Annotated in this window: 59 protein-coding genes, 4 tRNA genes and 1 riboswitch (1 of these 64 cut by a window edge); of the genes, 29 read left to right on the top strand and 34 right to left on the bottom strand. The window is 59.6% G+C overall.

The genetic code is table 11. The features are described from left to right. From I2C21_RS13885 to I2C21_RS13860, 6 genes are all read right to left on the bottom strand, one after another. On the bottom strand, nucleotides 1-202 hold the beginning of the coding sequence (locus tag I2C21_RS13885; protein ID WP_286167307.1) for a PPC domain-containing DNA-binding protein. 215 nt of this gene lie to the left of the window's left edge; only the first 202 of its 417 coding nucleotides appear in the window; its start codon is at nucleotides 200-202; its stop codon lies off the left edge, out of view. Between the two features lie 107 nt (nucleotides 203-309). Then, the gene (prmA, locus tag I2C21_RS13880; protein ID WP_195279524.1) at nucleotides 310-1,254 is read right to left on the bottom strand and encodes a 50S ribosomal protein L11 methyltransferase; all 945 of its coding nucleotides are present in this window, start codon (nucleotides 1,252-1,254) and stop codon (nucleotides 310-312) included. Between the two features lies 1 nt (nucleotide 1,255). Beyond that, on the bottom strand, nucleotides 1,256-2,128 hold the full coding sequence (locus I2C21_RS13875) for a DegV family protein (RefSeq protein ID WP_193535970.1): 873 nt from the start codon (nucleotides 2,126-2,128) through the stop codon (nucleotides 1,256-1,258). Nucleotides 2,129-2,180: 52 nt separating this feature from the next. Next, on the bottom strand, nucleotides 2,181-2,732 hold the full coding sequence (locus I2C21_RS13870) for a DUF1836 domain-containing protein (protein WP_186963075.1): 552 nt from the start codon (nucleotides 2,730-2,732) through the stop codon (nucleotides 2,181-2,183). Nucleotides 2,733-2,911: 179 nt separating this feature from the next. Then, nucleotides 2,912-4,510, bottom strand: a complete 1,599-nt coding sequence (locus I2C21_RS13865) for an ABC-F family ATP-binding cassette domain-containing protein (protein ID WP_195279523.1) — start codon at nucleotides 4,508-4,510, stop codon at nucleotides 2,912-2,914. A gap of 173 nt (nucleotides 4,511-4,683) precedes the next feature. Further along, nucleotides 4,684-5,913, bottom strand: coding sequence for a hypothetical protein (locus I2C21_RS13860; RefSeq protein ID WP_195279522.1), 1,230 nt, complete (start codon nucleotides 5,911-5,913; stop codon nucleotides 4,684-4,686). A gap of 327 nt (nucleotides 5,914-6,240) precedes the next feature. Between I2C21_RS13860 and I2C21_RS13855 the strand changes: the two genes are divergently transcribed. Continuing rightward, the gene (locus tag I2C21_RS13855) at nucleotides 6,241-7,068 is read left to right on the top strand and encodes a putative RNA methyltransferase (protein ID WP_195279521.1); all 828 of its coding nucleotides are present in this window, start codon (nucleotides 6,241-6,243) and stop codon (nucleotides 7,066-7,068) included. Nucleotides 7,069-7,518: 450 nt separating this feature from the next. On the opposite strand, the gene asnA is transcribed toward I2C21_RS13855, so the two are convergent. Then, nucleotides 7,519-8,532, bottom strand: coding sequence for an aspartate--ammonia ligase (gene asnA, locus I2C21_RS13850; RefSeq protein ID WP_101692286.1), 1,014 nt, complete (start codon nucleotides 8,530-8,532; stop codon nucleotides 7,519-7,521). Between the two features lie 245 nt (nucleotides 8,533-8,777). Between asnA and I2C21_RS13845 the strand changes: the two genes are divergently transcribed. The 10 genes from I2C21_RS13845 to I2C21_RS13800 all read left to right on the top strand — a co-directional run bounded on the left by I2C21_RS13845 (nucleotide 8,778) and on the right by I2C21_RS13800 (nucleotide 15,654). Then, nucleotides 8,778-9,626 (top strand): GDSL-type esterase/lipase family protein, encoded by an 849-nt coding sequence (locus I2C21_RS13845; protein ID WP_195279520.1) that lies wholly within the window; start codon nucleotides 8,778-8,780, stop codon nucleotides 9,624-9,626. Next, nucleotides 9,623-10,123, top strand: coding sequence for an RNA polymerase sigma factor SigV (sigV, locus tag I2C21_RS13840; protein ID WP_195279519.1), 501 nt, complete (start codon nucleotides 9,623-9,625; stop codon nucleotides 10,121-10,123). Before I2C21_RS13845 ends, sigV begins: the two co-directional genes overlap by 4 nt. Beyond that, the gene (locus I2C21_RS13835) at nucleotides 10,116-10,967 is read left to right on the top strand and encodes a DUF3298 and DUF4163 domain-containing protein (protein WP_195279518.1); all 852 of its coding nucleotides are present in this window, start codon (nucleotides 10,116-10,118) and stop codon (nucleotides 10,965-10,967) included. The genes sigV and I2C21_RS13835 overlap by 8 nt, the downstream gene beginning before the upstream one ends. Before the next feature lie 136 nt (nucleotides 10,968-11,103). Further along, nucleotides 11,104-11,180, top strand: a tRNA-Met gene (locus tag I2C21_RS13830). 24 nt (nucleotides 11,181-11,204) lie between these two features. Beyond that, a tRNA-Glu gene (locus tag I2C21_RS13825) sits at nucleotides 11,205-11,279 on the top strand. 29 nt (nucleotides 11,280-11,308) lie between these two features. After that, nucleotides 11,309-11,385 (top strand) — tRNA-Val (locus I2C21_RS13820). Between the two features lie 69 nt (nucleotides 11,386-11,454). After that, nucleotides 11,455-12,885: a serine hydrolase domain-containing protein gene (locus tag I2C21_RS13815; protein ID WP_195279517.1), complete on the top strand. Its 1,431-nt coding sequence runs from the start codon at nucleotides 11,455-11,457 to the stop codon at nucleotides 12,883-12,885. After that, nucleotides 12,882-13,793 (top strand): RluA family pseudouridine synthase, encoded by a 912-nt coding sequence (locus I2C21_RS13810; RefSeq protein WP_353654818.1) that lies wholly within the window; start codon nucleotides 12,882-12,884, stop codon nucleotides 13,791-13,793. The genes I2C21_RS13815 and I2C21_RS13810 overlap by 4 nt, the downstream gene beginning before the upstream one ends. Beyond that, complete coding sequence (locus I2C21_RS13805; protein ID WP_180956804.1) at nucleotides 13,790-14,272, top strand: GNAT family N-acetyltransferase; 483 nt, start codon at nucleotides 13,790-13,792, stop codon at nucleotides 14,270-14,272. The genes I2C21_RS13810 and I2C21_RS13805 overlap by 4 nt, the downstream gene beginning before the upstream one ends. A gap of 26 nt (nucleotides 14,273-14,298) precedes the next feature. Continuing rightward, nucleotides 14,299-14,377: riboswitch (Fluoride riboswitch) on the top strand. 53 nt (nucleotides 14,378-14,430) lie between these two features. Beyond that, nucleotides 14,431-15,654 (top strand): cation:proton antiporter domain-containing protein, encoded by a 1,224-nt coding sequence (locus tag I2C21_RS13800; protein WP_195279516.1) that lies wholly within the window; start codon nucleotides 14,431-14,433, stop codon nucleotides 15,652-15,654. A gap of 64 nt (nucleotides 15,655-15,718) precedes the next feature. Here I2C21_RS13800 and I2C21_RS13795 read toward each other — a convergent pair whose 3' ends face one another. Together I2C21_RS13795 and I2C21_RS13790 are read right to left on the bottom strand one after the other, a co-directional pair. Then, the gene (locus tag I2C21_RS13795; protein WP_193535950.1) at nucleotides 15,719-16,489 is read right to left on the bottom strand and encodes a type III pantothenate kinase; all 771 of its coding nucleotides are present in this window, start codon (nucleotides 16,487-16,489) and stop codon (nucleotides 15,719-15,721) included. Between the two features lie 21 nt (nucleotides 16,490-16,510). Further along, nucleotides 16,511-17,185 carry an ECF transporter S component gene (locus tag I2C21_RS13790; protein ID WP_235964123.1) on the bottom strand — a complete coding sequence of 225 codons (675 nt, stop codon included), beginning with the start codon at nucleotides 17,183-17,185 and terminating at the stop codon, nucleotides 16,511-16,513. A 261-nt stretch (nucleotides 17,186-17,446) separates the two neighbouring features. Between I2C21_RS13790 and coaBC the strand changes: the two genes are divergently transcribed. Then, a complete protein-coding gene (coaBC, locus tag I2C21_RS13785) occupies nucleotides 17,447-18,649 on the top strand; it encodes a bifunctional phosphopantothenoylcysteine decarboxylase/phosphopantothenate--cysteine ligase CoaBC (protein ID WP_195279515.1) in 1,203 nt (400 codons plus the stop codon). An 83-nt stretch (nucleotides 18,650-18,732) separates the two neighbouring features. Here the strand turns inward: coaBC and metG are convergent, their stop codons facing one another. Beyond that, nucleotides 18,733-20,703: a methionine--tRNA ligase gene (metG, locus tag I2C21_RS13780; protein ID WP_101692295.1), complete on the bottom strand. Its 1,971-nt coding sequence runs from the start codon at nucleotides 20,701-20,703 to the stop codon at nucleotides 18,733-18,735. Beyond that, nucleotides 20,693-21,565: a hypothetical protein gene (locus I2C21_RS13775; RefSeq protein WP_186963085.1), complete on the bottom strand. Its 873-nt coding sequence runs from the start codon at nucleotides 21,563-21,565 to the stop codon at nucleotides 20,693-20,695. Before I2C21_RS13775 ends, metG begins: the two co-directional genes overlap by 11 nt. A gap of 204 nt (nucleotides 21,566-21,769) precedes the next feature. Here I2C21_RS13775 and I2C21_RS13770 point away from each other — a divergent pair, with 204 nt between their 5' ends. Beyond that, complete coding sequence (locus tag I2C21_RS13770; protein WP_286167306.1) at nucleotides 21,770-22,918, top strand: sensor histidine kinase; 1,149 nt, start codon at nucleotides 21,770-21,772, stop codon at nucleotides 22,916-22,918. Between the two features lie 63 nt (nucleotides 22,919-22,981). Here I2C21_RS13770 and I2C21_RS13765 read toward each other — a convergent pair whose 3' ends face one another. Next, entirely contained in the window at nucleotides 22,982-24,346 is a 1,365-nt protein-coding gene (locus I2C21_RS13765) for a citrate/2-methylcitrate synthase (RefSeq protein WP_186963086.1), read from the bottom strand. Between the two features lie 102 nt (nucleotides 24,347-24,448). Here I2C21_RS13765 and spoIID point away from each other — a divergent pair, with 102 nt between their 5' ends. Together spoIID and I2C21_RS13755 are read left to right on the top strand one after the other, a co-directional pair. Further along, a complete protein-coding gene (spoIID, locus tag I2C21_RS13760) occupies nucleotides 24,449-25,456 on the top strand; it encodes a stage II sporulation protein D (protein WP_193535944.1) in 1,008 nt (335 codons plus the stop codon). A gap of 112 nt (nucleotides 25,457-25,568) precedes the next feature. Continuing rightward, nucleotides 25,569-26,966 carry an NAD(P)/FAD-dependent oxidoreductase gene (locus I2C21_RS13755; protein WP_101692299.1) on the top strand — a complete coding sequence of 466 codons (1,398 nt, stop codon included), beginning with the start codon at nucleotides 25,569-25,571 and terminating at the stop codon, nucleotides 26,964-26,966. 56 nt (nucleotides 26,967-27,022) lie between these two features. On the opposite strand, the gene I2C21_RS13750 is transcribed toward I2C21_RS13755, so the two are convergent. From I2C21_RS13750 to I2C21_RS13720, 7 genes are all read right to left on the bottom strand, one after another. After that, a complete protein-coding gene (locus I2C21_RS13750) occupies nucleotides 27,023-27,487 on the bottom strand; it encodes a hypothetical protein (RefSeq protein ID WP_193535942.1) in 465 nt (154 codons plus the stop codon). Between the two features lie 31 nt (nucleotides 27,488-27,518). Beyond that, nucleotides 27,519-27,719, bottom strand: coding sequence for a hypothetical protein (locus I2C21_RS13745; RefSeq protein WP_193535940.1), 201 nt, complete (start codon nucleotides 27,717-27,719; stop codon nucleotides 27,519-27,521). 159 nt (nucleotides 27,720-27,878) lie between these two features. Next, nucleotides 27,879-28,094: a hypothetical protein gene (locus I2C21_RS13740; protein WP_193535937.1), complete on the bottom strand. Its 216-nt coding sequence runs from the start codon at nucleotides 28,092-28,094 to the stop codon at nucleotides 27,879-27,881. Between the two features lie 95 nt (nucleotides 28,095-28,189). Then, a complete protein-coding gene (locus I2C21_RS13735) occupies nucleotides 28,190-28,591 on the bottom strand; it encodes a hypothetical protein (protein WP_186963092.1) in 402 nt (133 codons plus the stop codon). A 33-nt stretch (nucleotides 28,592-28,624) separates the two neighbouring features. Then, nucleotides 28,625-29,023: a hypothetical protein gene (locus I2C21_RS13730; RefSeq protein ID WP_193535935.1), complete on the bottom strand. Its 399-nt coding sequence runs from the start codon at nucleotides 29,021-29,023 to the stop codon at nucleotides 28,625-28,627. Between the two features lie 305 nt (nucleotides 29,024-29,328). Beyond that, complete coding sequence (locus tag I2C21_RS13725; RefSeq protein ID WP_195279514.1) at nucleotides 29,329-30,042, bottom strand: DUF4367 domain-containing protein; 714 nt, start codon at nucleotides 30,040-30,042, stop codon at nucleotides 29,329-29,331. Further along, complete coding sequence (locus tag I2C21_RS13720; protein ID WP_195279513.1) at nucleotides 30,023-30,571, bottom strand: RNA polymerase sigma factor; 549 nt, start codon at nucleotides 30,569-30,571, stop codon at nucleotides 30,023-30,025. The genes I2C21_RS13725 and I2C21_RS13720 overlap by 20 nt, the downstream gene beginning before the upstream one ends. A 207-nt stretch (nucleotides 30,572-30,778) precedes the next feature. Between I2C21_RS13720 and I2C21_RS13715 the strand changes: the two genes are divergently transcribed. After that, nucleotides 30,779-31,879 (top strand): metallophosphoesterase, encoded by a 1,101-nt coding sequence (locus I2C21_RS13715; RefSeq protein WP_195279512.1) that lies wholly within the window; start codon nucleotides 30,779-30,781, stop codon nucleotides 31,877-31,879. 46 nt (nucleotides 31,880-31,925) lie between these two features. On the opposite strand, the gene I2C21_RS13710 is transcribed toward I2C21_RS13715, so the two are convergent. The 14 genes from I2C21_RS13710 to I2C21_RS13645 form a co-directional block, all read right to left on the bottom strand. Continuing rightward, nucleotides 31,926-33,011, bottom strand: a complete 1,086-nt coding sequence (locus I2C21_RS13710) for a hypothetical protein (protein WP_286167305.1) — start codon at nucleotides 33,009-33,011, stop codon at nucleotides 31,926-31,928. A 119-nt stretch (nucleotides 33,012-33,130) separates the two neighbouring features. Next, the gene (locus I2C21_RS13705; protein ID WP_101692307.1) at nucleotides 33,131-33,589 is read right to left on the bottom strand and encodes a MarR family winged helix-turn-helix transcriptional regulator; all 459 of its coding nucleotides are present in this window, start codon (nucleotides 33,587-33,589) and stop codon (nucleotides 33,131-33,133) included. 73 nt (nucleotides 33,590-33,662) lie between these two features. Then, nucleotides 33,663-34,088: a 3-hydroxyacyl-ACP dehydratase FabZ gene (gene fabZ / locus I2C21_RS13700; protein ID WP_101692308.1), complete on the bottom strand. Its 426-nt coding sequence runs from the start codon at nucleotides 34,086-34,088 to the stop codon at nucleotides 33,663-33,665. Nucleotides 34,089-34,091: 3 nt separating this feature from the next. After that, nucleotides 34,092-35,333: a beta-ketoacyl-ACP synthase II gene (gene fabF / locus I2C21_RS13695; protein WP_195279511.1), complete on the bottom strand. Its 1,242-nt coding sequence runs from the start codon at nucleotides 35,331-35,333 to the stop codon at nucleotides 34,092-34,094. Between the two features lie 23 nt (nucleotides 35,334-35,356). Next, a complete protein-coding gene (gene fabG, locus I2C21_RS13690) occupies nucleotides 35,357-36,100 on the bottom strand; it encodes a 3-oxoacyl-[acyl-carrier-protein] reductase (RefSeq protein ID WP_195279510.1) in 744 nt (247 codons plus the stop codon). Between the two features lie 2 nt (nucleotides 36,101-36,102). Continuing rightward, nucleotides 36,103-37,032 carry an ACP S-malonyltransferase gene (gene fabD, locus I2C21_RS13685; RefSeq protein ID WP_101692311.1) on the bottom strand — a complete coding sequence of 310 codons (930 nt, stop codon included), beginning with the start codon at nucleotides 37,030-37,032 and terminating at the stop codon, nucleotides 36,103-36,105. Nucleotides 37,033-37,075: 43 nt separating this feature from the next. After that, a complete protein-coding gene (locus I2C21_RS13680) occupies nucleotides 37,076-38,008 on the bottom strand; it encodes a nitronate monooxygenase (RefSeq protein ID WP_195279509.1) in 933 nt (310 codons plus the stop codon). Nucleotides 38,009-38,042: 34 nt separating this feature from the next. Further along, nucleotides 38,043-38,981 carry a beta-ketoacyl-ACP synthase III gene (locus tag I2C21_RS13675; protein ID WP_195279508.1) on the bottom strand — a complete coding sequence of 313 codons (939 nt, stop codon included), beginning with the start codon at nucleotides 38,979-38,981 and terminating at the stop codon, nucleotides 38,043-38,045. Further along, nucleotides 38,978-39,919, bottom strand: coding sequence for an acetyl-CoA carboxylase carboxyltransferase subunit alpha (locus tag I2C21_RS13670; RefSeq protein ID WP_101692314.1), 942 nt, complete (start codon nucleotides 39,917-39,919; stop codon nucleotides 38,978-38,980). Before I2C21_RS13670 ends, I2C21_RS13675 begins: the two co-directional genes overlap by 4 nt. Next, nucleotides 39,912-40,793, bottom strand: coding sequence for an acetyl-CoA carboxylase, carboxyltransferase subunit beta (gene accD, locus I2C21_RS13665; protein ID WP_235964118.1), 882 nt, complete (start codon nucleotides 40,791-40,793; stop codon nucleotides 39,912-39,914). Before accD ends, I2C21_RS13670 begins: the two co-directional genes overlap by 8 nt. A 22-nt stretch (nucleotides 40,794-40,815) precedes the next feature. After that, complete coding sequence (gene accC, locus I2C21_RS13660; RefSeq protein WP_195279507.1) at nucleotides 40,816-42,192, bottom strand: acetyl-CoA carboxylase biotin carboxylase subunit; 1,377 nt, start codon at nucleotides 42,190-42,192, stop codon at nucleotides 40,816-40,818. Nucleotides 42,193-42,202: 10 nt separating this feature from the next. Continuing rightward, nucleotides 42,203-42,655 carry an acetyl-CoA carboxylase biotin carboxyl carrier protein gene (accB, locus tag I2C21_RS13655; RefSeq protein WP_195279506.1) on the bottom strand — a complete coding sequence of 151 codons (453 nt, stop codon included), beginning with the start codon at nucleotides 42,653-42,655 and terminating at the stop codon, nucleotides 42,203-42,205. 3 nt (nucleotides 42,656-42,658) lie between these two features. Continuing rightward, a complete protein-coding gene (acpP, locus tag I2C21_RS13650; protein ID WP_101692317.1) occupies nucleotides 42,659-42,883 on the bottom strand; it encodes an acyl carrier protein in 225 nt (74 codons plus the stop codon). Between the two features lie 195 nt (nucleotides 42,884-43,078). Then, entirely contained in the window at nucleotides 43,079-43,567 is a 489-nt protein-coding gene (locus tag I2C21_RS13645) for a GNAT family N-acetyltransferase (RefSeq protein ID WP_195279505.1), read from the bottom strand. 195 nt (nucleotides 43,568-43,762) lie between these two features. Here I2C21_RS13645 and I2C21_RS13640 point away from each other — a divergent pair, with 195 nt between their 5' ends. From I2C21_RS13640 to I2C21_RS13630, 3 genes are read left to right on the top strand one after another with little or no spacing between them, the layout of a single operon-like run. Then, the gene (locus I2C21_RS13640; RefSeq protein WP_195279504.1) at nucleotides 43,763-44,200 is read left to right on the top strand and encodes a hypothetical protein; all 438 of its coding nucleotides are present in this window, start codon (nucleotides 43,763-43,765) and stop codon (nucleotides 44,198-44,200) included. Between the two features lie 25 nt (nucleotides 44,201-44,225). Then, the gene (locus tag I2C21_RS13635; RefSeq protein ID WP_195279503.1) at nucleotides 44,226-44,723 is read left to right on the top strand and encodes a hypothetical protein; all 498 of its coding nucleotides are present in this window, start codon (nucleotides 44,226-44,228) and stop codon (nucleotides 44,721-44,723) included. After that, complete coding sequence (locus I2C21_RS13630) at nucleotides 44,710-45,792, top strand: Shedu anti-phage system protein SduA domain-containing protein (RefSeq protein WP_193535915.1); 1,083 nt, start codon at nucleotides 44,710-44,712, stop codon at nucleotides 45,790-45,792. Before I2C21_RS13635 ends, I2C21_RS13630 begins: the two co-directional genes overlap by 14 nt. A 48-nt stretch (nucleotides 45,793-45,840) precedes the next feature. On the opposite strand, the gene typA is transcribed toward I2C21_RS13630, so the two are convergent. Then, a complete protein-coding gene (gene typA / locus I2C21_RS13625) occupies nucleotides 45,841-47,664 on the bottom strand; it encodes a translational GTPase TypA (protein WP_195279502.1) in 1,824 nt (607 codons plus the stop codon). A gap of 548 nt (nucleotides 47,665-48,212) precedes the next feature. Here typA and I2C21_RS13620 point away from each other — a divergent pair. From I2C21_RS13620 to I2C21_RS13575, 10 genes are all read left to right on the top strand, one after another. Continuing rightward, a tRNA-Arg gene (locus I2C21_RS13620) sits at nucleotides 48,213-48,289 on the top strand. Between the two features lie 569 nt (nucleotides 48,290-48,858). Further along, the gene (locus tag I2C21_RS13615) at nucleotides 48,859-49,062 is read left to right on the top strand and encodes a hypothetical protein (protein ID WP_223385014.1); all 204 of its coding nucleotides are present in this window, start codon (nucleotides 48,859-48,861) and stop codon (nucleotides 49,060-49,062) included. Next, nucleotides 49,059-49,988, top strand: coding sequence for a DUF6017 domain-containing protein (locus tag I2C21_RS13610; RefSeq protein ID WP_002304312.1), 930 nt, complete (start codon nucleotides 49,059-49,061; stop codon nucleotides 49,986-49,988). Before I2C21_RS13615 ends, I2C21_RS13610 begins: the two co-directional genes overlap by 4 nt. A 6-nt stretch (nucleotides 49,989-49,994) precedes the next feature. Beyond that, complete coding sequence (locus I2C21_RS13605; RefSeq protein WP_002304313.1) at nucleotides 49,995-50,822, top strand: ParA family protein; 828 nt, start codon at nucleotides 49,995-49,997, stop codon at nucleotides 50,820-50,822. After that, nucleotides 50,779-51,705: a ParB/RepB/Spo0J family partition protein gene (locus I2C21_RS13600; RefSeq protein WP_002304314.1), complete on the top strand. Its 927-nt coding sequence runs from the start codon at nucleotides 50,779-50,781 to the stop codon at nucleotides 51,703-51,705. Before I2C21_RS13605 ends, I2C21_RS13600 begins: the two co-directional genes overlap by 44 nt. An 8-nt stretch (nucleotides 51,706-51,713) precedes the next feature. Further along, nucleotides 51,714-52,241 carry a hypothetical protein gene (locus I2C21_RS13595; protein ID WP_002304315.1) on the top strand — a complete coding sequence of 176 codons (528 nt, stop codon included), beginning with the start codon at nucleotides 51,714-51,716 and terminating at the stop codon, nucleotides 52,239-52,241. 54 nt (nucleotides 52,242-52,295) lie between these two features. Next, nucleotides 52,296-52,937: a DUF3846 domain-containing protein gene (locus tag I2C21_RS13590; RefSeq protein WP_002588969.1), complete on the top strand. Its 642-nt coding sequence runs from the start codon at nucleotides 52,296-52,298 to the stop codon at nucleotides 52,935-52,937. Between the two features lie 10 nt (nucleotides 52,938-52,947). Next, nucleotides 52,948-53,259 (top strand): DUF5720 family protein, encoded by a 312-nt coding sequence (locus I2C21_RS13585; RefSeq protein WP_002304317.1) that lies wholly within the window; start codon nucleotides 52,948-52,950, stop codon nucleotides 53,257-53,259. 36 nt (nucleotides 53,260-53,295) lie between these two features. Further along, complete coding sequence (locus I2C21_RS13580; RefSeq protein ID WP_002304320.1) at nucleotides 53,296-53,778, top strand: PcfB family protein; 483 nt, start codon at nucleotides 53,296-53,298, stop codon at nucleotides 53,776-53,778. Then, nucleotides 53,778-54,841, top strand: a 1,064-nt coding sequence (locus I2C21_RS13575; protein WP_286167304.1) for a type IV secretory system conjugative DNA transfer family protein, incomplete at its 3' end; no start/stop codon positions are given. The genes I2C21_RS13580 and I2C21_RS13575, both read left to right, overlap by 1 nt.

The following is a 54,841-nucleotide window of genomic DNA, read 5'->3' as shown; positions in this document are numbered from 1 at the left end:
TCAGGGAGACGATCTCCAGATGCTCCTCCAGGGTGTGCACGGTTACGCCGGAGGCATCTCGGATCACCGCCCGGCTCACACATCCCACGGCGGAGAGCACCACCGCCGCCCGGATATGCTGTTCTCTGACATAGCGCTCCAACGACTGCCGCAGGTCATCCCCCCGGCGCATCCGAAAGCAGTGGGTCCGCATATGACTCATCCCTTTCCCCCGTTATTTTCCCCATTATACGGGATTTTTGCCCAAGATGCAAAGGCTTTTCCCGGACGCAAAGAGGCGGACGCAGCTGCGTCCGCCTCGGTCTTTTGTTACTGGAACCGGGCCGCCAGGGCAACCCAGCCCTTTTTCTCCCACCGGTCCACGATGGTCAGGCCATTGCGCTCCAGCGCCTCCACTACCTCGTGGGCACGGACGTCGATGATGCCGGAGCACAGGAAGGTCCCGCCCTCCGTCAGAAAACGGTCCACCTTGGCAGAGAGGGGAATGATGACGTCGGCCACGATGTTGGCCAGCACCACCTGATACTTCTTCTCCGCCAGCTCGTTCACCAGTCCCTCGTCGGTGAGCACATCTCCCGCCAGCACATGGTAGCGGTCCTTTCCAATGTCGTTCATGGCCGCATTCTCATAGGCCACGTCCACCGCCTTGGGGTCGATGTCCACCGCCACCGCGTGCTCCGCACCCAGGCGAAGGGCCGCGATGGACAGGATGCCGCTTCCGCAGCCCAGGTCCAGCACCTTGCACCCGTCGGTCACATACCGCTCCACACCCCCCAGGCAGAGCTGGGTGGAGGCGTGAGAGCCGGTGCCGAAGGTGAGGCCGGGGTTCAGATAGAGGGCAGTCTTCCCCGCCGGGACGGGCTCCTCCCGCTCCCACTCGGGGACGATGTAGAGCCGCTCCCCCACCTCCATGGGCTTATAGTACTTCTGCCAGCTGTGGGCCCAGTCATTCTCTCCCAGTGCCGTGGTGGTATAGGGCTTATCAATGCCCTCCATCCACTTCTGGAGCTGCTTGCGCCCATCGGCATCATCCGAGACATAGAACTTGATGCGGCACACGCCCCGCATCTTCTCCTGGAGCTCCTCGTCCACATAATCCCAGTACTGGCGATTATTCTCCAAAAACTGCTGGAAATCGGCCTCGTCCTCGATGACCAGCCCGGTCACGCCGTTCATGGTCAGCCGGGCGGAGAGATCCTCCAGCTCCTGTGTGGTTGTGTCAATGGCCACTTCCAGCCACTTGATGTCTTCCATATTACCGCTCCGTTCCCATAAAGAAGAGTGCCACCGTACCCGGTCCGGTGTGGGCGCCAATGACGGGGCCGATGTGATTGTAGACCACGTCCTTCACGCCAAAGCGGCGCTTGGCCTCCTCGCCCACCACTTTGGCGTCCTCCAGACAGTCGCTGTGGCTGATAAAGATGACCTGCTCCTGGGGATCAGTGATCCGCTTTCCCATCTCATCCACCAGGTACTTGAGGGAGGCGCCGCGGCCGCGCACCTTCCCCACGTTGATGAGGTGGCCCTCGTTGTCCACATGGATGATGGGCTTGATGTTCAGCATTCCGCCCACAAAGGCTGTGGTGGCGGAAATCCGGCCACCCCGCTTCAGGTGGGCCAGATCGTCCACCGCCACCCAGTGGCAGAGCTTGAGCTTGTTGGCCTCGGCCCAGTCCCGGACCTCCTCCAGGCTCTTGCCCGCCTTCTGAAGGGCAACGGCCTGCCACACCAGAAGTCCCTGTCCCAGGGAGGCACACAGGGTGTCCACGGTGAAGATCTTCCGCTCGGGGTACTTCTCCCGCAGCTCGGCCACCGCAATGGCGGAGGAGTTATAGGTGGTGGAAAGCCCCGAGGAAAAGGCCAGCACCAGCACATCCTCCCCTGCCTGCAGCATGGGCTCCAGCACATCGATGTACTGGGAGACGTTCACGGCAGAGGTGGTGGCCATCTTTCCCTCCCGCAGGCGGCGGTAGAACTCCTCAATAGGCATGGCCCGGCGGTCCGGATGATCCTCATAGGTTTTTTCTTCCATGGTAAAACACAGGGGCAGAACGGTAACACCCAGTTCCTCCACCATGGCCGCGCTCATATCGGCGGCAGAGTCGGTGACAATGCGATAGTTGCTCATGGGAAAACCCTCCTTATCATGGGCCATATATGGCCCTCTTCGCCGGGCAGGCTCACTTCCCGGCGCGTTCCTTCTTCCGGCTGCTCCGCTCCGGCTCCGGCGTATGCTGGGCCAGGATGTCCAGCACCCGCTGACAGGCCAGACGATCCGCATAGCTGCGCAGGGCCAGATCCAGGGCCAGACGGGGCAGGTCTTCCTCCTCCCCCTCTTCGGGCAGGCTCTGGGCGGTCTCACTCAGCGCAGCGTCCAGCTGCCGGCAGAAGTAGGCATAGAGCTCCTCTGTGGTGCGCTTGCGCTCGGTACCCGCGGCGATGAGACGGTTGGTCTCCTTCACGGAGAGCACCTGCTTGAGCACACAGATAGCAGTCAGATACCCCAGATGGGTGCGGGAATAGCGCTTTCCCTCCGCCCTTGGAAGCAGGCCGTCCTTGATGTAGTTGTTTACCATGGCGGAGGTCAGCAGTTCCCCATCCCCGTAGTGGATGAGCTGCCGGGGCAGATAGGAGACCACCTGATCCATATACAGTCCGATGTCGGGAAAGCTCTCCCAGTCCACCGGCCGCTGCTCCTGCATCCGCGCTTTGAGTTCCTTGAGTTCCTCCATCGAGTATCCTCCTTGCCCGCTTTCTTCCGGAGTATTGTCTTTTATTCTATCACATTTTCCACAGGAAAGCAAAGGGCGCTTTCCCCGCATATTATGCCGCTTTCCGTCACATAACACGACTCACTTTACCTGGAGAAAAAGCCCGGCCCATCTCTCCGGAAGGGCCGGGCGCTGTGTCCTTATCCGTTGGAGCTTACGCTCTCCAGATACTCGTCATAGGTCATCTTCCGGTCGATGAGCTTGCCCTCGGCCGTGAAGTCAAAGATCCGGTTGGCCACGGTCTGCACCAGCTGGTGGTCGTGGGAGGAGAAGAGCACATTGCACTTCACCGCCTCCAGACCGTTGTTGACCGCGGTGATGGACTCCAGGTCCAGATGGTTGGTGGGCTGGTCCAGCAGCAGCACATTGGCCCCAGAGAGCATCATCTTGGAGAGCATGCACCGCACCTTCTCGCCGCCCGAGAGGACCTTCACGCTCTTATACACGTCGTCGCCCGAGAAGAGCATCCGGCCCAGGAAGCCGCGCAGATAGCTCTCGTGGGGGTCGGGGGAGAACTCCCGCAGCCACTCCACCAGGTTCTCGTCGTGCCCCTCGAAGAAGGCGGTGTTGTCCTTGGGGAAGTAGGAGAAGGTGGCGGTCTGGCCCCACTTCACGGTGCCCTCGTCGGGCTCCATCTCGCCGGTGAGGATCTTGAAGAGGGCGGTGTGGGCGTTCTCATTGTCGCCCACGAATGCGATCTTGTCATCGTGCCCCACGATGAAGGAGACCTTGTCCAGCACCTTCACTCCGTCGATGGTCTTGCTCACATCGGTGACAAAGAGGATGTCCTTGCCCACCTCCCGCTCGGGGGAGAAGGCCACCCAGGGATAGCGGCGGGAAGAGGCGGGCATCTCCTCCACGGTGAGCTTGTCCAGGAGCTTGCGTCGGGCCGTGGCCTGCTTGGACTTGGACTTGTTGGCGGAGAAGCGGGCGATAAAGTCCTGCAGTTCCTTGATCTTCTCCTCATTGCGCTTGTTCTGGTTCTTGATGAGGGCCTGCACCAGCTGGGAGGACTCATACCAGAAGTCGTAGTTGCCCACGTAGAGCCTGATCTTGTTGTAATCGATGTCCACGATGTGGGTGCAGATGGTGTTGAGGAAGTGGCGGTCATGGGAGACCACGATGACGGTCCCCTCGAAGTCCAGCAGGAAGTCCTCCAGCCAGTTGACCGCGTTGATGTCCAGGTTGTTGGTGGGCTCGTCCAGCAGCAGGATGTCGGGGTTGCCGAAGAGCGCCTGGGCCAGCAGGACCTTCACCTTGAGGCGGGCGTCCAGGGTGGCCATGTCGTTGTAGTGGAGCTCGGTGCCGATGCCCAGTCCCTGGAGGATGCGGGAGGCGTCGCTCTCGGCCTCCCAGCCGCCCAGCTCGGCATACTCCTCCTCCAGCTCACAGGCGCGGATGCCGTCTTCCTCGGTCATCTCCTCCTTGGCATAGAGGGCTTCCTTCTCCTTGCCGATGTCATAGAGGCGCTGGTTGCCCATGATGACGGTGTCCATGACATTGTAGGCGTCATAGGCGTTCTGGTTCTGCTTGAGGACCGACATGCGGGTCTTGGGCAGGATGGAGACCTCACCCTTGGTGGGCTCCAGCTCGCCGGAGAGGATCTTCAGGAAGGTGGACTTGCCCGCGCCGTTGGCGCCGATGATGCCATAGCAGTTCCCCTTGGTGAACTGAAGATCCACATGGCTGAACAGGGGCTGACCGCTGTACTGAAGGGTCAAATCAGAAACGGTGATCATTGTTTCGCTCCTTATCTGTCACAAAAAGTAATCATAATCTTGTCTATGATACCATATCCCATGCCAAAATGGTAGAGAAAAAAGGACGAAAGAGACGGTTCTTTCCCTGCCCTTTTCCACATCCGCGCAAAAACAGGCCCGGAGGCAAAACCTCCGGGCCAATGCAGCAGTTTTTACTTTTCCACGGTGGACAGAGCAAAGGTAATGTGATCGGTGGGCTTGTTAATCATCGTACCACCGCGGGTAAACGCAAAGGTATAAGTGCCGTCTCCGTTATCCGTGAATTCGTTGGAACCGTCAGAGCAGTTCAGAACCAGGGTCTTGCCGTCCGCCACCTGAACCGTAAAGGTGATCGTCTTTTCCCCCCAGAGATAATCACTATAGGACATCCGGATGGTCTCGTTCACGTCGACATTTACGCCCTCGCGCTTGTCCTCGATTCCATAAGTGACAGAGAGCACCCCGTCGTCCTTGCTCTCATAGGTAAAATAGGCATGGTCTTCTTCAAAAACCGCTTCCTTTTTGACCAGGTCAATCGCAGCGCCATCCACGCCGACGGTTACGTCATGGTCGCCGCCGATCATCTTGTAGCCGCTCAGACGGTTATTCTCCGCCAGCCACGCCTCGTTGATGGTCGTGCCATAGGGGACCATTACATTGTCAGTTTTGCTCTCCAGCGTGCCGCCATTGACTCCATTGTTGTTGTTCACATAGTAGTTAATGGTAACAGGATATTCATTCACCGTAAACTCAGGGGTCACCGTGATATTCTTGTTCTCATCGGCATACTTCAGCATATCAGCAGTGAATGTATCGGGCATCGCAGTTGTTTCATTCAGCATCCAGCGGCTGAAGGTATACCCCTCTTTTTCGGGAACAATGCTGGTGAACAGCGGCTCGTCCAGCGCGGCGGTGATGAAGCCCAGCTCGTTTCCATCCTCATTCGCGAAGGTGATCGTATACATGGTCTTGTCAGTCACCAGATCGAAGGAGACATCCTTCCCATAGCACCAGGCCTCAGCACCCTTATCGGTGAAGGAGAAGGTATAGGTGTTGCCACCGTCATACCGGAAATCGTCCTCCACCACATTGGTGCCGCTCAGGCCCACCAACTCATAGCCGGGCTCGGTGGTGACGGTGAAGGTGGTCACATTGGTGTAGCTGTCCCGCCACACGATGGTACCGGTCTGGGTGGTGATGGTCTGACCAGCCTCTACCGTACCGCTGAAGGTACCGTTGGTGTCGGACGCCTCCACTTTAGCGATACCGCCGTTGTCCCCTCCATAGGTGAAATTATAGTTGGCGGGGGCTCCATCCTTCCAGCTCAGGGCAGATGCGGCAGGCGCCATGACCGCCACAGCCAGAGTCAGGGCCGCAGCCCGCTTGAGTGTCTGTTTCTTCATTGCGTTTCTCTCCTTTTGTCAATTGATCCCCGGCCGCCTCCCAGGTATGGCTGGCCGGACGTTTGAAGTATGGCACACAGCGGTTACAAGTCGGTTACATTATTGAAGTTTTATGTGAATTTATATTATTTCCCGTTTCTGACATTTTTTCTCCCCTCAGACTCTTCTATATTTGTCTAATTTCCCATCTATCATCCCGCATCGCGCTTCCGGATAGGATCTGCTTATCCGAAAAACGTCTTTCTTTTTACACTGCAGCTCATATTCTGCTATAATAAATAAAAACTCCCTGTTATCCATTCTGTTCTCTGATAAGGAGGCCCCTCTATGAGCCTGTTCCGCTGCCCCATCTGCTCCGCTCCCCTCACCCGTGGGGAGCGTACCTATACCTGTCCCAACGGCCACAGCTACGACATTTCCAAGGAGGGCTATGTCCATCTCCTGCCCCCCAACCAAATGCACTCCAAGACCCCCGGAGATGACAAAGCCATGGTGACCGCCCGCAACCGCTTCCTCTCGGCGGGATACTACCAGCCGCTGCGCACCGCCCTGGAGGAACTGGCCCTCCGCTACGCCCCAGCCCCCTGCGCCGTGGTGGACTCGGGCTGTGGGGAGGGGTACTACACTGCCGGGATCGCCCAGGCCCTGCGGGAGGCGGGCCGTTCCCCCGCAGTGGCCGGGATCGACATCTCCAAATTTGCCCTCCGGTGGGCCGCCAAACGGGACCGGGAGACCGAATTCGCCGTAGGCTCCGCCTACCGCCTGCCGGTGGCGGACGGCTGTGCCCATTTGCTGGTCAACTGCTTTTCCCCTCTGGCCGCGGAGGAGTTCCACCGGGTCCTGAAGCCCGGCGGCGTGTTCCTCTATGTGGTGCCCGCGCCGGAGCACCTGTGGGAGCTCAAGGAGGTCCTCTACGACACGCCCTACCCCAACCCGGATGAGACCATCCCCTACGAGGGCTTTCAGCTCCTGGAGGTGGTCCCGGTGGAGACCATGCTCCATATCGAAAACCCGGAGGATCTCCAGGCCCTCTTCCAAATGACTCCCTACTGCTGGAAGACCCCAAAGGCCGGGGTGGAGCGGCTCCGCGCGCTGTCCCAGCTGGAGGTCCGCGCCGGCTTCCGCATCCACGTGTTCCGCCGGGATATGGCATAAAAAAGATTGGCGCGGCCCATGGGCCGCGCCGCAGTCTGTCAATAAAGTGTATTTCTGTGATTTATGCTGCAAGAGCCTCGCAGAGTTCCGCCGTCCGCAGACGGCGGAAGAGGGTCCAATCGTGTTTTCCGGCGGCGTGTACGTCGGGAAACACTCCTCTCAGGCCGCAAGTGTGCGAGCGCAAGCGAGTGCGCGCCGCGGCCTGCATCCCCCTCTCAAAAATGCTTGCATTTTTGAGAAATTTATAGCAGGATAACCCCCGCGTCCTGACACGCCGCGATGGTCTCTCCGTCCCACACGCTCGCCTGCACCTCGCCGATATGGGCCTTGTTCCCACCCGGCATTCATGCCGGGCGGGTCCCATTTTCCTTCCTCGGGGCGAGTGAATCGCCCCTGCGGCAAGGTTTTGCCAAGGCAAAACACTTGGTCTGGGCAAGGCCCATCCCGGCTTTACAGCAGGATGACCCCTGCGTCCTGGCACGCCGCGATGGTCTCTCCGTCCCACACGCTCGCCTGCACCTCGCCGATATGGGCCTTGCCCAGGAGCAGCATGCACAGACGGGACTGGCCAATGCCGCCGCCGATGGTCAGAGGAAGCTTGCCCTCCAGCAGGAGCTTGTGGAAAGTGAGGGAGCGCCGCTCATCGCAGCCGGCGGTGGTGAGCTGCTGGTCCAGCACCTCGGGGCTCACCCGGATGCCCATGGAGGAGACCTCAAAGGCCTTCTGCAGCACCGGGTTCCACAGCAGAATGTCGCCGTTGAGGTTCCAGTCGTCATAGTCGGGAGCACGGCCGTCGTGGGGCTTACCCGACTTGAGCGCGCCGCCGATCTGCATGAGGAAGGTGGTGGGATGATCCTTCACCCAGGCGTTCTCCCGCTCCTTGGGGGAGAGGTTGGGCCAGCGGTCCTCCAGCTCCTGGGTGGTGACAAAGCTCACCTCCGGGCACAGGGCAGGCAGCGCAGTGAGCCGGGGGTAGACCGAGCGCAGGGTGGTCTGGGTCTCACACATGGCCTTGACGATGGTGCGTACGGTCTGCTTCAGATACTCCACGTTCCGGTCCCGGGGGGCGATAACCTTCTCCCAGTCCCACTGATCCACATAGACCGAGTGCAGGTTATCCAGCTCTTCGTCCCGCCGGATGGCGTTCATGTCGGTGTAGAGTCCCTCTCCCACCGAGAACTGATACCGGTAGAGGGCCATACGCTTCCACTTGGCCAGAGAGTGGACCACCTGGGCGTCCCGGCCCGCGGAGGGGATGTCAAAGGTGACGGCCCGCTCCACACCGTTCAGGTCGTCGTTCAGGCCGGTGGCCGCCTCGACAAACAGTGGGGCGGAGACCCGCATCAGATTGAGCGCGCCTCCCAGTGCGTCCTCAAAAAAGCGCTTGAGAAGGCCGATGGCCTTCTGGGTATCATACAGGTTGAGGCAGGGAGCATAGCCCGCCGGGATGACGGTCTTTTCCATACGAACATCTCCTTTTATCCATCGGGACACGGGATACCATCCTACGTTTCTCGATTTAATATACTAACGCATTATAACCCACAGCACCCCACCTTGCAAGAGTGGACACAGGAAATTGCAGCAAACTTTTTCCCCACTCCCCACGTCTAATGGATAGTCACACAAAACCAGAAGGGAAGTAGAAAATGCCGCGCAGAGGTCACACATATCGCTCGTACGCACCCAGATGCCTGGGGGCGTTGGCTTTGTGCGCCTTTTTTCTGACCCTTGCCGGGAGTTTTGCGGTGGTTTCCCGCACGCTGGCCGCTGCGGCCTCTCACCCTTCTCCCCCATATGACAGCCGGTCGATTCCTGCGGCGGCCCCCTCGCCCTCTCTTTCCGCCCCGCCGACTGCTTCGGCCCCGCCTGCCACACTCCCGCCGGTCCCTTCCCCCACGGCCACCCCTGCGCCCCCCGCCTATGACTATGCCATGCCGGTACCGGCCTCCCAGGCTGTTTCTCTGGACTGGTTTTCCGATGCCGCCTTTCTGGGAGATTCCCGGACCGAGGGCCTGCTTCTCTATACCAAGGTGCGGCCGGCCGGCCGCCTGGCCTATCGGGGCATGAACCTCCAGACGGCCCGGAGTAAAGCCTTCCTTCCCAGCCATGGGAAGCGCCTGAGCGCGTTGGAGGCCCTTCAGGAGCAGCGCTTTTCCAAGCTCTATCTAGGCCTTGGGCTCAACGATCTGGGCTGGCGCAGTCCGGAGGGGTTTTACCTCCAGTATGCCCAGCTGATCGATCAGATCCGGCAGCTCCAGCCACAGGCCCAGATCTATCTTCAGACCCTGCTCCCGGTGACCAGCCGGAAATCGAATGAGGGCATTTTCACCAACGCAAAAATCACCGCTTATAACCAGAAGCTTCAGCTTCTGGCCCAGCAGAAGGAGCTCTTTCTGCTGGATATCTGGTCCCAGTTTGCCGATGCATCCGGTACGCTGCCCGCCCAGGAGAGCAGCGACGGGATCCATCTCTTCCCCAACGCCTATGAGAAATGGCTCTCTTACCTCCAGACCCACACCGTAGCCTTCGATAGCGGGAAGGAGGGAGCGCCATGAGTTCCGCTTTGGATCGCCGCGCCGTTCTCACCGAGTATATCCTGTCCCATCAGGCCGACTTCTACCGTCTGGCCTACAGCTATGTCAAGGATCGGGATGCCGCATTGGATGTGGTGCAGGAGAGTATCGTCAAAGCCCTCAGCAAGGCCGACTCCCTGCGGGAGCCCGCCTATGTCAAAACCTGGTTCTACCGCATTCTGGTCAATGAGAGCATCACCTGGTTCCGTCAGGGGAAACGGTTGGTCCCGCTGGAGGATCAGTTGGAACAGGAAGCCGCACCCGAATGCGATCCCGGCGCCCGGCTGGATCTCTACGACGCCATAGAAAAGCTCAGCGAAAAGGAGCGGACGGTCATCCGCCTGCGCTTTTTTGAAGATCTGAAGCTGGAGGAGATCGCCCGGGTCACCGGTGCAAATCTCAACACGGTCAAGTCCCGGCTCTACAAGGGACTCAAACATCTGAAAGAATGGACCGAGGAGGATGATATGGATGCATGAGCATTGGAAGGAAGCCAAGGAGCGCTACGAGGCCATTGAGATCCCGGAAGACCTCTCCTTTGCGACGGAGTCTGCGGTACGCCGGGGCAATCGCCGGTATCTGCGCCGCCGGACCCTTCGGAGGGGATGGGGCGCCGGTCTGGCCGCCTGCGCCTGCTTCTGCCTGCTGGTCAACGGCAGCCCTGCCTTTGCCAGCGCCGTGTCCTCTCTCCCTGTTCTGGGAGACCTGGCCCGGATCGTCACGGTGGAGCAGTATCAGATCAACGACCGGGAACATCTCATCGATGTCCGTCTCCCCGCACTGACCGACACCGGCAATACCGATCTGGAACAGCGCATCAATACCAAGATCCGCACCCGCATTGACCAGGTCCTGGAGGAGGCAGAGGAGCGTGCCCGGGAGACCCGGGACGCCTTTGTGGCCACCGGCGGCCGGGCCGAGGATTTTACCCCCATTATCATCGATGTGGACTATGAGGTAAAATGCTCCAACCAGCAGTATCTGTCCTTCGTGATCTACAAGACGGAAACCCTGGCCAGTGCCTATACGGAGATCTATACCTACAACCTGGATCTGACTACCGGGACCGAGCTCACCCTTCCCGGTCTTCTGGGCCCTGACTGGAAGGAACGGTGTGACCAAGTGATCCGCGACGAGATGGCCCGCCGCACCGCGGAGGAGGATGCGGTCTATTTCACCCAGGATCAGGGCGGCTTCTCCGGCGTGACCGATGACCAGGCCTTCTATCTGGATGCCGACGGAAATCCGGTCCTCTTCTTTGAGAAATATGAGATTGCCCCCGGTTATATGGGGATCCAATCCTTCTCCGTCCCCCTCCCCTAAACGGATCTGCTCCGGGCCGGCACAGGCCGGTCCGGAGCAGACAAAAAAAATCCAAAGTTTTTTGAAAAAACCAGTTGACAAATGGAAGGTTTTCGTCTATACTAAGTCCTGCCCTGTTTCGAGGGGCTGCTGAAAAGGCGGTATAGCTCAGTTGGCTAGAGCATGCGGTTCATACCCGCAGTGTCCCCGGTTCGAATCCAGGTACCGCTACCACAGGTCTGTTTCAGACCTTCGCTTGGCGCGTTGGTCAAGCGGTTAAGACACCGCCCTTTCACGGCGGTAACACGGGTTCGATTCCCGTACGCGTCACCACGACGGGAGAGGAATCGCTCCCGCCAATTGGAGGCTTAGCTCAGCTGGTTAGAGCGCCTGCTTCACACGCAGGAGGTCACTGGTTCGAGTCCAGTAGTCTCCACCATGAATGTCCCAGGACCACACGGTTCTGGGACATTTTCTTTTATCCGCCGAGGAAAGGGGCCTGACTGACATGAAGTGGAACACAGAGGCATTGGACCGTTTTCTGGAAGAAAAAATTGCTGAGCGCAAGCTCCCCGGTGTGGCGGTCTGTATCCGCGGACCGGAGGGCGTACTCTTCTCCAAGGGTTACGGCCACCGGGACGGAGCGGGTCTCCTCCCCGTGGACGGCGACACCATCTTCGGCGTGGCCTCCATGAGCAAATCCATGACTGCCCTGGCCCTGGCCATGCTGGAGGAGGAGGGGAAGCTCTCTCTGGAGGACCCGGTGGTCCGCTATTTTCCCACCTTCCAGGTGCCCGGCAACGCCCGGGATGAGGTGACCCTCCGGCACCTGGCCATGCACACCTCCGGCATCCCGCCCATGGAGCCGCTGGAGTGGTCCATTGCCATGAATACCCCCGGCCGCGACAGCAAGTGGGCCCGCACCCTCCAGGCCTCGGCCCCCAATGCCATGTCTACCATCCAGGAGGTCATCGACTACATCGCCCAGGGCCGCTACCCCACCCTGGGCGCGCCGGGTGAGATCATGAGCTACTCCAACGAGGGCTATGCCATCCTCTCCTATGTGGTGGACCAGGCCGCCGGCATCCCGCTGGAGCAGTTTTTGCAGGAGCGGGTCTTCCGCCCCCTGGGCATGGAGCGCTCGGTGATGGACATCGCGGGCGAGGAGGCCAAGGTCCTGGCCAAGGGAAACATCTCCGCCCTCTTTGACCTGGATGACGATGGCCAGCTCTACTGGGATGAGGTGTGGTCCGCCCTGCCTCCCTTCCGGGGGAGCGCCTGCGTCCGCTCCACTGCCCACGACATGGCCCGGTATTATCAGTGCCTCTCCAACGGCGGCGTGTTGGACGGGGTGCAGTGCCTCCCCGCCGGGGCGGTGGAGAAGCTGGCCGGACCGGCCTTCCCCACCCAGGAGAAGGCCTTCTACTGCCTGGGCCTCAACAAGCGCCTTCTGGACGGGCATGTGTACTGCGAGCACTCAGGCGGCCTCCACGGGGTCTCCTCCGAGGGCGGCTACCTGCAAGGGGAGAACTATGGCTTTGCGGTGCTGTGCAACCAGGGTGAGGTGGATGTGACCGACCTCCTGTGGGCCCTCTACAACGCGGTGACCGACCGGCCGCTGGAGGCCGACCACCGCTGGCTCCACCCCGCCGGCGGGACCTTCTCCCAGCCGGAGCTCCTCACCGGGCACTATGTCTGCCATGAGGGAGTGCCGGTCCACTGGACGGTCTCCTACCAGGACGGAGCACTCTCGGTGGACCAGGATGGAACCAAGCGCCGGCTGCTCTGGTGCGGCGGCACCTGGTTCCAGCAGCTGGATGAGGAGGGTCAGGTAGTGGGCCGCTGCCGCTTCCACATCCGCAACGGACAGGCCTGGGGCGTCCAGGTCTACACCCGCGTCTACCAGCGGGAAGATTATGAAAAGGAGACTCAGCTGTGAGAGAACCAAAACAATCCGCGCCCCTGACCTGGACCGTGGAGGAGGACGGCGTCCTGCTCCCCTTCCTGCTCTCCCATGTGAAGGGCAAGTCCCGCAACAACATCAAATCCATGCTCTCCTCCGGACAGTTCCGGGTGAACGGAAAGGTATTCACCCGCTTTGACCACCCTCTGGCTCCCGGCGACCGGGTGAGTCTCGCCCCCAAGCAGGCCCGGGAGGAGGTTCCCGCCCTCCCCTTCCCGGTGCTCTATGAGGACAAGGACATCATCGTCATTGACAAGCCCGCCGGACTCCTCACCATCGCCAACGAGAAGGAAAAGATCCGCACCGCCTACCACATCCTCACCGACTACATGCGGGAAAAGGAGAAGAACGGCCGGGTCTTTATCGTCCACCGCCTGGACCGGGACACCTCCGGCGTGGTGCTCTTTGCCAAAAACGAGGAGACCAAGCTGGCCTTCCAGGAGGACTGGGAGGGCCGGGTCCGCCGCCGGGGCTACCGTGCCCTGGTGGAGGGGGTGCCCGACGAGTCCGAGGGACGCATCCGCTCCTTCCTGCGGGAGACCCGCACCCATCTGGTCTACTCCGGCGCGCCGGGGCGGGACGCCAAGGAGGCCATCACCCGCTACCGGGTCCTCTGCTCCGGGGGCGGCTATGCCCTTTTGGAGGTAGACCTGGAGACCGGCCGCAAGAACCAGATCCGCGTCCACATGTCCGACCTGGGCCATCCCATCGCCGGAGACCGGCAGTATGGGGCCCAGAGCCGCCCGCTGGGCCGTCTGTGCCTCCACGCCCATGAACTCACCCTGGTGGACCCCCGCACCGGCGAGGAGCGCACCTTCTCCGCCAAAGAGCCGGCCGCTTTCCGCCGTCTGTGCCGGAGTGGAAGCGGGGAGGGCCGGAGATGAGTCCTGCCATCCGTCTGGAGCCCCTCACCCCGGCCGACGGGCCCTACTTCTATGAGCTGGGCTCCGATCCCCAGGTGGCCCGGTACATGCGCTTCTCTCCCCTCACCGATCCCGCCCAGGGGGACGAGCTGGCCCAGTCCTACACCACGGGGGGCAACCTGGCCTGGCGCATTGTGGATGCTGTGAGCGGCCGCTCCGCGGGGGTGGCCGCCCTCAAACTGGGGGACCATGAGGACACCCGCCGCTCGGTCTCCCTCTTCCTGGCCCGGGACGCCTGGGGACAGGGATACGGCGCGGCCGCCGTGCGCGCCCTCCAGGCGCAGGCGGTGGAGCTGGGATTTTCCACACTGGCGGGATTCATTGTGGAAGAAAACACCGCCTCCCGCCGTCTGGCTGAGAAATGCGGCTTCACCCTGGAGGAAATCCTCCACTTTCCCCATATCAAGCCGGGGCTGTGTCTCTACGGCTGGAGGGCTTGACAGCCGCCCCGTTCGGGAGTATACTGACACACCGAGGGAATGAAGTTCTCCCTGGCCCGCCCGTCGGGTAAAACCGCCATTACGGCTGATGACTTCTGCCAAGCGCAGGAGGCATCAGCCTTTTTTGCGCTCCAAATTCTGGAAAGGACGGTATTCTCATGCTGACAAGTCTCGCGCTCATCCTGCTTCTGGGGTTCTTCGGCTCGGCCGTGGCCCAGAAGCTCCACCTGCCCGGTCTGCTGGGCATGCTCCTGGTGGGCATCCTGCTGGGGCCCTCCCAGCTGAACCTGCTCTCCTCCTCTATGCTCTCCATTTCTGCCGATCTGCGGCAGCTGGCCCTCATCATCATTCTCACCCGGGCGGGCCTCTCCCTGGATCTGGCCGATCTGAAACGGGTGGGCCGTCCCGCCCTTCTCATGTGCTTTGTCCCTGCCTGCTTTGAGATCTTCGGCATAGTGCTGCTGGCTCCCCGGCTGCTGGGCATCTCCACGCTGGACGCCGCCATCATGGGCGCGGTGGTGGCCGCCGTATCCCCGGCGGTCATCGTTCCCCGGATGATCCGCCTGATGGACGAGGGCTGGGGCGCAGAAAAGAGCATCCCCCAGCTGATTCTGGCCGGCGCTTCGGTGGATGATGTCTTCGTCATCGTGCTCTTCACCGCCTTTACCGGCATGGCACAGGGCGGCAGCTTCTCCCCCGTCGCGCTCCTCTCCGTGCCGGTCTCCATCGTGTTGGGGCTGGCCGCCGGACTGGGGCTTGGCACGGGGCTTGCCCGCTGGCTGGACCGCCCCACCCTGCGTCTGCCGGTGCAGGTGCTGCTCCTGCTCTCCCTGGCCTTCCTGCTGGTAGAGGGCGAAAACCGACTGGAAGGGCTCATCCCCTTCTCCGGCCTTCTGGCCGTCATGGGGACCGGCATCGGCCTCCAGCGCCGTTCCAAGGCGTGCGCCAAGGCCCTCTCGGGCGCTTTTTCCACCCTCTGGGTGGGAGCCGAGGTCATCCTGTTCGTCCTGGTAGGCGCCGAGGTGGACGTCCGCTATGCTGCCGCGGCCGGCGCTATGGCGGTGATCACCGTTCTGGGCGCCCTTTGCTTCCGGGCGGTGGGGGTCTGTGTGTGCCTGCTGGGGTCCGGCTTCTCGCCCCGTGAGAAGCTCTTCTGCATTCTCTCCTACCTGCCCAAGGCCACGGTCCAGGCCGCCATTGGAGGCGTACCGCTGGCCATGGGTCTGGGCTGCGGGGAAATCGTGCTCACCGTGGCGGTCATCGCCATCCTGGTCACCGCCCCTCTGGGCGCGCTGGGAATCGAGCTGAGCTACCGCACCCTGCTCTCCCGAAATGGAGTTTCTGACGCACCGGAGGAGCTCCCGCCCGAGCCTACTCTGTAAGATAGACTCCACAGGAATAAAAAAGTCCGGCGCCGCATATGCGGCGCCGGACTTTTTCGTATCGTCAGGAGTTGCGCTCGTAGAGCTTCAAAAGACCGATCAGGAGCAGGTTCTCGTCATAGTGGATCCCATGCTTGCAGAAGGGGAGCACCACGCCCATCAGGCCGCCGGTGGCCACCACGGTCACCTTCTCGCCCAGCTCTTCCTCCACCCGGTCCACCAGTCCGTCCAGCATGGCGGCGTTGGAGTAAATGGCGCCTGCCTTCATGCAGTCCACGGTGTTTTTGCCGATGAGGTGCTCGGGCGGCTCCTCCAGATTGATGAAGGGGAGCTGTGCGGCCCGCCCGGAGAGTGCGTCCATCGAGAGGCGCAGCCCGGGAATGATCACACCGCCGATGTAGCTGCCCTCCCGGTCCAGCACCGACATGGTGGTGGCCGTTCCCATATCAAAGATGACCAGCGGGGGCTGATAGAGGGAGAGGGCGGCCGCCGCATCCACCAGCAGATCGGCACCCACCTGCCCGGGAATGTCCATCTTGATCTGGATGCCGCCCAGGTCCAGACGGTTGCTCACCACCAGGAAGGTCTTGCCGGTCAGGCGTTCCATGGCCTTGCCCAGCACATAGCGGAGCTCCGGCACCACGCTGGAGATGATTCCGCCCTCCACGCCGGAGAGATCCACCTCTTTCTCCGCCAGCAGTCCCCGGAGCAGGAGGACGTATTCGTCCACCGTCTTGTTTCGGTCGCTCTGCATCCGCAGACTAAAGCGGAGGGTGCTTCCTTCAAAGCCGCCGACCACCGTATTGGTATTGCCCACATCCAGTGCCAAGATCATGTATCCCGTTCTCCTTCTCTCTTACATCGTATCCCGCTTCAGGGCCTTCTGCAGGGGCAGCGCCACGGCGGGCACCAGTACGGCGGCAGCCACCGCCTCAGGCACACCGTTGACGGCCACCACGCCCATGATGACGCCGATCACTTCATTGACCGGCAGATTGTAGGCCGTGGCATAGGCCTGACGGAACACCAGACCGATGGTACCCATGACCAGGATGGTATTGGTAAAGGCGCCCGCTACCGCGGCCACCGCCGCCTCCACGGTGCGCGCCCCCGCCTTGCGGCCCAGCAGCTTATGCAGCAGGGTATAGACGCCCCAGGCCACCGGCCCGATGAGCATCCGGGGCACCATGGAGATAAAAAGGGCCCACACGCTTCCGTGCTGGGTACCGGGCACCGGAATGAGGGGCGAAAACGCAAAGGACAGCACGCCGGGCACCATGGTATTCTTCACCAGGCTGGTCAGGCCAAACACGGCGCCCAGGAAGGCGCCCTGCCGGGGCCCCAGTACAATGGCCCCGATGATGACCGGGACATGGAGAATGGTGGCCTTGATGAGAGGCAGGTCGATGAGCCCGATGGGGGTTGCGGCCATGAGCAGGACGATGGCGGTAAACAGGGCGAGTACCACCATGTCCCTCACCGCTGCACTGCGGGCCGTGCGGTTGGGAGCTGCTTGCATACGTACATTCAATTGTAAAACCTCCTGCTGCCGTTCTCCTCCTGGGGAGATACAGCGCAAATTTTGTTGTGCCCGGGGCTCCTCTGTTCTCTCCTGCCGTCCCATGTCGGGTACAGCGGATCGTTTTGGCCCAAGGCGGTTCCCATTATAGCCAATCCAGAGGCAAAATGCAAGGAATCTGCCCAAATTTATACCAGACCGTTTACACTTTGCCCGGCATTTGCTATACTATCCGGGAAGAATGGCCCTCCCGGGCAGAATCGAGGAATCCCCATGCTGAAAGGAAAAACCGTGCTGCTGGGCGTCACGGGCGGCATCGCCTGCTATAAGGCCGCGGCCCTGGCCTCCGCCCTGGTCAAGCAGCACTGCAACGTACATGTCATCATGACGAAGAACGCCACGGAGTTCATTGGCCCGCTGACCTTTGAGCATCTGACGGGCAACCGCACCGTCACCGACACCTTTGACCGCAACCACACCTATCAGGTGGAGCATGTGGCTCTGGCTGACCAGGCCGACCTGGTCCTCATCGCTCCCGCCACCGCCAATGTGCTGGCCAAGCTGGCCCACGGCATTGCCGACGACATGCTCACCACCACCGTGCTGGCCTGCGACTGTCCCAAGATTGCCGCTCCGGCCATGAACACCCGGATGTATGAAAACCCGGTGACGCAGGACAATCTGGAGACTCTGCGCCGCTACGGCTGGGAGGTCCTCACCCCCGCCGCCGGCCGTCTGGCCTGCGGCGCGGTGGGCCTTGGGAAGATGCCCGAGCCAGAGGACCTGCTGGAGAGTGTCCTCCACGCGCTGGTCCACCCCAGAGATATGGAGGGTGTGCGTCTGCTGGTCACCGCCGGCCCCACCCGGGAGAGTCTGGACCCGGTGCGCTACCTCACCAATCACTCCACCGGTACCATGGGCTATGCCATTGCCCGGGCCGCCGCCGCCCGGGGCGCCCAGGTCACGCTGGTCTCCGGCCCCACCGCGCTGAAGCCCCCGGCCTATGTGGAGACGGTGGATATCACCTCCGCCCAGGAGATGTTTGAGGCGGTCACCCTCCGCGCCGGCACTCAGGACATCATCATCAAGGCCGCCGCCGTGGCCGACTACCGCCCTGCGGTCGTGTCCGGGGACAAGATCAAAAAGTCGGCGGACGGCAGCGATCTCAACCTGGCGCTGGAGCGCACCCAGGACATCCTGGGCTGGCTGGGAGAGCACAAGGCCCCCGGTCAGTTCCTCTGCGGCTTTTCCATGGAGACCCGGGACATGGTGGAAAACTCCCGCAAAAAGCTGATCAAGAAGCACCTGGATCTGATCGTGGCCAACAACCTCAAGGAGGAGGGGGCCGGATTCGGCGGCTCCACCAACCGGGTCACCCTGCTCTCGCAGGAGGGAGAGAAGGCCCTGCCCCTGCTCTCCAAGGACCAGGTGGCCCACGCCCTGCTGGACGAGATCCTGACCATGCGCGGCAGATAACCTTCCGCACGGTTCGCAGCGATACAAAACCCCCGCCCCGGGATTTCCGGGGCGGGGGTTTTCTTGTGATATGGTCGTCTCGCTCAGCACAGCTTGGCGCCGGCGGGGATCTTGTCGTCCAGCATGATGAGGTTCAGGCGCTCCTCACCGCGCTCGGTGTGGACGGCGGAGAGCAGCATACCCTGACTCTCCTGGCCCATCATCTTGCGGGGCGGCAGATTCACGATGGCGGCCAGGGTCTTCCCGATGAGCTCCTCGGGCTTGTACCACATGGCGATGCCGGAGAGGATCTGCCGGTCGGTGCCGGTGCCGTCGTCCAGCGTGAACTTGAGGAGCTTGTTGCTCTTCTTCACCGCCTGGCAGTCCTTTACCTTGACCACCCGCAGGTCGTTCTTGCAGAAGCTGTCAAAGTCCACCGTCTCCTCCAGCAGGGGCTCAGTCTCCAGCGGGGGCAGCGCGGCACGCTTGGCCTCCTCCGCGGCCTTCTCCAGCTCGGCCAGCTCCTTCTGGATGTCGATGCGGGGGAAGAGGTTCTCGCCCCGCTCCACCCGCACATTTGCGGGGAGGGAGCCCCACTTGCCGGCACTCTCCCAGGTGGTGCATTCGGCGCAGGCGCCGATCTGCCCAAAGAGCTTGGTGCAGGAGTCGGGCATGAAGGGGCTGAGGAGCACACCGGAAATGCGCAGGCACTCCAGCAGGTTATACATGACCCGGGCCAGGCGGGGCCGGTTGGCCTCGTCCTTGGCCAGCACCCAGGGCGCGGTCTCGTCAATATACTTGTTGGCCCGGGCGATGAGCTTGAAGACCTCAGCCAGGGCATCCTGGAAGGCATAGCGCTCCATGGCCTGCTCGTACCGGTCCCGCAGCGTGGAGGCCATGGAGACGATCTCGTCGTCCAGGGCGTCGCCGGTCTGCTCCTCGGGGAGCTGACCATTCTCAAAGTACTTGCCCACCATGGACACGGTGCGGCTGAGGAGGTTGCCCAGGTCGTTGGCCAGGTCCACATTGATGGTGTTGATGAGGGACTCGTTGGAGAAGTTGCCGTCGGTGCCGAAGGGGAAGGTCCGCAGCAGGAAGAAGCGCAGGGCGTCCACTCCGTAGCGCTCGGCCAGCAGGTAAGGGTCCACCACATTGCCCTTGGACTTGCTCATCTTGCCGCCGTCCAGCAGGAGCCAGCCGTGGCCGTAGACCTTCTTGGGCAGGGGCTCACCCAGCGCCATGAGGATGGCGGGCCAGATGATGGAGTGGAAGCGGACGATCTCCTTGCCCACAAAGTGGACGTCGGCGGGCCAGTACTTCTCATAGTCCTGGTGGGCGTCGTTGTCAAAGCCCAGGGCGGTGATGTAGTTGGAGAGAGCGTCGATCCACACATAGACCACATGGCCCGGATCGAAGTCCACCGGCACGCCCCAGGAGAAGGAGGTGCGGGAGACGCACAGGTCCTCCAGACCAGGCTTGATGAAGTTGTTCACCATCTCATTGACACGGCTGCGGGGCTCCAGGAAGTCCGTGTTCTCCAGCAGGTCCAGAATGCGGTCGGCATACTTGGACAGGCGGAAGAAATAGGCCTCCTCCTGGGCGTCCACCACCTCGCGGCCGCAGTCGGGGCACTTGCCGTCCACCAGCTGGGTCTCGGTCCAGAAGGACTCGCAGGGCTTGCAGTACTTGCCCTCATACTTGCCCTTATAAATGTCCCCCTGCTCATAGAGCTTTTTGAAGATCTTCTGCACGGCCTGCTCGTGATAGCCGTCGGTGGTGCGGATGAAGCGGTCGTTGGAGATGTTCATCAGCTTCCACAGGTCCAGTACGCCGCGGGGCCCCTCCACGATGTTGTCCACGAATTCCTTGGGGGAGACACCGGCCTCCTTGGCCTTGTCCTCGATCTTCTGGCCGTGCTCATCGGTTCCGGTGAGGAACATCACATCGTAGCCCTGGAGGCGCTTATAGCGGGCCATGGCATCGGTGGCCACGGTGCAGTAGGTGTGGCCGATGTGAAGCTTGTCCGACGGATAGTAGATCGGGGTCGTGATATAAAATGTGTTCTTATCCTTCATTGGGGGTCTCCTCCGTTTCTTCTGTATCACCCGCACCCTTCTTCTCCCGGGGTTTTCCCGTCTTGGAGAGGAGGACGGCAGACATGGTCAAGGGGTAGAGAATGCCGAATCCATACAGCGCCATCGTGGCCCAGTCATGGGCGTCGGCCAGCGTGGTCATGGAAAAATAGACAGCCAGCAGGGAAAAGCACAGGGCCCGGCCAGCCTTGGAAGTCTCAAAGGCAAAACTGGAGAGATAATATACCGACAGCAGGACGCAGATGATGGCCAGCAGCTCATAGATATAGTCCTGGATCACCGGGTCGGCAGCCCGGTTCTGATAGGCCGCGATGAGCCACACACAGCACAGATAAGCGGGCATGAGCACCAGGGAGCTGTATTTCCCCGTGGGCTCCCCCCGGTAAGCGTTGCGTCCGGTCACCAGGACACAGATCCCCGCCGCCGCGCTCAGCGCCGCCATCAGAATGGGCAGCAGCATGGTCAGCGCCGGATTTCCTCCGCTGCCCTGGGCGGCCAGAGCGGCTGCCTCACGGTAGGCCGTGGGGATTCCCGTCAGTTTCAGTGCCGCCGCCCCCAGCAGGAAGAAAGCCGAGAGGACCACCGCCCCCATAAAGAGCGAACAGTCCTTGGCGGCAAAGGCCGTGTCATAATCCCCATAATCGACGTTACGCCGGCTCCATCCCAGCAGTGCACACAGGATCCCTACTATGGCCGAAAGGGCGATCAGGGCCAGTGTGGACGGCATACCGGGCGTCACAAGCCCTGTCTCCTCAAAGGCGGTGGCCAGCTCCCAGCGGCGCAGCGCAAAGCCCACGCCGCCCAGAAGGACCGCCAGCGCAGGATATACGATTTTTTTCTGCATGTCAGGCTCCTTTCCGAAGCATTCCAGCCTATGTCTATGGAAATATCCTCGAGTTTATAAGTATATCATATTCTCCCACAAAAAGCACGGGGTAGCGCACTTTTTTGTGGAAGGACTCCGGGTGGGCTCTCCCTTGCCAGTTTCCCCTCCCCGTTTTATAATAAAGGCTGTTACTCAGGCGCATGTTGAAATAGGAGGTCTCCCATGTCAGAACAGCGCTATACCCGTCTGAAACTTCGTATGCTGCTGGTGGTGGTGGCGGGCGCCGCTGTGGCCAGCGCCGTAGGGCTCTTTCTGGAGGATGTGCTGATCGACGGCTTTCTCCAGGACCCCTTTGCCCAGCTCTTTGTCTGGATCGCCACCCACCTGTTTGGGCAGAGCACCGCCGCATCTCTGGACGCATATCAGCTGTACATCCGCAATCATAAGCGGGAGTGGGTCATGCTCTTCCTGTTTTTATTGATGCTTGTGGCTTTTTATCTGGCCATGGGACGCTTTACCCGCTGGCTGGACCAGATCCGCTCCGCCACGGCCCGGATCGCCGACCTCTCCGACCAGGAGGTCTCCCTTCCCAAGGAGCTCGCTCCCCTGGAGAAGGACCTCAACGCCATCCGGCAGCAGCTTCAGGCCCGGGAGGCCTGTGCCAAAGCGGTGGAACAGCGCCGGCAGGATCTGATCTCCTTTCTGGCCCACGATCTCAAGACTCCCCTTACCTCCGTGGTGGGCTACCTCACCCTGCTCCACGACGATCCCCATCTGACCCCGGAGCAGCGGAGCAAATTCACCGGTATCGCCCTGGAAAAGGCCCAGCGGCTGGAGGAGCTGCTGGGGGAATTCTTTGACATCACCCGCATGGATCTGGGGGCCGACCCCGACTCCATGGTCCCCATTCAGCTCACCATGCTCCTGGAGCAGATCGCCGATGAATTTTACCCCATTTTCGCGGAGAAAGAACTCCGGTGCACAACGGAGATCGAGCACCACCTTGTGGTGCTCGGTGATCCGGACAAGCTTGTCCGGGTTTTTGACAACGTCCTGCGCAACGCGGTCAATTACAGCACCCCCGGCGGGGAGGTCCGCATCTCTGCCCTGCGGGACGGCCAACAGGTGGAGATCCACATCTCCAACGAGGGGCTGGAGATCCCGGAGGGGGAGCTGGCAAATATTTTCCAGAAATTTTACCGGCTGGACGCCGCCCGCTCCACCCGGACGGGGGGCGCGGGGCTGGGTCTGGCCATCGCCAAGGAGATCGTGGAGCGTCACGGCGGGACTATCCGGGCCGAGTCCAACGGCCGCTTTACCAGCTTTGTGATCACACTCCCCCTCTACGATGCCCCTTCCACCCAGGCATAACGGCAGAAAAGCGGCGGGCCGAATGGCCCGCCGCAGTGTATCCGAAGTGTTTTGCAGCCCAAATTACCGCTGGTCCAGCGGGACAAAGGGGCGCAGAGGAGCCACCGCCTTGTAGGCGGGACGGATGATCCGGTTGGCGCTGCCGCCCACCTCTTCCAGCCGGTGGGCACACCAGCCTACCACACGTGCCATCGCAAAGAGGGGCGTGTAGAGCTCTTCCGGGATGCCCATCATCTTATAGACAAAGCCGGAGTAGAGGTCGATGTTGGCGCATACCACTTTTTTGTCCCCCTTCACATCGGCCAGCACCGACGGGGTCAGGCGCTCCACCGCCTCGAAGAGCTGGAACTCATCCAGCATACCCTTGGTCTCGGCCAGCTCCCGGGCAAATTTCTTGAGGAGCACGGCGCGGGGATCGGACAGGGTGTAGATGGCGTGTCCCATCCCGTAAATGAGGCCGGAGCGGTCTCCCGTCTCTTTGCGCAGGATCTTTCCCAGGTAATCCTTAACCTCCTCGTCGTCCTTCCAGTCTTTCACATCGGACTCGATATACCGGAACATCTCCATGACCTTCTTGTTGGCGCCGCCGTGGCGGGGGCCCTTCAGGGAGCCTACCGCCGCCGCCACCGCCGAGTACATGTCGGTCCCGGAGGAGGAGAGTACCCGGCAGGCAAAGGCCGAGTTGTTGCCGCCGCCGTGCTCAGCGTGGAGGACCATGCACAGGTCCAGCAGGCGGGCCTCCTGCTCGGTAAAGCGGTTGTCATGGCGCACCGAGTAGAGGAAGTTCTCCGCCACACTCAGCCCGGGCTGGGGCCGGTGGAGATAGAGGCTCTCGTCATTGTAGTAGTGCCGCTTCACGGCAAAGGCGTGGGCCACGATGACCGGTACCCGGGCGATGAGCTGGATGGCCTGCCGCAGCTGATTGGCCAGGGAGAGATCGTCGGGATTGTCGTCGTAGGAATAGAGGGCCAGCACCGAGCGGGCCAGCTTATTCATCACATCGGGGCTGGGCGCCTTGAGGATCATGTCCTCGGTAAACATTTTGGGCAGGGTATGATTGTCGCTCAGAGCCTGCTTGAACTCCTCCAGCCGCGTCCGGTCAGGCAGCGCCCCGAACAGGAGAAGATAGGCCGTCTCCTCAAACCCGAAGCGGCCCTCCCGCATAAAGCCGTCGATGAGCTCCTCCACATTGATGCCCCGGTAGATGAGCTTGCCGTCCATGGGATAGCGCTCACCATCCTGCACATAGTAGCCCAGAACATTGCCGATCTGGGTCACGCCCGCCAGAACGCCGGTGCCGTCGGCATTGCGCAGGCCCCGCTTGACCCCCCAGCGCTCATAGTAGGACGGGTCAATGTAGTTATGGGCCCGGTATTCCTCGCATAGACTGGTAACAAAGTCCATGCCATTGTCCTTTTTTCCCTCCATGGTTCTATGCTCCTTTGCGCAAGTATGTTTGTTTATTTTATCACACTAAAGTAAGACAGTCAACGCATTTCCACACTACCTAACTGCGACGGAGGTCTACCTATGAAACAAGTGGCGGCCACAGCCCTCATATTGCTCCTGCTCTTTTTCCTGCTTCCCCTTCTGCTGCTCCGGGGGGACCCGCTCCAGTCTCAAGAGGAGGACGGCTCTCTTCCCCTGGACCACACGGCGGTATCCCCCGTCCCCTCCGGGGAGCTGGACACCGGGACGCAGATCCAGGTCCAGCTCTCCGACGGGACGGTGAGCACCATGTCCATGGGAGATTATCTCTGGAATGTGGTGGCCGCTGAGATGCCCGCCTCCTTTGAGCTGGAGGCCCTCAAGGCCCAGGCTGTTGCGGCCCGTACTTACGCTATGCGGAAGATGGAACACCCCTCCCAGGCCCATCCGGATGCCGACGTGTGTACCGACCATACCTGCTGTCAGGCCTATATCGAGCCCGAACAGGCCGCCTCCAACTGGGGCGAAAACGCCGACGTCTACACCGCCAAGATCCGCGCCGCCGTGGCCGGAACGGACGGCGTGGTGGCCAAGTACAATGGACAGCTCATTGACGCGGTCTTCTTCTCCTCGGCCGCCGGAAAAACCGTGGACGCCGTGGAGGTCTGGGGCAATTCCGTCCCCTATCTCACCAGTGTGGAGTCCCCCGAGGGGGAGGAGGTGCCCAATTACCACTCCACCGTGGAGGTCAGTGCCGCCGACTTCAAGACGAACTTTCTCGCCGCTCATCCGGACGCCGTGCTGGAGGGGGACCCGTCCTCCTGGTTCGGCGCGCCCCAGCTCAACTCCGCCGGAGGGGTGGAATCCATCTCCGTGGGCGGAGTCTCCACCTCGGGAAATGAGATGCGCACCCTCTTCGCACTGCGTTCCACCAGCTTTACCATCTCCACAACGGCGGATACCATCACCTTCTCGGTCACCGGCTACGGCCACGGCGTGGGCATGAGCCAGTACGGGGCCAATGCCATGGCCAAGGAGGGGAAGACCTATGAGGAGATCCTGACCTGGTATTACACCGGTATTGAGCTCACCACCGAGGCCACAGCATAGTTCATACAGGCCTCTGGTTTCCTCTTGTCATTTCTCTCATTTTTTGTTATAATAGCAAATTGGAAGAGTATGTACAGCTCTCCGGAAATTTGAGAAAAGGGAACGAACGCACATGAACACAAGATACGATGTAGCCATCATCGGCTGCGGCGAGGCCGGAATCTTCGCCGGGTACGAGCTGATGCGCCGCCACCCCGCGCTCAAGGTGGTCACCCTGGATCAGGGCGCCGATATCTACACCCGCAGCTGCCCCATCGTGGCGGGCAAAGTGAAGGAGTGCATTCACTGCAAGATCTGCGATACCATGTGCGGTTTTGGCGGTGCGGGCGCCTTCTCCGACGGCAAGTATAACTTTACCACCGCTTTTGGCGGCTGGCTCACCGACTTTATGGACGGGAAAGAGGTCATGGACCTCATCGACTATGTGGATACCATCAACGTCCAGCACGGCGCCACCACCGAGGTCTTTTCTACCACCACTCCCGAGGCCCGTGCGCTGGAGAAGCGCGCCCTGGAGCATGACCTCCATCTCCTCCAGGCCCGCTGCAAGCACCTGGGCACCGAGAACAACCTAAAAATCCTCCAGAGCATCTATGAGACCGTGAAGGAGCACGTGGAGTACCGCTTCCACACCGCCGTCACCACCATCGAGAACCGCGGGGAAGAGGGCTACCGCCTCATCACCGACAAGGGAGACGAGGTGGACTGCACCTGGCTCATCGCCGCCCCCGGCCGTTCCGGCGCGGAGTGGTTCGCCAACCAGTGCAAGGGCCTGGGGATCGAGCTCATCAACAACCAGGTGGACATCGGCGTGCGGGTGGAGCTCCCCGCCAAGGTCTTTGAGCACATCACCGACGTGGTGTATGAGTCCAAGCTGGTCTACCGCACCAAGCAGTACGGCGACCAGGTGCGCACCTTCTGCATGAACCCCTATGGCCATGTGGTGGCCGAGAACGTGGAGGGCATCAACACGGTCAACGGCCACTCCTACTCCGATCCCAAGCTGCGCAGCGAGAACACCAACTTCGCCCTGCTGGTCTCCAACCGCTTCACCCAGCCCTTTAACGAGCCCTACCGCTACGGCAAGCACATCGCCTCCCTGTCCAACATGCTGGCCGGCGGCGTGCTGGTGCAGCGCTTCGGCGACCTGGTGGCGGGCATCCGTACCAACGAGCACCGCCTGAGCAAGTCCTTTGTCCGGCCCACCCTCACCGCCGCCGTTCCCGGCGACCTGAGCCTGGCCCTGCCCAAGCGGCAGCTGGACGACATCATTGAGATGATCTACCAGCTGGACAAGATCGCCCCCGGTACCGCCAACTACGACACTCTCCTCTACGGCGCGGAGGTCAAATTCTACTCCTCCCGCCTGGCCCTCTCCGGCGAGCTGGAGACCGCGCTGCCCCGTTTCTTCGCCATCGGCGACGGCGCAGGTGTCACCCGCGGCCTGGCCCAGGCCGGCGCCTCCGGCGTCAAGGTGGCCCGTGTCATTGCGGAGCGTCTGGGAAAATAAGATATGGATAAACAGAAGAGCCGCCCGGCAATGCCGGGCGGCTCGTTTTCTATGCTTCATTCTTCCTGCGCCGGGCGGAGGGCGCAGCGGGCCTCTCCCAACGTGATGACCGCCTCCGGGGCCAACTCCACGTCGGAGAAGAGAAGATACACGTCCTTTCCCCAGATGGTCGTATGGGGGACGGTCAAATAATCCTCCACCTGTCGGTCATCCACCGTCAGAATCGGATGTTCCTCTGCACCAAAAGGCCAGTAGACATTGCCGTCCCGGCCGGGGAGCCGGAGGCGCACCTCATAGGTCCGTGTCTCATGGTCATAAAAGGCGGAAATGATCTCTCTTCCGGTCAGCTCTCCTGTCTCCCAGGTCAGGGGAATGACCTGCTCATAGGAGGAGTCGAAGAAAATCGCCTTCCCATGGTCCTGTTCCCAGCACACCAGCCCAAACAGCAGCGTGCCCGCCAAAAGAAGCCCGACGGCCAGAAGAACCCATCCACGCCGGGTACTCCACATGGCCCCTTTCATATCGGTTCACCCCCGTACCTGGATGCGTCCATTAGCCGCGCCGCAAAAACAGCGCTTTCACTTTTCCCCAGAACGTATTGGGTGGATAACCTTTTGACCGCCGAAACGCCTCCTCCGCCTGTTTCGCCTGACGCAAGGCCTTCTTTTCCGCCGCGCCGAACGGCGGGACTCCACATTCTTTTTCGTTCAGCTCCACATTCAGTTTCGCTCTGGAAAACATATCGTAGAACACGAAACCCCATCCTTACCGCCGAATATTCCCAACGTTCTCTCCCTGTTTATTGTAGTTTTTCCACAAAAAGCAGTCAACTTATTTTTCATTTTATAAGGTCCCGGCCCCCAAAATCGGGAGCCCGGGACCCGGACACAAAACCGTATACAGGACAACCGCTTATAATGCCTCCCATCCACTGCGGACAAAGGCGATCTCCTCGTTCAGATTGTTGGCCCGCTCAGGCAGGACGACGGTCACATTCTCCCACATTGCTTCAAAGGTCATCTGCTTCTGGTTCAGCAGGGAGATAAACTGGTCCACCTGGTCCTCCATCTGGCTGGCCGAATTCTTTACATAGCCGCAGCGCCGAAACCTGCTGCCGCCCGCTTCCATCCTGTTTTCATCGTTAAAATCTCCTTTTAAAAGGGAGCCGCCGCCCAGCAGTGCCAGGCGGCTTGTTTCATTTGTCTTTCTCCCGTTTCTCCACTTTAATCTATGGCATTGACATAGTCATTGAAAAATTCGCACCATACACGGGCTTCTGTGTAGGTTTTATCATAACCCTGTTTACAATTAACGCACTGATAGGTCTCAATTCTTTTTCTTTCTTCTCTATGATCCAAATCTCCGTGCTCCTCACCGCCGTGTATGCAAGGGTTTGTACGGACACGAATCCAACCCGTATACACTGTCTTTGTCTTATATACTTTCCCATCTGTACATTCTGTACACTCTTCCCATCTCGGCTGAATCTCTTCAGTTCCTATCTTATCTTCCGTTTCTCGCGGCGTTTCCTTTGTGGGTTGAGCAACGGCACATGAAGGTACTAAGATGGAACACATAATGGCAGCCCCACAAAGAATGCCCAGATACTTTTTTGCCTTTTTCATAATAAATACTCCTTCTCCATTCCATTCTGATGTTTATAGGCTTGATTCTTTCTCCCCTTCAATCACGTCGCTCCCCTTGGAACTGGTGACGGTGACGGTATAGCTCAGCCGGTAGGTGCCGCCGGTCACTTCGGTGCTTGTATAGGTCTCCTCAAAATAGAGTTTCCCAGTGGCCTCTTCTCCGGTCCAGTAGTCCAGTACCTCCCAGCCGCCGTTAGCACGCTGCTTCGCCAAAGAGATGTTGGCGGAAATTTTATCCGATGGACTCATTGCAACGACATGGAGCTCACAGGTCAGTGTACTTCCGCTGCGTGTCAGGGAAGGAGATACCTCTGCCCGGCTGTCCCATCGTTCTTCCGCCGCCAGCGCCCCCGCTGAACACAACATCATCAGCGCCAGGGCCAGAGCGCACACGCGTTTTATTATCTTCATTGGAATCGCCTCTTTCTTGAAAATTTAGGATATTCTCCCTATTGCTCATTATAATCTTCTTTTTCTATTTGTCAACTTTTTATTGAATTTTATTTAAAATTTTATATATTTATCAAAAAAATTCGCACTTTTATAGAGGTATCCAGCTTTTCAGGATACCAACTTTTGATCTGACCACCAGCCCCCTGTATACTTCTCTGCCCTATTAACGTACCAGCCCCATGATTTGAGACACCCTTTTTTCGTTTTTACAAAAAATTTTTAAAAAAGGTTCCGGCCCCCGTATCGGGAGACCGGAACAAAGCTCAGGACGTAGGCGCAATGCTCTCCGCCATATAGAGCAGCTCCTCTTCACTTAAAACCCCTCTGAGGGAAAAAACCATCCCCGCCTCCTCATCGGCCCAAATAACTGTGCTTGGGTCATCTTCTTCAATTCCTGTATATAGATCGGCGGGCAATCCATGAATGGTAACTCGATGGAATACATTGTGTTCATTATCCAACAGGATATTTCCTTCATTAGATAACGGCATATAGGTTAAAGAGAGAAAATAGTCTTTATCATTAACATAATCAATAGAACGCAGAGAACCTGTTTCATCTTTCCCCCATTCCTCATACCCCTCCGGCACATAGGTAGGCCGCCAGACGCCCAGCGGGGCAGGTTCTGTTCCGTCCCCCTGAAATTGATACTCCGTATATTCCGGGCGCCAGGTGCTCCACATCCGCACCACCCAGGCCCGGGCCGCCGGATTCGTGGCCAGGACCAGCGCGGCAGACAGACATAGAGTCACCAGTGCGCAGGCCGCATACCACAGCACGGCCTTACGCCGGGATCTGGAGCGACGCTTGGCATAGCGGAAGGGATCGTGCAGGAGGCGTTTGCGCGCCCGCAGGTAGTCCCCGGAAAAGTCCGGCTCCCCCGGCAGGGCGTCCAGGGCCGCCTCCCCATCCAGCCGGGCCGCCTCCAGCAGAGCGTCCCGCAGCCGCGCATCCCGCTCAGTTTCCATACTCATCATATCCCTCCCTCCGCAGCACCGCCACCAGCCGGGCGCGGGCCCGGTCCACCCGCTTGCGGGCGGCCGTCTCGCTGATGGACAGGCGGCGGGCAATGTCCCGGATCTCCCACTCCCGCACGAAGCGCAGCTCCAGCACCTCCCGGTCCCGGTCCGGCATGGAACGGATGAGCTCCACCAGGCGGCGGTAGCCGTCGGCGCTCTCCGCGGTCTCGGCGGCCTGGGCCTCCCAGTGTTCCGGCAGGGCAGCAAGCCGTTCCTCCTGCCGCAGCAGATCCAGCGCGGCGTGTTTCACTATGATAACGGCCCAGGGACCGATTTTGAGACAATCTTCCTCAAAAATTTTTTTGAACTGGTCGAAGTGTCCGGCGATATGGACCATAGCCTCCTGCACGGCGTCCTCCGCCCGCCGCGGGTCCCTCAGCAGACCCAGGGCCACGGCGTAAAGTCTGCGCTCATACCGGCCGTGGAACTCCCGGAAAAGCGCCCGGTCCCCATCGCTCTCCAGCAGCGACAGACAAAGGGACAGCATGTTATCCTCTCCTCACTCCGCGTTTTAAACTTCTCAGTGTAGAACGCAGATATTTTCCCTGCTATTATAACGGATGAGCCTGCCTTTTTGAGACAGCATTTTCTATTTTTTTCATTTTTCTACCCAGGACCCCCGCTTTGCACCGGGAAAAAACTGTGCTAGAATAGATAAAACGCTTTCATTTCAACGATCAGACGAGGAAACACCATGGAACTGGCTAAGGTAGAACATATCCAGCTCCCGGCGGGGCGCCGGGTACTGGTCATCAGCGATATACACGGCAACCTCACCTTTTTCAAGGCCCTGCTCCGGCAGGTGGGCTTCTGTGCGGACGACATCCTCATCCTCCTGGGGGACGTGCTGGAGAAGGGCGTGGACAGTCTGGCCACTCTGCGCTATGTCATGTCCCTGCGTGAGCACTATGAGGTCCATATGCTCTGCGGCAACTGCGACAATCTGACCTTCCACTTTGTGGACCAGACCCCCGACATCCCGCCGGAGTTTTACAACAGCTATGTCTTTGGCTGGGGAGAGAAGTGTGTCCTCACCCAGATGGCCCGGGAGGTAGGGGTGCCGCTGGAGAGCCCGGCGGACTTTCCCCGCCTGCGCGCTGTCATCCAGGAGCGCTTTGCCCCGGAACTGGCCTTTCTTCGCTCCCTGCCCACCATCCTGCTGAGTGACCGTTTCCTCTTTGTCCACGGCGGGGTGTACCGGGAGGACCGGCTGGAACAGCTTACCGCCTGGCGGTGTATGAAAAATGACAATTTCCTGGGCCTGGGCCTGTCCTTCCACCGCTGGGTGGTGGTGGGACACTGGCCGGTCACTCTCTATGACCCCAGTATCCCCTCGGCGGCCCCCATCATCCTGCCGGAGCGGCACATCATCAGCATCGACGGAGGCTGTCAGCTCAAATGGGACGGACAGCTCAACGCCCTCATCATCCCGGATGGGGAGTCGGAGGACTTCTCCTGGCAGAGCTATGACGGTTTTCCCACCGCCGTGGCTCTAGACCATCAGAAGGCCTCCACCGGCTCCATCAACATCCGCTGGCACGAAAACCCGGTGGAGGTACTGGAGTGGGGGGAGGAGTTCTCCCGCTGCCGCCACCTGGCCAGCGGCCGGGTACTGGACATCCTCACCGAGTATCTCTATGAAAAGGGAGGCGTGACCCGGTGTGAGGATTCCACCGACTACCGCCTCCCGGTGGAGCCGGGGGATGTGCTCTCCATCGTGCGCACCACCTCCCGGGGCTATCTGGCCAAGAAAGACGGCGTCACCGGCTGGTATGCCGGCCGCATCCAGTCCTGACACAAAAGACCGTACGGAGCAGTATCTCCGTACGGTCTTTTTTCGTTCAGGCCCGCTTCAGCAGTTCCGCGGCGATGGCGTCCGCCTGGGCGTGGACCCGGTCAAAGTCCACATGGGGGTTATAGAGGGCCTCCAGCGCGTCGTGCATGGCTTTGGCCTGGTCCATGGCCTCCACCGCCTCGTCCACCAGGGCGGCCGACATCTTGCGGGAGAAGCGCAGCCGTCCCTTGTTCCGCCGCAGCTGCTCCTGGTCGGCCATGGCGTCGATGCGCAGGCGGCGGTAGGGCCGCTTGCCCGGGTAGGGCAGGGTGGGGGTGCTGGACACAAACCCCAGCGACAGCGCGGGGATGAGCACATGGCGCAGCCGCTCCGGATCCATGGGGTCAGGGCAGAGGATCACGTCGTACCCCGCCGCCCGGGCTCCCGCCGCCAGGTAGGCCAGAAGAGGGTGGGCAAGCCCCCAGCTGTCGCACAGCTCATAGATTCGGCGGCACAGCCCCTCGGCTGTTTCAAAGTTGCACTGCACGCCCTTGCAAGAGATGGCGTCCAGGAAGCGGTATTTGGCTTGGCCGGGCTCCTTGCCGGTCCGCTTGCACTCCCGGGAGAGGATGCCCCTGGCCCGCTTGACCATCCGGGCCTCCACCGCCGAAGTGAGGAGCAGGGCGCGGCGGTCGGCCTCGATCTGGGCCGCGGCGGCCAGACAGCGGTAGGCCCGGCGGTAGCACTCCGGATAGCCCTCCATGCACCCGGTCAGCTCCTCCCGGATGGCTTTGAGGGCGGGAGTATCATAGCACTCACCCAGGTTCACGTACCGCTCCACCGCGCCGGGACAGGTGGGCTCGATGACATGGGGCGCGGTGGCGTCCACCACCGCGGCGTGGAGTGCCGGGATATGTACGGCGTCCAGAGAATCGGGATCGCCGGAGCACTGGATATACTCCACGCCCAGGCCGTGCTCCTCCATGGCCTTTCCCACCCGCCGCATCAGGGTGGATTTTCCACAGCCCGGCCCGCCCTTGAGGAGAAAATAGTCCTCCACTGGCCCGGGGGCGAGCAGCTGGTCATAGATGGAATAAAACCCCTGTGGGGAATTGGCTCCCAGATAGAATTGAATCCGTGGCGTTGCACCCATAGAAAAGACCCTCCGTTTCGGTAAATTCATTCCAACTCACCATATGCCGGGAGGGAGAGGGCGGTGCGTGAAAAACGCCCGGCCGCCGGGGATTCCGGCGGCCGGGCGTAAGGATTCGGTCAGGGGACAGGGGACTCGGCAGGGAGAGAGATCTCAGGCATCAGCTCGGAGGAGATAATGCGGAGCATTTCCTCCAGCCGCTTGGCATCCTCGGCGGGGAAGCGGTGCTTGATGCGCTCCATCACCGTGGTCAGATAGCCATAGCTGATGTTGTAGTAGTCGATGTACTTCTGGGTCACGGTGAGGTGATACTCTCGCTTGTCCTCCGGCGACTGCTCCTTGCGGACATACCCCTTCTGAATCAGGCTGTTGACCTTATAGGCCGCATTGGGCGGCGAGATGTTGACAAACCGGGCAAACTCATTGATGGTCGGCCGGCCCAGCGCCATGATGATCTCCATGCAGAAGGTCTCCACTGTGGTGAGACTGGCCTCCCGGTCCTGAAAGCGGGAAAACACCGCCTTATAAAAATGGAGCTTGAATTTGGTATACACGCTGTTGAATGTCTGATCCAGCATAAACCCTTCCTCCGCACTCGTTCCCATAATTGTCTCTATTCTACCAAACTTCCGCCGCGGAGGCAACCGGATGTCACTGGATCACAAAGGTCAGCTCAGCCTGGGCGGCGATCTTTCCGCCCACCCGGGCCACGGCCTTTCCGTAGCCGATGGGGCCCCGCTGCTCCACCAGCTCACAGGAGAGCTCCAGCACATCTCCGGGCGTGACCGGCTTTTTAAAGCGGCAGTTCTTGACCCCGCCGAACACGGCCAGCTTGCCCCGGTTCTCGGGCAGGCTCAGCGCGGCCACCGCGCCGGTCTGGGCCAGGGCCTCCAGGATGAGCACCCCGGGCATGATGGGCTGACCGGGGAAGTGGCCGGGGAAGAAGGGCTCGTTCATGCTCACGCACTTGATGCCCTTGGCCGACTTGCCGGGCTCGCACTCCACGATCCGGTCCACCAGCAGGAAGGGGGGACGGTGGGGCAGGATCTCCATGATCTCCTTGATGTCCAGTTCCATGTCTTACTCCTCCAGACGCTTGAAGATGAGGCTGGCGTTGTGTCCGCCGAAGCCAAAGGCGTTGACCATGGCGTGCCGGATGGTGGCGCTGCGGCCCTCATTGGGCACGATGTCCAGATCACAGGCGGGATCGGGGACCTGATAGTGGATGGTGGGGGGCGCAAACTGATCCCGCAGGGCCAGCACCGAGAAGATGGCGGCCACCGCGCCGCTGGCGCCCAGCAAATGGCCGGTCATGGACTTGGTGGAGCTCATCATCAGCTTGTAGGCGTGCTCGCCGAAGGCGGACTTGACAGCCTGGGTCTCGCCGGAGTCGTTGAGGGGGGTGGAGGTGCCGTGGGCGTTGATGTAGTCCACTTCCTCCGGGGCGATGCCCGCGTCCTGAAGGGCCAGCTTCATGCAGGCGGCCGCACCCGCGCCGTCGGGGCAGGGAGCGGTGATGTGATGGGCATCACAGTTGACGCCGTAGCCCACGATCTCGCCCAGGATCTTGGCGCCGCGGGCCTTGGCATGCTCATACTCCTCCAGCACCAGGATGCCGGCGCCCTCACCCATGACGAAGCCGGAGCGCTCGGCGTCAAAGGGGATGGAGGCACGGGCCGGATCGGACACGGTGGTGACGGCGTGGAGGCTGGTGAAGCCGCCCATGCCGATCTCCGCGATGGTGGACTCAGCGCCGCCGCAGACCATGACCTCGGCATAGCCGTCCCGAATGTGGCGGAAGGCGTCGCCCACCGCGTTGCTGCCGCCGGCGCAGGCGGCCACAGGGCAGGTGCACATGCCCTGAAGGCCGTACTTGATGGCGATCTGTCCCGCGGCGATGTTGGGGATGATCATGGGGATAAAGAAGGGGGAGACCCGGTCAAAGCCCTTCTCCGCCCCCTTGAGGCACTCGTTCTGGATGGTGGTCATGCCGCCGATACCGCTGGAGACTGCCACGCCGCAGCGGGCGGCGTCCTCCTGCTCCAGGTCAAGGCCGCTCTGCTCCATCGCCTGGGCGGCGGCCACCATGGCAAACTGGGTGAACCGGTCCATACGCCGGGCCTCCCGGCGCTCCAGATAGTCCTCCGCCTGAAAATCCTTGACCTCTCCGGCCACCTTGACCTTCATCTTGGAGGTGTCGTACTGCTGGATGGTATCGATTCCGCACACACCGGCCTTGGCGGCGGCCCAGGACTCCTCGGCTGTCTTGCCGATGGGTGTGATGGCGCCCATGCCGGTGATGACAACGCGTCGTTTTTCCATACTGTTCCTTCCTTTCGGAGAGCTTATACCGCCATGCCGCCGTCTACACAGAGGACCTGGCCGGTGATATATCCCGCCTCCTCGGCGGCAAAGAAAGCCACGGCCCGGGCCACGTCCTCGCTCTGTCCCAAGCGGCCCATGGGGATGGATTTCAGGAGAGCCTCCCGCGCGGCCTCGGGCAGCACGGCAGTCATATCGGTGTCGATAAAGCCGGGAGCCACCAGATTTACGGTGACGTTGCGGCTGGCCAGCTCCTTGGCGATGGACTTGCTCATGCCGATGAGTCCGGCCTTGCTGGCGGCATAGTTGGCCTGGCCGGGATTGCCCCGCAGGCCCACCACGCTGGAGAGGTTGATGATGCGCCCGTAACGCTGCTTCATCATGGGCCGGTAGGCCGCCTTCATGCAGAGGAAGGCGCCCTTCAGGTTGGTGTCTACCACGGCGTCAAACTCCTCCTCCTTCATCTGGAGGGCCAGCTTGTCTTTCGTGATGCCCGCGTTGTTGACCAGGATGTGGAGGAAACCGAAGGTCTCGATGACCTGCTTCACCATGGCGTCCACTGCCGCGGCATCGGCCACGTCGGCCTGGACAGCAAAGGACTCCACCCCCAGCGCGCGGCAGGCGGCGGCCACTTCCTCGGCGGCCTGGGCGTTTCCGGCATAGTTGACTGCCACATTGGCCCCCTGACGGGCCAGCTCCAGGCACACGGCCCGGCCGATGCCACGGCTGCCGCCGGTGACCAGGGCGTTCTTTCCGGTGAGATTCATCGTTATGCTCCTTTCAGCGCGGCAAGGACCCCGTTCAGATCCTCCACGGTGTCAATGGAATAGGTGGTCACATCCTTGACCGTCTTGCGGACAAAGCCCGAGAGAGTCTTGCCCGGACCGATCTCCACGAAGGTGTCCACCCCGTGCTCGGCCATGCGGCGGATGGTGTCCTCCAGATAAACGCTGCTCTGGACCTGGCGCTCCAGCAGACCCGGGATGGTGTCCCCCTCGCCCAGCACATCTCCCTTGCAGTTGAAGAGGACGGGGAAGGACATGGCGTGGAAGGATACGGTCTGGAATTTCTCCCGCAGGGCATCCCCGGCGGGGGCCATGAGGGAGGTGTGGAAGGGACCGCTCACCTTCAGGGGGACCACCCGGCGGGCGCCCGCCTCCTTGGCCAGCTCCCCGGCTTTCTCCACTGCCGCGGCGTCCCCGGCGATGACCAGCTGCCCGGGGCAGTTGTAGTTGGCGATCTCGGCCACCCCCAGCGCGGAGGCGGCGTCACAGGCGGCCTGGAGCTTTTCCCGCTCCAGATGAAGCACCGCGGCCATGCCGCAGGGACGGCCGGTGACGGCCTCGGCCATGGCCTTGCCCCGGAAGGCCACCAGCTCAATGGCGGTCTTGGGGTCGAACACGCCGGCGGCAGTGAGGGCAGAGTACTCCCCCAGGCTCAGCCCGGCGGCCATGGCGGGGTGGATGCCCGCCTGGTAGAGCAGCCCCGTCACGCCGGCGGCAAAGGCCACCATGCAGGGCTGAGTGTATCGGGTATCGGAGAGCTGCTCCTCCGGGCCCTCAAAGCAGAGCTTTTTCAGGTCAAAGTCCACGGGTGCGGCGTCAAACACGTCCCGGAACAGGGGGAACTGCTCGTAGAAATCCCGGCCCATGCCCACATGCTGGGCGCCCTGGCCGGCGTATAAAAAGGCGAGTTTCATAGTGCGCTCCTCGTTCATTGATCTGGGACGGGTGCCGTCCCGGTTATCTGGACTGGTTCAGCGCCCGCAGGCAGGCCTCAGACTGGGCCTGGAGCTCCTCAAAGATGGCGCGCAGGGGACGGATGCTGTGGACCATACCGGCCACCTGTCCGGCCATGAGGCTGCCGGTGCGGGTGTCGCCGTCAAAGACGGCCCGGCGCAGGCTTCCCAGGGTAAAGTGCTCCAGCTCCATCTTGTCGGCGCCGGCCTTCTCCCGGGCCAGGTAGTCCTTGGTCATCTGATTCTTGATGACCCGGACCGGGGCACCCACCGAGCGGCCGGTGACCACGGTGGAGCGGTCCTTGGCGGCAATGACCGCCTGCTTGTAGTTCTCGTGGATGGGGCACTCCTCGCTCACCAGCAGACAGGTGCCCAGCTGTGCGCCGCGGGCGCCCAGGGCATAGGCGGCCAGTAACTGGCGGCCGTCGGCAATGCCGCCGGCGGCGATCACAGGGATGTCCACCGCATCGCACACCTGGGGGACCAGGGCCATGGTGGTGGTCTCACCCACATGGCCGCCGCTCTCGGTGCCCTCGGCAATGACGCCGTCCACCCCAGCCTTGGCCATCATCTTGGCCAGAGAGACCGCGGAGACCACGGGGAAGACCTTGGCCCCCGACTCCTTCCACATGGAGACATAGGGACCGGGGCTGCCCGCGCCGGTGGTGATGACCGCCACCTTCTCCTCGGCGGCGATCCGGGCCAGTTCGTCGGCCTGGGGATGCATGAGCATGATGTTCACGCCGAAGGGCTTATCGGTCAGGGTGCGGCACAGATGGATGTTCTCCCGGAAGGACTCCGGGCTCATGCCGCCCGCGCCGATGAGGCCCAGGGCGCCCGCGTTGGAAACAGCAGCGGCAAATCCGCCGGTGGCGATGTTGGCCATGCCGCCCTGGATAAAGGGGAACTCGGTCCCCAGGATCTCGTTGAGTTTCATGTAAACCTTCCTTTCGGAGTGGGGGAGACAGCCCTTACCACTCGAACAGGGCGCCGCCCCAGGTGAGGCCCGCGCCAAAGGCCACGGCCAGCACCTTCTGTCCCCGCTTGAGCAGTCCCTGTTCCACCATCTCGTCCAGCGCGATGGGAACGGAGGCGGCGGAGGTATTGCCGTAGCGCTCCATATTCTGATAAAACTTCTCCAGCGGGGCGTGGAGACGCTTGGCTGCCGTCTCAATGATGCGGCGATTGGCCTGGTGGGGGACGATCCAGTCAATGTCGTCCAGGGTCAGACCGCTCTTGTCCAGCAGTGTACGGGCACAGGAGGGCAGGGCATCCACCGCGAAGCGGTAGACGCCGGGGCCGTCCATGTGGATATAGGTGGTCTCCGGGCCGGGACCGTTGAGCCAGAGCACCTCGGCGTTGCCCCGGCTGCCCAGATCGGCGTGCCAGAGCCGGTCCTCCAGCGTCAGCACCGCCGCGCCCGCGCCGTCTCCGAAGAGAACGCAGGTGCTCCGGTCGGTCATGTCGATGACCCGGCTGAGCTGGTCACAGCCAATGAGAAGGGCGTACTTTTTCTTCTCCTCCAGGGCCAGCATGCCCCGGACGGTCTCCAACCCGTAGAGGAAGCCGGTACACCCGGCGCTGATGTCATAACAGGGGATGTTCTCGGGCAGTCCCAGCGCGGCCTGCACCAGGCAGGCGTTGGAGGGAGAGGCGTGGTCGGGGGTGCAGGTGGCCACGATGCACCCGGCCAGCTCCTCCGGCGCAATGCCGGCGCGCTCCAGGGCCAGACGGGCCGCTCCGACGCAGAGGTCTACCGCGGTCTCCCTCTCGGAAAAATGTCGCTCGCCGATGCCGGTGCGGGTGCGGATCCACTCGTCGTTGGTATCCACGATGCGGCTGAGATCGTCGTTGGTCACGACCTTCTCCGGCACATACCGGGCGATGGATACAAAACGCAGTCCTCTCATAGGGCCTCCTTTCGGGCGTTGAGGCCCATTTCACGGAATTTCTGATAGCGGTGGGCAGCGGGAGAGCGCAGCTTGAGCAGCTGGGCCAGATGGGTGTGGATGGCCCGGTCCACCGCGCGGTACACGCTCTCCGGCTCCAGATGAGCGCCGCCCAGGGGCTCGGGGATGACCTCGTCGGCCACGCCCAGCCCATGGAGGTCGGCGGCGGTGAGCTTCATGATCCCGGCGGCCTCGCCCGCACGGCTGGAGTCCTTCCAGAGGATGGAGGCAAAGCCCTCGGGGGAGAGCACGGAGTAGACCGCGTTCTCCAGCATGAGCACCCGGTTGGCCACGGCCAGCGCCAGGGCGCCGCCGCTCCCGCCCTCGCCGATGACCACGGTGATCACCGGCACCTCCAGAGCGGACATCAGGGCCAGGCTGGAGGCGATGGCCTCTCCCTGGCCGTGGGCCTCAGCTTCCAGGCCGGGGTAGGCGCCGGGGGTGTCCACAAAGGTGATGATGGGACGGCCGAACTTTTCCGCCTGCTTCATGAGCCGCTGGGCCTTGCGGTAGCCCTCCGGGGAGGGCATGCCGAAGTTGCAGGCCATGTTTTCCTCCAGATTTTTTCCCTTCCGGTGGCCCAGAACGGTGACCGGAAGGCCGTGGTAGAGGGCCACGCCGCCCAGAATGCTGGGGTCCTCCCGGCACAGCCGGTCCCCCTTGCACTCAAAAAAGTCGGTAAAGAGGGCCTGGATGAAATCCGCGGTCCCCGGACGCCCGGTGTGGCGGGCCAGGTAGACCCGGTCCTCAGGGGTACAGTCCCGGCAGGCCTGGAGAAGCTCCTCCTTGTCCCGGAGAAGCTGGGAACGGCGGATCTGGGAGGCGGCGTCCGCCGCATCTCCCAGGGCGGCGAGCTCCTGGTCCATGACCGCCATCTTGGCTTCCACTTCTTTAATCACGGAGCTTGCCTCCCTTCTCGTGGAGTGTGAGGAGGAGGGAGATGGTCTCCCGCATCTGGGCCCGGGGGACGATCTGGTCCACAAAGCCGTGCTCCTCCAGATATTCGGCCCGCTGGAAGCCCTCGGGGAGCTTCTGGCCGATGGTCTGCTCAATGACCCGGGGCCCGGCAAAGCCGATGAGGGCCCCCGGCTCGGCCAGGGTATAGTCTCCCAGCGAGGCAAAGGAGGCTGTCACCCCGCCGGTGGTGGGGTGGGTAAAGACCGAGATGTAGAGTCCGCCGGACTGGGAGAACTTCTCCAGCGCGGCGCTGGTCTTGGCCATCTGCATGAGGGAGAGAATGCCCTCCTGCATCCGGGCGCCGCCGCTGGCCGAGAAGATGACCAGCGGAAGGCGCTGCTTCCGGGCCAGTTCCACTGCCCGGGTGATCTTCTCGCCCACGGCCACCCCCATGCTTCCCATGAGGAACTGGCTATCCAGTACGGCGGCGATGATGGGGCGGCCGTTGACCTTGCCCTTGGCCGTGACCACTCCCTCCGTGAGGCCGGTGGTACGCCGGAGCTGGGCCAGCTTCTCATCATAGCCGGGGAAGTTCAGCACATTGGGCATGGAAAAGCGCTCGTCCAGCTCCTGGAAGGTGTGGGGGTCCAGGAGCATGGACAGGCGCAGATAGGCACCGATTTTGTGGTGATGGCCGCACTGGGGGCACACATACAGGGCCCGGACCAGGTCCCGCTTGGAGATGGCCGCCCCGCAGGCGGGACATTTCTCAAAGACCGCGGCCTCCGGGCGCTTGACTGCGGCCTTTTCCCGCAGTCCCCGCTGCTGCTGGAGCTGCATGAGCCGCTCCCGGCGGGCACGAAAGAGGTGATTCAAGGCTTGCTCGCCTCCTTATACCTTAGTTGGATGCCCCGCCGCAGTCCCACGAGAGGATCTCGTCCATGTGTCCGGCCAGAAATCCCGTGTCGTACTGGCCCCGGACAAAATCGGGGTGGTGGAGCAGCAGGTGGGCAAAGTCGGCGGTGGTGGGATAGCCCTCGATGACCAGCTCGGCCAGCGCCCGGCGCATCCGGCGGATGGCCTCCAGCCGGGTGGGGGCGTGGACAATGAGCTTGGCCACCAGGGAGTCATAGAAGGGACTGACCTCATAGCCGTTATAGAGCAGGGTATCCACCCGCACGCCGGGGCCTCCGGGCAGATGGAGGAAGCCGGTCCGGCCCGGACAGGGGCGGAAGCCGTGGCGGAAATCCTCGGCGTTGATGCGGCACTCGATGGCGTGGCCCCGGAGGACCACCTCGTCCTGCTCCACCGAGAGGGGGAGCCCCGCGGCGATGCGCAGCTGCTCTTTCACCAGATCCAGACCGGAGACCAGCTCGGTGACCGGATGCTCCACCTGGATGCGGGTATTCATCTCGATGAAATAGAAGTGTCCCTCCTGATCCAGCACGAACTCGATGGTGCCGGCATTCACATAGCCGGCGGCTTTCGCCGCGGCCACGGCAGCCGCGCCCATGGCCTCCCGGAGCTCCGGGGTCAGGGCCTTGGAGGGAGATTCCTCCACCAGCTTCTGGTTCTTGCGCTGGATGGAGCAGTCCCGCTCCCCTAGGTGGATGACATGCCCCTGGGTATCGGCCAGGATCTGAAATTCAATGTGGCGGGGGTTGAGGATGAGCTTTTCCAGATAGAGCTCGCCGTTGCCAAAGCAGGCCTCGGCCTCACTTTTGGCCTCGTGGAAGAGCCGCTCCAGGTCCTCCGGAGCGTCCACCCGGCGCATTCCCCGGCCGCCGCCGCCGGCGCTGGCCTTGAGGAGGACCGGATAGCCGATGGTCCCAGCCAGGTCCAGGGCAGTCTGGGCATCGGGCACGGGACCGTCCGATCCGGGCACCACAGGGACCTGGTGGGCCTGCATGAGGGCCCGGGCCGCCGACTTGTTGCCCATCTGCCGGATGATGTCGCCGCTGGGCCCGATGAAGGTCAGGCCGCACTTGGCGCACAGGTCGGCAAACTCGGCGTTCTCCGACAGAAAGCCGTATCCGGGATGCACGGCGTCGCAGCCGCTCTCGGTGGCGGCGGTGAGAAGGGCGGGGAGGTTGAGATAGCTCTCCGCCGCCCGGGCCGGTCCCACGCAGACCGCGCGGGTGGCCAGCTGGACGTGGAGGGAATCGGCGTCGGCGGTGGAGTACACCGCCACGGTCTCCACGCCCAGTTCCTGACAGGCGCGGATGACCCGCACCGCAATCTCGCCACGGTTGGCGATCAAAACGCGCTTGAACATGGTTCTCTCCTTACTTGAGGCGGAAGAGGGGCTGGTCAAAGCCCACCAGCTCTCCGTCCGACACCAGCACCTCGGCGATGACGCCGTCGGCGGGGGCGGGGACCTCGCTCATCATCTTCATGGCCTCCAGGATGCACACGGTCTGCCCCTTCTTGACCGCCGTGCCCACAGGGGCAAAGGGGGCGGCGTCGGGGGAGGAGGCGGCGTAGAAGGTACCCACCAGAGGAGCCTTGATAAAGCTCCCCTCGGCTTCCGGGGCCGGAGCCGGGGCGGCCGGGGCAGGAGCAGCGGGGGCCGGAGCCGCCGGAATCACCGCACCCGGCACAGGGGCGGGAATGACCGCGGACACCGCAGGCAGGGCTTTGTCCAGCGCCAGGCGGAAATCCTTCTGCTCCAGCTCGAAATGCTGAATGGAGCTGGCCTCAAAACGCTCCATCAGCGCGCAAATCTCTTTGAAATCCATGGCTTAGGCGTGCTCTTCCAGGTAGCGGACAATGTCGCCCACGGTCTGCACATCCTTGAGGACCTCGTCGGGCATGGCCACGCCCAGCTCCTCCTCCAGAGCGGCGTTCAGATCCACCGCGTCCAGGGAATCCAGCTCCAGGTCCTCGGTCAGGCTGGCCTCCATGGTCACGCTCTCGGGATCACAGCTCAGGTTGGCAACGATGATATCACGCACTTTTTCAAACATAAAGAAACTCCTTCTGCGACAGGGTCGCCTGTTGTCGTTTTTTGCATTTTAGTTAAAAAAATTTAATTAAAATGATTTAAGCGTATTTTAGACAGTGGACGGCCAAATGTCAAGGGAAATTTTTCACTAGAATCCAGGGTATAAAAAATGGAGCGTCCGGGATGGACGCTCCATTTTCGTGCTCTCCGGGCCGGTTCAGGCCAGGATACACTCCATATCATACCATACAGCGCCGCCGTGGACCGACTGGGACACACCGCAGTTGGAAAAGCCGAATCGCTCATAGTAGTGGATCAATTTTTCCTTGCAGGTGAGCACCACACGGCGCTTTCCGGCCTGCCGGGCTTTGGCGAGATAGGCTTTCATCAGTTGGGCGGCCACCCCGTTCCGGCGGTACTCCGGCAGGACGGCCAGGCCCAGAATGGCCATGGTCTCCCCCTCGCCGTCCGCTCCGCCCGGCTCGTAGATGGCATCGCAGATAAAGTGTTCCCGGGTAGCCGGACCATTGAGCAGTCCCACCACGCGTCCCTGTTCCTCCGCCACCAAAAACCACTCCGGGAAGGCGGCGATCCGGTACTGGAAGGCCGCGCGGGTGGCCGCCTCTGCCGGCGGAAAACCGGCGTTTTCCACCTGACAGACCGCATCCAGGTCGGCAGGTGTAACGGTACGAATCTGAAGATCCATTTGTAAAAGCACCCTTTCTCTTTTTCCCGATTGAACGGCTTCTTCCGCACAGCCGCCTCTTCCGCAGCCTGGATGTCCGATTGGTCGAATCGGGTATAATTGTTCCATAATTTGTAGAAAAAGAATATCTGAAAGCATATAATAGGGACTTGGAATGAACGTATTCCAAGTCTTACAAAAAGAAGGAGGAGCTCCATGGCACAGATTCATTGGGACAGTCTTATACAAATCCGCCCCAATACTATGGGAGAGCTCGCAAAAGTAACTCCCTTCGGACGGCTTTCCCTCACGCGAACCATTCTCGAAAAATTCCCCGATCGAAAGGCCACGGTTTTTTTGTCATCGGATGGAAAATCCCTTTATTTGGCGGCAAAGCAGTCTCACCCGGTCGCATTTCCCCAAAAAGCATGCCATACAAAGGTAGACGAGCTCTATTGCAGTCTGGAGGCCATGGGTTTCTCCTTCCCTGTCTCTTACCATATGGAGTGGGATGAGGAAAATCTGGCCTGGGTGGGGAACTGTGTTGCCGGAGACCCCCCACCTCACCCGGCTGAGGTAGCCAAAAAGCAGGGCAGCCGCACAAAGCGTCGGTCCAGTCCGGCGGGGAGCCAGGATGAAGGAAAGGTATTATGATCCAGGCGTGGCCGAATTTATTCGGATGACCTGTCAATTGTATGGGACCAAGGGCCTGGATCCGGAGGACTGCATCCAGGAGGGGTGGGCCGCCTATCTGACCTTCCGCCAGACAAATCCCTACTGGAGGAAAAAACGCCTCCCCTGGGCGCGCAGTCTCTGTCTGGTCAAGGATGCCCTGGTTGAATTACGACGGGCCGAAACCCGGCAGCGGCCGGTAACCTGCCGGTCACTGGACGCTCTTTTTGCCCCGGACGGGGGAGGGTGGCTCTCAGGATATGAGTGCCTCCGGAGCCCGCTCTGCAAAAGTCCGGAGGATGGCCTGCTCTGGCGGGAGTTTCTCCGGGGCCTTCCGCCTGACTGCCGCCGGCTGGCCAGTTTTCTGTCGGAGGGCTACCAGGAGCCGGAGATCCGCCGCTGTCTGGTATTTGATCAGGAGAAATATCAAACCTGCATACGTCAGCTGCAAAAATACGCCGCACATTATTGGCCGGAGAAAATAAGAAACCATGAAATTGAGTGATTTTATCTTCCGGTATCCCACCGGACACTTCAAGGACGGCATTTGCCGGGTACGTCTCTTCCTGAATACGCAGCAGGAATGCTGTGTGGTGCTCACCGATTTGGAGCGGGAAAACACCTCTACCTCTATACAGAACGCAACCCAATCCCTGGTGGAGCGACTCAAAGAGGTCGGTCACCTCCTGCCCGGAAGCCGGGTATTCCTCCATGAGCCGGCGCACTGGTTCTCCTCCGATGCCTTTTGGGAGATTGATCCCGACTGTCCCTGGGAGATAGACCATTGGCGGAAAGCGCCTGCGGCAGAGCTGCTCCAAACTCTGGGATGTGTAAAAAGGGAGTTTTCCACCCGTCTGAAACAGGACAAGCGCCTCTATACTGAGGTACTGCGGGCCCAGGCCCAGATCGACCCGGACCGCCGTCTGGGCTGTCCGGAGCCGCCTGAGATTACCCGGCGGCGTCTGGAGCTGTGGGAAAACCGGGTGACAAAGGCCGAGCTGGAGCACCTTGTACAGATGGGCGCAGGGGAGCAGGAGCTTGCCCGTCTGATCAAGCGGGATCTCTCTCTGTTGTCGGAAGTCTACGCCCATCCGGAAGACGAGTATATCGCCTTCTCCGAGCTGCCCATCGGGGACGGTGGGCGGGTGGATTTTGCCGTCTTTTCCGGCTGCTCCTGGATGAAGGTCACGCTGATTGAAATAAAGGGGGCGGATTTTCCCCTGGCCACCCAAAGCGGCTATCGGAAATTTAACCACCAGATCGACATTGCCCGCACACAGCTCCAGGAGCGCCAGTACCATATCATCCAGCACCACCGGGACTTTCACGACCGGATGCATGCACTGCGCAGCCAGGTGGAGGGTGGCGCACGTCCGCACAACGCCCTTTTGGGGCCATATGGACATCTTCGGGTGGATCCCTGCAAGGAGCTGAGTATCTACTATATCATCATCGGCGGACGGACCGTGGACGACGAGAAGGAGGGCGCCCTGCGCTATCAGAATGAGATCCAGCTTCCCAAACTGCATGTGGAATCCTGGGATACCTTCCTGCGCAAGTTGCGCCGGACATAAAAACAGGGGGCAGCCCTTCCGGGCTGCCCCCTGTCACAGCATACAGACTTACTTATTCCCCTTCAGGGCCTTCATACGGTCAGCGTGGCTGAGGATGCGCTTGCGCAGGCGCAGGTTCTCAGGCGTGACCTCCAGCAGCTCGTCGTCGCTGAGGAACTCCAGGCACTGCTCCAGAGACATCTGGCGGGGCGTGGTCAGACGCAGGGCTTCATCCGAGCCGGAGGCGCGCATGTTGGTCAGCTGCTTCTTCTTGCAGATGTTGACCGAGATATCCTCCTGCTTGGGCGTCTCGCCCACCACCATGCCGGCGTAGACCGGGGTACCGGGCCCGATGAAGAGGGAGCCGCGCTCCTGGGCGTTGAAGAGGCCGTAGGTCACCGCCTCGCCGGTCTCGAAGGCCACCAGGGAGCCAGTGGCACGGCGGGCGATGTCGCCCTTGTAGGGGGCGTAGCACTCAAAGACCGAGGCCATGATGCCCTCGCCCTTGGTGTCGGTCAGGAACTCGTTGCGGTAGCCAAACAGGCCACGGGCGGGAACCAGGAACTCCAGCTTCATCCGCTCGCCCACCGGGTTCATCTCCAGGATCTCACCCTTACGGGAGCCGATCTTCTCCATAACGGCGCCCACGGAGTCCGCGGGCACGTCCACCACCAGGCGCTCAATGGGCTCGCACTTCTTGCCGTCGATCTCCTGGTAGAGCACGCGGGGGGGAGAGACCTGGAACTCATAGCCCTCACGGCGCATGGTCTCGATCAGGATGGACAGAGACATCTCGCCGCGGCCGGCCACGTTGAAGGAGTCGGTGTTCTCGGTCTCGGTGACCCGGAGGGAGACATCCTTCAGGGTCTCCCGGAAGAGGCGCTCCCGCAGCTGGCGGGAGGTGACGAACTTGCCCTCACGGCCGGCGAAGGGGGAGTCGTTGACCGAGAAGGTCATCTCGATGGTGGGGGCGGAGATCTGCACGAACTCCATGGGCTCCACCGCGTCGGGGGCACAAATGGTATCGCCGATGGTGATGTCGCCGATGCCGCTCATGGCAATGATGTTGCCGGCGGAGGACTCGGTCACCGGCACCTTGCCCAGACCGTCAAACTCGTAGAGAGAGACCGCCTTAGCCTTCTTGGCAGGCTCGTCTGGGGTGTGGAAGTTGCACACCGCGATCTCCTGGTTCTGCTTAATGGTGCCCCGCTCGATGCGGCCGATGGCGGTGCGGCCCACGAACTCGTTGTAGTCGATGGAGGAGACCAGCATCTGGAAGGGAGCATCCACATCGGCCTGGGGCGCGGGGATATAGTCCACGATGGTCTCAAAGAGGGGAGTGAGGTCCGTGCCGGGCACATCGGGGGAGTAGGAGGCGGTGCCCTGACGGCCGGAGCAGAACAGGGTGGGGGACTCGAACTGCTCGTCGGTGGCGTTCAGGTCCAGCAGCAGCTCCAGCACCTCGTCCATGACCTCATGGATGCGCTGGTCGGGGCGGTCGATCTTGTTGACCACCACGATGACCTTGTGACCAAGCTCCAGGGCCTTGGAGAGCACGAAGCGGGTCTGGGGCATGGGGCCCTCGGCGGCGTCCACCAGCAGGATAACGCCGTTGACCATCTTCAGGATACGCTCCACCTCGCCGCCGAAGTCGGCATGGCCCGGGGTATCCACGATGTTGATCTTGACATCTTTATAGTGCACGGCGGTGTTCTTGGCCAGGATGGTAATGCCGCGCTCGCGCTCCAGGTCGCCGGAGTCCATGACGCGGTCCACCGTGGCCTGGTTTTCACGGTAAATGCCGCCCTGCTTGAGCATCTCGTCCACCAGGGTGGTCTTGCCATGGTCGACGTGCGCGATAATGGCTACGTTTCTCAGTTTGGTATTCTGCACGGTAAGCACCTCTTAAAACAAGTTGGTTTATGACCTCTCCCTCGAAAAACTATCGCCGCCCGGTCCGGATCGCCCGCTCCGGCACATGGTCCGGCGTCCCGCAGGGAGGGAGCTCCTGCGGCCGTGCCATGTTCGGCGGCTGCGGCAGCACCGGATCGACCGCTCACATTCCGGTCTCCTCTGCACTGCCGCCCAATCAGCAGAGAATATTATAGGCTATGCCCGGTGGAAAAGCAACTTTTTTTACGTTTAGAGCCCTCTTTCAGCTATTTTCCCAATGCGTGTGTCAAAACCTGGGGTTCATACGTGCGCTTTTTGTCCTGGAGCAGGATTCCCTCTCAAATCGGCGGGGCGCTTCGCCGTTGACAGGCCCCTACGTTTCGGTTAAAATACAAATCGTGATCGGTAGATCCCGATCGATTCGCCCCTGTACCTCACCAGGATAGAGGGTCCGCCTCCTAAGGTTGCGTTACAACGGCCACCTCAAAAAAAACTAAATAAGGGATTGCAGTTCGACTTTGATCGGGCTATAATCATATATCAGACACGTCCATATAGCTCAGCTGGATAGAGCACACGCCTCCTAAGCGTGGGGTCGGAGGTTCAAATCCTCTTATGGACGCCAGTGAACAACGCCGAAAGCCTTTGTTTTCAAGGGTTTTCGGCTTTTCTTATATAAAAAGCTACGAAAAAGCTCTTTCACTGTATGAGATAAAATTCTACTCCAAAATTTGATTTTTGACAACCCCTCCAGAATCGAACGGTTGTTATAAGACAAAATCGCCAGCTAATTTTTAGCAGAAAACGGGCTGTTCTTGCTAATGAAAATGCCCTTCCTGCTAATCAGCCCCAAAATCGTGCCAAAAATCCAGCTAATCAAAAAAGGCGGATGTTTTGAATACCATGCAGTTATAGCAGATAAAATTAAATATCGTTATGTACATAGAGCGTCTATTTGCCCCGCATTGGGGATGGATAGGCGCTCTTTTTTTATGCCCAAACCCATGGGCAAATACAAGAGATTGGAGGTGTTTTATTTGAGCAAGCCTGTTTATACCGCAGACAAGCCGAGCGACTGTCATTACTGCTACTTCTGGACGAATGGCAGAAAGGGCTGCCGTCTGGGTAGAAATAATTGCTACTACTTAATCTCTTTGCCGCCGAAACCCAAGTCGGAATGTGATGGCTGTCCCTATGGGCGAGATCACCCGTGCATTGGTTGGTGTACGAAGAAGGTTATGCGTGAAGTGGGGCTTCGTTGATATGGATGTGTATGAACAGGAATACCGCTTCTACTATTTTGCCCGATGTCCTTACGAAAAGACGGATACGACTTTCCGCAGCATTCCGCTGACAACAGAAAGTTTTCCGCAGAAAGAAGGTGGTGAAGCCGTGTGAGTTTTGATTATTTTTACGGTCAGCAATCCGATCTATTCACATTCTATCGAGTTCCGAAGGTGTTGTTCACGAACGAGAGGTTCTGGAATATTTCTGCCGATGCCAAGATGCTGTATGGCATTTTGCTTGACCGCATGAGCCTGTCTGCCAAGAATGGTTGGATAGATAAAAACGGTAGAGTGTATATCATTTTTACAATCGACGAAGCGAAGATGGCTCTGAACTGTGCTGAACAAAAGGCTATCAAGCTGCTCAGTGAACTTGAGAAGAAAGCAGGATTGATTGAACGTAAGCGCCAGGGTTTGGGAAAGCCCAACCTGATCTATGTGAAGAACTTTATCTCTGCTGTGGATTCACAACTCTTGAATTGTGAAAATCACAATTCTGGAACAATGGAAATCACAACTCAAGAACTTCCGAAATCACAATGTAATAATACTGATATTAAAAATACTGAATTTAGTGATACTGATTCTATCTTTCCTTCCGGAAATGGTGGAATGATGGACGAGAATGACCGGTATCAAGAATACTTTGATTATTTCTCGGATCAGCTTAGTATGGATTTGTTGAAGAAGGATTACCCTTACGATTCCGAAATGCTGGATAACATTCTGGAGTTGATCGTTGAAACAGTTTGCACGAAGCGACCGTTGATTCGCATTGGTGCAGAGGAGCGTCCGGCAGAAATTGTCCGCAGTCGGTTTATGAAACTGAATGCCGAACACATTCGATATGTTATGGACTGCTTCAAGGAGAACACCACAAAGATTAGAAATATCCGTCAGTATATGCTGACTACGATATACAATGCGCCGACGACAATAGACACCTACTACGATGCTCTTGTTCGGCACGATATGTCACACGGATATTTGGAAGGAGGATTTAAGAAATTGAAAATGAAGCGAGAGGAAGGAGAGTGACGATAAATGTCGAAAAAAGCAACCATCATTGCGGTGGTCAATCAGAAAGGAGGCACTGGAAAGACCACCACCACCGAGAATCTGGGCGTTGGCTTGGCTCTTGAAGGAAAAAAGGTGCTTCTGGTAGACACCGATCCCCAGGCTTCCCTGACGGTCAGTTTGGGCAATCCCTGCCCGGATGATCTGTCTCCGACACTTTCCGATCTGATGGGAAAGATTATGATGGAAAACCCTATTACTCCCGATGAAGGGATTCTTCATCATCCGGAGGGCGTTGATTTGGTGCCGTCCAACATCGAACTCTCAGGTATGGAGGTAGCACTGGTCAATGCCATGAGCCGGGAAACCATTCTCCGGCAATACCTGGATACAGTCAAACAGAATTATGATTACATTCTTCTTGACTGTATGCCGTCTTTGGGTATGCTGACCGTCAATGCGTTGGCAGCTGCCGACAATGTGCTGATACCGGTTCAGGCAGCATACCTTCCTGCAAAGGGTCTGGAACAGCTGCTTGGAACCATCAACAAGGTCAAGAGGCAAATCAACCCGAAACTGAGGATTGAAGGGATTCTTCTGACGATGGTGGACAGCCGCACCAACTACTCCAAAGACATCAGCAATCTGATTCGGGAGAGCTACGGCGGAAAGCTGAAGGTTTACAAGACCGACATTCCCCGCTCTGTCCGTGCAGAGGAAATCAGCGCAGAGGGAACCAGTATCTTCAAGCATGATCCCAAAGGCAAAGTTGCCGAAGCCTATAAAATTCTGACGAAGGAGGTGTTAAACAATGCAGAAAAAAGGCGCAAACATCAGCTTGAAGGGGTACGATGATATTTTCTCCACCGATCAATCCAGAGCTGAAGCCCAGCAGGAGCGTGTGCAGGAAATTCCGCTTTCTGAGCTACACCCCTTTGAGGGACACCCCTTCCGTGTGGTTGATGATGAAGAAATGATGAAAACGGCAGAGAGCGTCCGAGATTTCGGAGTTCTCACTCCTGCGATTGTCCGTCCTGACCCCGACGGTGGTTATGAAATCGTTTCTGGTCACAGGCGGCACCGGGCATCGGAGCTTGCGGGTAAGGAAACCATGCCTGCGATTGTTCGTGACCTGGACGATGATGCAGCCATTATTTTGATGGTTGATGCGAATTTGCAGAGGGAGAGTATCCTGCCGAGTGAAAGAGCATTTGCTTATAAGATGAAGCTGGATGCGATTAAACATCAAGGTCAACGCACCGATTTAACTTCATCCCAAGTTGGGATGAAGTTGCAGGCAATGGATATAGTCGGTCAGGAGGCAGGAGAAAGCAGAAATCAGGTACACCGTTATATCCGTCTGACCGAACTGATTCCGGAACTGCTGGATATGGTAGATACGGGTCAGATCAAATTCAATCCTGCGGTGGAGCTTTCCTATCTGGCAAGTGAAGAACAGAAGGATTTTCTTTCTGCAATGGATTATGCTCAAGCAGCTCCTTCCCTTTCGCAAGCACAGCGAATTAAAAAGCTCGCACAGGAGGGCGAGTGTACGCTGGATGCGATGTGCGAGATTATGAATGAAATCAAGAAGGGAGAGCTGGACAGAGTAACCTTCAAAACGGATTCGTTGCGAAAATACTTCCCGAAGTCCTATACCAACAAGCAGATGGAGGATAAAATCATTCAGCTTTTGGAGCAATGGCAGAAAAAAAGAGAAAAATCAATGGAAAGGTAAGGTAAAAAATGTTTACACCCAAAAACATTCAGGGCGCTTTGGAAGAACTCTACGACCTTTGCGATCCTGATTATATGGTAGATATGCTCGTAAACTACAGTGAGGAGTTCGATGATATTTCTCCTGCGCTTCTGGCAAAGTCGTTTCAGAAAAATGCCGAGATGATTAGCGAGTATCGAGTATTGTCCTCTGCTGGTGAGGGTATCGACTATCAGGGAAAGGTACTTCTGAACAGCAGAGCCGTGCGGCTTCTGTCCTATGTAGAAGATATGAGCGGCGATGAAAAAGTTCGCACGATTCAGAGCAAGGAGCTGTGGTTAGCAGAAGATATGACATTCTATGTGGTGTCCTGTATGTCTACGATCACGATGGACAAGGAAGAAGCCATTTGTCTTAACGAACACCGCAGCGTGGTTACTACGGTGGAATGCGAGGACGATATTTTCTTCGACATGGGTTCCCTGATTTGCGAACTGGACGATATTTGCTTGTTCGAGCTTTTAGCCGATGTGGATGCGACTATTTATGAACTGTAACAGGTTCATGGATGGTCGCTTTTCTTATTTCCAAAGAAACGGAGGTATCGAAACTTGAAAGAATACGATGTGAAGATCACCGAAACCTTGGAGAAAACGGTTACGGTGCAAGCAGAATCTCACGATGCGGCAGAGGAACAGGTTAGAGCCGCTTATTACAATTCGGAGTACATTCTGGACTCCGAAAACTTTACCGGTGTTGCGTTCGGCACGACCGAGGAACGGGAGGTTCAGAAAGAACAGGCAGATACCATGAATGTGTTGCTGGTAAAGCCGTTCATGTATCCGCAGGCTGTGCAGATCGGCTGTGAGCTGGAGGATTTGCAGAAAGCCGTAGGTGGCGATATTGAGGCAACTTATCCGTTCAATGAGCCGGTTGCACTGGTGATGCACGACGAAGGTAAACTCGTAGGCAAAGAACTGAACCGTGCGCTGCGTGATGATGACGGCGATATTTATGACATTATCGCCGGTGATTTTCTGGTTGTGGGATTGGGCGAGGATGATTTTTGTTCTCTGTCCCCGGAACTGATGAAGCAGTTTGAGGAACACTTTCATCAGCCTGAGACTTTTGTACGCATGGGGCGCAGCATTATGGCGCTTCCCCTGCCGGATGACATGGTGAAGAAAGAAGATGCACCTGTCAAAGCTGATTCGGTTCCCCACAAAAGTAACCCTGACCGAGATGTTCTGTAAGGAGGTTCTTATGCAAAGAAATTCGACGATTGGAGAGCTGATGGAGCGAAAGCGGATTCAGGATGGTGCCAAGGAGTACCAGGGACATACCTATATGGACTTGGCACGATTTGATGACGCCACCAAGCACATGATTATTTTCGATGTGCTGACCGATGAATCGCCTGTCGGTTGGAAAGGCGAAAGAAATCGCCTGTATTTGAGCGATGTGGGTTATCAGAAGGCTCTGGATAACCAGAAAGCTGGCAATATCAAGATTATCAGCCATGCCGCAGTTGCCAAGGGCAATCTGTATTACGACCACAGAGATATGGCACGATAATCTGTTCACTCTACTGCTTGCAGGAGGTGATGAATCATGCAGGAAGAAGTTGAAAACAGAACAGTAAACCTGGCGATCAGCACAACCAAGCTGACGGGGCGCACTATCATTGCCGGTATCCGCAAGTATTTGCAGCACCGGGAAAAAGTGAAGATGAAAAAGGCACGAGACCCTGCCGTTCATGGAAAGCAATCCGTGAAACAGCTTTTGGGACAGAATCAGGGTGCTACGAATGTTGAGATCGACAAAGAGAGTATCCGTGATTTTGAAAAGCTCGCCAAGAAGTATGGCGTGGACTTTGCCGTAAGAAAAGATAAGTCCGTTGATCCTCCCCGGTTTCTTGTTTTTGTCCGTTCTAAAGATGCAGATGCTTTGGATGCAATCTGCAAGGAACATCAGGCAAGGGCATTAACCAAGAATGAAAAGCCGAGCGTTCTGGCGCAGCTGAAGAAGTTCAAGGAAATTGTCGCAGCGATTCCGAAGAAGGTTCGAGAGAAGAAACAGGAGCGTGATCTGTGATGGATAAGAGAAAAATGAAAAAGCTCCTGATTCTGAATTTACCGTATTTTCTGGTAGGGTTGTTCGCTACGAATTTAGGAGAAGCATGGAGATTGGCTGAGGGGGCAGATTCATCTGCGAAAATCCTCAGCTTTTTTCATGCCCTTCCGATAGCCCTGAACAATCCGTTTCCCAGCTTTCACCCGTTGGATTTGCTGATTGGTATTCTCTGCGGCGCAGGACTTCGGCTGGCTGTCTATCTAAAAGGCAAAAACGCAAAGAAGTACCGACACAATGTTGAGTACGGTTCTGCTCGTTGGGGAACGGCAAAAGATATTGAGCCGTTTATTGCACCAAAGTTCGAGGACAATGTGATCCTGACGAAAACGGAGCGGCTGATGATGAGCAATCGCCCGAAGAATCCTGCCAATGCCCGAAATAAGAATGTTCTGATTATCGGCGGTTCGGGTTCCGGTAAAACTCGCTTTTGGTTGAAGCCAAACCTTCTCCAGATGCACAGTTCCTATGTGGTCACTGACCCGAAAGGCAGCATCGTGATTGAGTGCGGCAACGCCCTTTTGAAGCATGGCTACACCATCAAGATTTTCAACACCATCAACTTTCAGAAGTCGATGCACTATAACCCATTTGCCTATATCCATTCAGAAAAAGACATTCTGAAACTGGTGACAACGCTGATTGCCAACACAAAGGGTGATGGAAAAGCCGGTGATGAGTTCTGGACGAAGGCGGAAACGCTGCTCTACTGTGCCTTGATCGGATATATCCACTATGAAGCTCCGGTTGAGGAACAGAATTTCTCCACCCTGATTGAGTTCCTGAACGCAATGGAGGTGCGGGAAGATGATGAGGAGTTCCAGAACCCGGTGGATCTGATGTTTGAAGCCCTGGAAAAGAAAAAGCCGAATCACTTTGCAGTCCGTCAGTATAAAAAATACAAGCTGGCTGCCGGTGTTGTATGCTCTAAAAGACTTCTTAATCAAGCGGTTGGGAAGTCTCTTAGAACACACAACCTAAAACCGAAGAAAGGAGCGCAAGTTATGAGAAAAAATGAGAAAATCAC

Origin of the sequence: Clostridium sp. J1101437_171009_A5, assembly GCF_015547905.1 — a bacterium.
Lineage (GTDB): Bacteria > Bacillota > Clostridia > Oscillospirales > Oscillospiraceae > Pseudoflavonifractor_A > Pseudoflavonifractor_A gallinarum.
The sequence above is the reverse complement of the archived record's forward strand: the minus strand, read 5'-3'. Positions and strand labels throughout refer to the sequence as shown.

Coding starts and splice junctions, on each gene's coding strand:
- prmA (WP_195279524.1), bottom strand. CDS start 1,254: ATGGAAGACATCAAGTGGCTGGAAGTGGCCATTGACACAACCACACAG.
- I2C21_RS13875 (WP_193535970.1), bottom strand. CDS start 2,128: ATGAGCAACTATCGCATTGTCACCGACTCTGCCGCCGATATGAGCGCG.
- I2C21_RS13870 (WP_186963075.1), bottom strand. CDS start 2,732: ATGGAGGAACTCAAGGAACTCAAAGCGCGGATGCAGGAGCAGCGGCCG.
- I2C21_RS13865 (WP_195279523.1), bottom strand. CDS start 4,510: ATGATCACCGTTTCTGATTTGACCCTTCAGTACAGCGGTCAGCCCCTG.
- I2C21_RS13860 (WP_195279522.1), bottom strand. CDS start 5,913: ATGAAGAAACAGACACTCAAGCGGGCTGCGGCCCTGACTCTGGCTGTG.
- I2C21_RS13855 (WP_195279521.1), top strand. CDS start 6,241: ATGAGCCTGTTCCGCTGCCCCATCTGCTCCGCTCCCCTCACCCGTGGG.
- asnA (WP_101692286.1), bottom strand. CDS start 8,532: ATGGAAAAGACCGTCATCCCGGCGGGCTATGCTCCCTGCCTCAACCTG.
- sigV (WP_195279519.1), top strand. CDS start 9,623: ATGAGTTCCGCTTTGGATCGCCGCGCCGTTCTCACCGAGTATATCCTG.
- I2C21_RS13835 (WP_195279518.1), top strand. CDS start 10,116: ATGCATGAGCATTGGAAGGAAGCCAAGGAGCGCTACGAGGCCATTGAG.
- I2C21_RS13815 (WP_195279517.1), top strand. CDS start 11,455: ATGAAGTGGAACACAGAGGCATTGGACCGTTTTCTGGAAGAAAAAATT.
- I2C21_RS13805 (WP_180956804.1), top strand. CDS start 13,790: ATGAGTCCTGCCATCCGTCTGGAGCCCCTCACCCCGGCCGACGGGCCC.
- I2C21_RS13800 (WP_195279516.1), top strand. CDS start 14,431: ATGCTGACAAGTCTCGCGCTCATCCTGCTTCTGGGGTTCTTCGGCTCG.
- I2C21_RS13795 (WP_193535950.1), bottom strand. CDS start 16,489: ATGATCTTGGCACTGGATGTGGGCAATACCAATACGGTGGTCGGCGGC.
- coaBC (WP_195279515.1), top strand. CDS start 17,447: ATGCTGAAAGGAAAAACCGTGCTGCTGGGCGTCACGGGCGGCATCGCC.
- metG (WP_101692295.1), bottom strand. CDS start 20,703: ATGAAGGATAAGAACACATTTTATATCACGACCCCGATCTACTATCCG.
- I2C21_RS13775 (WP_186963085.1), bottom strand. CDS start 21,565: ATGCAGAAAAAAATCGTATATCCTGCGCTGGCGGTCCTTCTGGGCGGC.
- I2C21_RS13770 (WP_286167306.1), top strand. CDS start 21,770: ATGTCAGAACAGCGCTATACCCGTCTGAAACTTCGTATGCTGCTGGTG.
- I2C21_RS13765 (WP_186963086.1), bottom strand. CDS start 24,346: ATGGAGGGAAAAAAGGACAATGGCATGGACTTTGTTACCAGTCTATGC.
- spoIID (WP_193535944.1), top strand. CDS start 24,449: ATGAAACAAGTGGCGGCCACAGCCCTCATATTGCTCCTGCTCTTTTTC.
- I2C21_RS13755 (WP_101692299.1), top strand. CDS start 25,569: ATGAACACAAGATACGATGTAGCCATCATCGGCTGCGGCGAGGCCGGA.
- I2C21_RS13750 (WP_193535942.1), bottom strand. CDS start 27,487: ATGAAAGGGGCCATGTGGAGTACCCGGCGTGGATGGGTTCTTCTGGCC.
- I2C21_RS13740 (WP_193535937.1), bottom strand. CDS start 28,094: ATGGAAGCGGGCGGCAGCAGGTTTCGGCGCTGCGGCTATGTAAAGAAT.
- I2C21_RS13735 (WP_186963092.1), bottom strand. CDS start 28,591: ATGAAAAAGGCAAAAAAGTATCTGGGCATTCTTTGTGGGGCTGCCATT.
- I2C21_RS13730 (WP_193535935.1), bottom strand. CDS start 29,023: ATGAAGATAATAAAACGCGTGTGCGCTCTGGCCCTGGCGCTGATGATG.
- I2C21_RS13725 (WP_195279514.1), bottom strand. CDS start 30,042: ATGATGAGTATGGAAACTGAGCGGGATGCGCGGCTGCGGGACGCTCTG.
- I2C21_RS13720 (WP_195279513.1), bottom strand. CDS start 30,571: ATGCTGTCCCTTTGTCTGTCGCTGCTGGAGAGCGATGGGGACCGGGCG.
- I2C21_RS13715 (WP_195279512.1), top strand. CDS start 30,779: ATGGAACTGGCTAAGGTAGAACATATCCAGCTCCCGGCGGGGCGCCGG.
- I2C21_RS13710 (WP_286167305.1), bottom strand. CDS start 33,011: ATGGGTGCAACGCCACGGATTCAATTCTATCTGGGAGCCAATTCCCCA.
- I2C21_RS13705 (WP_101692307.1), bottom strand. CDS start 33,589: ATGCTGGATCAGACATTCAACAGCGTGTATACCAAATTCAAGCTCCAT.
- fabZ (WP_101692308.1), bottom strand. CDS start 34,088: ATGGAACTGGACATCAAGGAGATCATGGAGATCCTGCCCCACCGTCCC.
- fabF (WP_195279511.1), bottom strand. CDS start 35,333: ATGGAAAAACGACGCGTTGTCATCACCGGCATGGGCGCCATCACACCC.
- fabG (WP_195279510.1), bottom strand. CDS start 36,100: ATGAATCTCACCGGAAAGAACGCCCTGGTCACCGGCGGCAGCCGTGGC.
- fabD (WP_101692311.1), bottom strand. CDS start 37,032: ATGAAACTCGCCTTTTTATACGCCGGCCAGGGCGCCCAGCATGTGGGC.
- I2C21_RS13680 (WP_195279509.1), bottom strand. CDS start 38,008: ATGAAACTCAACGAGATCCTGGGGACCGAGTTCCCCTTTATCCAGGGC.
- I2C21_RS13675 (WP_195279508.1), bottom strand. CDS start 38,981: ATGAGAGGACTGCGTTTTGTATCCATCGCCCGGTATGTGCCGGAGAAG.
- accC (WP_195279507.1), bottom strand. CDS start 42,192: ATGTTCAAGCGCGTTTTGATCGCCAACCGTGGCGAGATTGCGGTGCGG.
- accB (WP_195279506.1), bottom strand. CDS start 42,655: ATGGATTTCAAAGAGATTTGCGCGCTGATGGAGCGTTTTGAGGCCAGC.
- acpP (WP_101692317.1), bottom strand. CDS start 42,883: ATGTTTGAAAAAGTGCGTGATATCATCGTTGCCAACCTGAGCTGTGAT.
- I2C21_RS13645 (WP_195279505.1), bottom strand. CDS start 43,567: ATGGATCTTCAGATTCGTACCGTTACACCTGCCGACCTGGATGCGGTC.
- I2C21_RS13640 (WP_195279504.1), top strand. CDS start 43,763: ATGGCACAGATTCATTGGGACAGTCTTATACAAATCCGCCCCAATACT.
- I2C21_RS13635 (WP_195279503.1), top strand. CDS start 44,226: ATGACCTGTCAATTGTATGGGACCAAGGGCCTGGATCCGGAGGACTGC.
- I2C21_RS13630 (WP_193535915.1), top strand. CDS start 44,710: ATGAAATTGAGTGATTTTATCTTCCGGTATCCCACCGGACACTTCAAG.
- I2C21_RS13615 (WP_223385014.1), top strand. CDS start 48,859: ATGGGCGAGATCACCCGTGCATTGGTTGGTGTACGAAGAAGGTTATGC.
- I2C21_RS13605 (WP_002304313.1), top strand. CDS start 49,995: ATGTCGAAAAAAGCAACCATCATTGCGGTGGTCAATCAGAAAGGAGGC.
- I2C21_RS13600 (WP_002304314.1), top strand. CDS start 50,779: ATGCAGAAAAAAGGCGCAAACATCAGCTTGAAGGGGTACGATGATATT.
- I2C21_RS13595 (WP_002304315.1), top strand. CDS start 51,714: ATGTTTACACCCAAAAACATTCAGGGCGCTTTGGAAGAACTCTACGAC.
- I2C21_RS13585 (WP_002304317.1), top strand. CDS start 52,948: ATGCAAAGAAATTCGACGATTGGAGAGCTGATGGAGCGAAAGCGGATT.
- I2C21_RS13580 (WP_002304320.1), top strand. CDS start 53,296: ATGCAGGAAGAAGTTGAAAACAGAACAGTAAACCTGGCGATCAGCACA.